This window comes from Actinotignum sp. usb-actsch-rep-73, from assembly GCF_059082735.1.
The window spans coordinates 1-43,850 of record NZ_JBHNPV010000072.1 but is presented as its reverse complement, the minus strand read 5'-3'; the positions used below and the strand labels follow the sequence as shown (position 1 = coordinate 43,850).

The following is a 43,850-nucleotide window of genomic DNA, read 5'->3' as shown; positions in this document are numbered from 1 at the left end:
CATGCATATACGAGTGGGGGGAATGAGCTAGCGTCGGGCTACCTGCGCAGTTGCAAGGAATACCGGGTAGTCACGCCCCGACTTCGAAATCGTCATCACCGTGGAGACGAGGATATTCTGGCAGCCACATTCGTGGAGCAACTGCTCAACGAGAGCACGTTCGGTGCCGTGATGAGCCGGAACAATATCTCCGTCAGCATGGTAGGAACCGTCGTCCGCATCCATATCCGCCAGAGCAACCCAGCCACCCGGCCGCGCTCGCTCCACAAGCGCACGGATCACCGAGCGCTGATCCTTCATATGATGCAGAGCCATCAGCGACACAATGACGTCATATTCCTGGGAGGGAACTTCGCTGACCCACTGCTCCGCGTCACAGAACAGGGCATCCATGCGATCATTCAGGCCGGCATCCGCAATGTTGCGGTGAGCAACTTCCAACATTCCCTGAGACGTATCACCCAGACTCACGTGATCGGCATGGGAGGACAGAGCCAGCCCCAGCAGCCCCGTCCCAGAACCGATATCGAGCCAGTGACCTCCCGAAGGGAGTCGTCGCATTATTTCTGAGGCGACGGTGCGTGCGCGTTCCCCGCGTACGGGAGAAGAATCCCACTGCTCCGCGTGGGCATCGAACGGAGAATTGGCCGTAGGAAAAGACGAAAGCATGGGAACAGTGTATAGGAGCCTGTCTAGGGCGTGCTGCCCGCTTGGGGCGTGAGGTGTGGAATGAAGAAGAGAAATGACGGCATCGAAAAGGAAAGGAGCGCGTGGGGAGGAATAGCGCAGGAGGATGTCCGCCTCGTCGGGGAAAGGATCCGCATGGCGGACGTTTCCGCGCACACAGACGCAGCTCAGCACACTGGATGTATGCGCACGATCAAATTGGCCGTGATTCCCGGCGACGGTATCGGTAAAGAGGTTGTTCCCGAAGGCCTGAAGGTTCTGACCAAGGTCCTTGAAGGTTCCGACCTGGAACTTGAAACGACTCAGTTCGATCTGGGCGCTGACCGCTGGCACCGCACCGGTGACACCCTGACCGACGAAGATCTTGAAGCAATCAGGGGAAACGACGTCATCCTTCTGGGTGCTGTTGGTGACCCGTCGGTTCCCTCCGGTGTCCTTGAGCGCGGTCTGTTGCTGAAGCTCCGCTTCGCTCTCGATCACTACGTGAACCTTCGTCCCTCGAAGTACTACGAAGGCGTTGCCTCGCCGCTACGCATTCCCGACAACACAGACTTCGTTGTTGTCCGTGAAGGCACGGAGGGCCTCTACTGTGGCAACGGCGGTGCCGTCCGCGTCGGCACCCCGCACGAGATCGCAACCGAGGTTTCAGTCAACACTGCTTTCGGTGTTGAGCGCGTTGTACGCTACGCGTTTGAAAAGGCCAACGCTCGGCCTCGTAAAAAACTTACTTTGGTGCACAAACACAATGTCCTCGTGAACGCCGGACACCTCTGGCGTCGCACAGTCGAAGCCGTCGGAGCCGAATACCCTGACGTCGCCGTCGACTACTGCCACGTTGACGCGGCCACGATCTACATGGTCACCGACCCGCAACGCTTTGACGTGATCGTCACCGACAACCTGTTCGGCGACATCCTCACCGACGAAGCGGGCGCAGTCACCGGTGGCATCGGCCTGGCCGCATCGGGCAATATCAACCCCGACGGCGCATTCCCGTCGATGTTTGAGCCCGTCCACGGCTCTGCGCCCGACATTGCAGGCCAGGGCAAGGCTGATCCGACTGCAACGATCTCCTCGGTCGCACTGCTGCTTGACCATATTGGCAAGCCGGAACTGGCAGCCAAGGTGGAAGCCGCCATCGAAAAGGACATGGCCGACCGCGCTGCCGCCGATAAGGCAGGCGCTCCGCTGGTTCGCTCCACCTCCGAAATCGGAGACGCGATCTGCGTGGCACTTGCCTGAGCGTATTCTCACCGACTGATGCTCGCCTAGGTTCACATGACGGAACCTTGGCGAGTATCGTCGTATCCACACATATCCTGGACGTAACGCCTACGAAGAGGAGAAATAATGGCGATCCAAGAGCATGTGCCTACTCAGCTGGAATCCTTGGCTGCTCAGCCGATTGGATCCGGTGACGAGCTTGCAGGTCGTTTCCCTCTTACCGTCAACCCGAATCCTGCGTCGCAGGCAGAATACGACGCGGTGATGAATGATCTGACCTTCGGCTGTCAGTTCACCGATCACATGGCCCACATGCGCTGGATCAAGGGTGAAGGTTGGACGGATCGTGGTGTGATTCCTTACGGTCCGCTGGATCTCACGCCGGGTGCTGCGGTTCTGCACTACTCGCAGTCCGTGTTTGAAGGCATCAAGGCGTACCGTCACGATGACGGGTCGATCTGGACCTTCCGCCCGACTTTCAATGCGGCGCGCATCAACCACTCGGCTCGTCGTCTGGCTCTGCCCGAGATGGATCGCGAAGACTTTGTCGCTTCCCTGGTTGACTACGTTCGCGCGGATTCAAAGTGGGTTCCCGAAGGCGATGGCACCAGCCTCTACCTTCGCCCGTTCATGTTCGCCTCCGAGGCATTCGTGGGTGTCCACGCCGCCCAGGTTGTCGACTACTACGTGATCGGCTCGCCGTCCGGCCCGTACTTCAAGTCCGGCCTCACCGGTGTTCCGATCTGGGTCGTGAAGGGCTATCACCGCGCTGGCCCGGGTGGCACGGGTGCCGCGAAGGCGGGTGGCAACTACGCTGCGTCCCTGATGCCGCAGGAAGTCGCTGCTGAAAAGGGCTTCTCGCAGGTCTGCTTCCTGGACACCTACGAGGAAAAGTATCTCGAAGAGCTCGGTGGCATGAACATGTTCGTCGTCATGGCTGACGGCACGATCCGTACGCCCGAACTGTCCGGTGTCATCCTTGAGGGTGGTACGCGTTCTGCAATCTGCCGTATGTTGCGCGAGCAGGGAACCGAGGTTCGTGAAGAAAAGATCGCTCTGGACGAACTGGTTGCGGGCATCCGCTCCGGCGCTGTTTCGGAGATCTTCGCGTGTGGCACGGCCGCCGTCATCACGCCGATTACTCGCCTTGCGAATGATGACTTCGATGTGGAGCTCCCCGTTGGTGAAAAGACGAAGGCTATACACGCTGAGCTGACCGGTATCCAGATGGGTCACCGTCCGGATCCGTACAACTGGCTCTACCGTCTCGCTTGACTTTCACGTTTTTAACGTAGGGGCCTCGTTGATTTTTATCGACGAGGCCGCCTCCATATACAAGACTGGGCTGTGGGACTGAGTCCCACAGCCCTAAAGCCTTGTGAGGGGCGGAGTTGGATCACTGATCAGCCAGGCGTGCACCTTCAGTCAGTGATTCGAGCTTTGCCCATGCGATCGACGGGTAGACGCGGCCACCCAGGCCGCAGTCGGTCGATGCGACAACGCGTTCCTTGCCGACGATGTCGGTGAACTGGTGGATACGCTGGGCAACCAATTCGGGGTGCTCGACAACGTTTGTGGAGTGAGATACAACGCCCGGGATCAGGTACTTTCCTTCAGGAAGCTCGATGTCCTTCCAGATTGTCCACTCGTGAGCGTGGCGCGCATTCGCTGCCTCGAAGGTCAGGCCATTGGCGTTCACTGCAAGAGCGAGGTCGACGATGTCCTTGAACGGGATGTCCGTGGTGTGCGGGCCGTGCCAGGAACCCCAGCAGACGTGGAAACGGATGAGCTCGGGATCGATACCTGCAAGTGCGTGGTTCAGAGCATCGATACGGACTTGCTGGAAAGCGCGGTACTCCTCGAGTGAAGGGGCAACAGCGAACTGGTCCCAGCCCTCGGCAATATCCGGAGCATCGATCTGAACGGTCAGGCCTGAGTCGGTGATGCGCTTGTATTCCTCGCGAAGAACATCAGCGAGTGCCCACACGACGGCCTCGTCATCTTCATAGAAGGCGTTGGCGACGCGGGCGGCAGAGCCGGGGGAGATAGAGGCGATGAAGCCATCCTTCACGGACTTTCCAACAGCTTCGAGGGCTGCTTTCGTGCCGGCAATATCGGCGTTGACAGCGTCGGTGCCAATGTAGGTGAGTTCCGATGTGATCGTCGGGAAGACAACGGGATTCTTATTCGCAATGTGGATACCGGAATCCGGATCGGAGTAGGCGTCTTGGAAACGTTGCCAGTCTCGGCGCTCTGCGAAGGAAGAGTATGAAATGCGACCTTCGCGGCCTGCCGGAGGACGCACATCGAAACGAGCGGTCTCTTCAGCGGTCAGACCACCGAAACGGGAGAAGGAGTAGGTCCACCATGCGCCGTAGTCGACTGTGTCGAGCATCGCATGACCGTACTCGCCATCGTTAACGACCGAAATGCCGAGCTCAACCTGCTTGGCAATAACCTTGTTTGCTTCTTCCTGAAGAATCAGAGCAAACTCAGCGTCGGAGAGCTCACCCTTTGCGCGCTTCCAGTTCGCGTCGACAAGTTTGGGTGTGCGGGGGAGTGAACCCACATGGGTTGTACGGATAGTCACGTCGGTAATCCTTTCTAGCGACCGCGTCGTGAGTGAAAGATTACGTTTGGGTACGAGGCGTAGGCCGAGGCGTCCATTGGGTAGGCGAATGTGACAAACTGTCTGTTCACTCAATGACCTCGTCGGACGCGCGTCAACCAATCCTCTTAGGCTTAACGCATTACCTAATTACTGGGAGGACGCTCATGAGCAGGCAGCTTCGCTCCGCGACTTCAACGCAGGGCCGCAATATGGCTGGTGCCCGTGCGCTCTGGCGCGCGACGGGTATGAGAGATAGCGACTTCGGGAAGCCGATTATTGCCGTCGTTAACTCGTTCACCGAATTTGTGCCTGGACACGTCCACCTTCGTAACGTTGGCAAGCTTGTCGCTGACGCAATCGTTGAAGCTGGCGGCGTTGCCAAGGAAATGAACACGATTGCCGTCGATGATGGTATTGCGATGGGCCATGGTGGCATGCTCTACTCGCTCCCCAGCCGCGAGGTCATCTCCGACTCCGTTGAATACATGGTGAATGCCCACTGTGCGGACGCCATGGTCTGCATCTCCAACTGTGACAAGATCACGCCCGGCATGTTGATCGCTGCGATGCGCCTTAACATCCCCGTTGTTTTCGTCTCCGGCGGCCCGATGGAAGCTGGCAAGAACATCGATCCGTCCGTGATCATTGGCGACGCAAAGACCGGCCACGGCAACCTCATCACCGTTATGAATGCGACGGCGAACGACGAGGTTTCCGACGATGCGCTGCTCGCCATCGAGAAGCTTGCTTGCCCGACCTGTGGTTCCTGCTCTGGCATGTTCACCGCGAACTCGATGAACTGTCTGACCGAGGCCCTTGGCCTGTCGTTGCCCGGTAACGGCTCAACCCTCGCCACCCAGGTTGCTCGCCGCGACCTGTTCGTGCGCGCAGGCGAAATGGTCGTTGACCTCTGCCACCGCTACTACGACGAGGAAGATGATTCCGTCCTGCCTCGTAACATCGCGAACAAGGATGCCTTCCACAACGCGATGACACTGGATATGGCGATGGGAGGATCCTCGAACACCGTCCTGCACCTGCTGGCAGTTGCGCACGAAGGCGGAATTGACTTCGACCTCGAAGACATCGCAGAACTGGGACGCACCGTCCCGTGCCTGTCCAAGGTTGCACCGAACCACAACGACTACCACATGGAAGATGTCCACCGAGCAGGCGGTATTCCGCGCATTCTTGGTGAACTTGACCGTGGTGGGTTCCTCACCCACACCGTCCACACCATCCACTCGCCGTCGCTGGACGAGTGGCTGGGAGCATGGGATCCGAAGTCGCCTACCGTCACCGACGAAGCGATCGAACTTTGGAAGGCTGCGCCTGGAAACGTGCGCACCACCGAACCGTTCTCTACCTCGAATAAGTGGGCTGAACTCGACCTCGATCAGGAAAATGGTTGCGTCCGCGATATCGAGCACGCCTACACCGCAAACGGTGGCCTGACCGTTCTCTTCGGCAACCTTGCCCCCGAAGGCGCCATCATCAAGGCAGCCGGTATTGACCCGTCTCTCTTCCACTTCGAAGGCCGAGCGCGCGTCATGGAATCCCAGGACGAAGCCATCGAAAAGATCCTCGACAAGACCGTCGAAGCTGGCGACGTTGTTGTCATTCGCTACGAGGGGCCCGCAGGGGGGCCGGGCATGCAGGAAATGCTCTACCCGACCTCCTTTATCAAGGGACGAGGCCTTGGTAAAGCCTGCGCCCTCATCACCGACGGTCGTTTCTCCGGCGGCACGTCTGGCATCTCCGTTGGACACATTTCGCCTGAGGCTGCTGACGGTGGTCTTATCGGCCTGATCGAAGACGGCGATCCGATCATCATCGACGTGAACGAGGGTCTTCTGCAGCTCGATGTCCCCGAAGAGGAAATCGAACGCCGTCGCGCCGCTCAGGAAGCACGCGAACACCCGTGGACTCCGCTGAACCGTGACCGCGTTGTCTCACCCGCACTGCAGCTCTACGCCGCAACGGCAATGAGCGCATCGAAGGGCGCAGCGCGCGATGTCGCGCGCGTCCTCCGTTGAACGTTGAATCAGTGGTCGCGGCCTCGTCGATTGTGATGAGGCCACCCACCCATATCTGAACGGTTAGCCCAACACGACCTGACCAGACCAAAGCGCACACGCGCTGAACTCGAGGGAGCTGGCAATGAGCGAACACGTTGCCCTGTACGACACGACCTTGCGCGACGGAGCCCAACAGGAGGGCATTTCCCTGTCCGTCGCTGACAAGCTCGCAGCACTACCCATTGTGGACGAGCTGGGCGTCGACTACATCGAAGGCGGATGGCCGGGCGCGATTCCGAAAGATACGCAGTTCTTCCAGCGTGCTCGCGGTATCCAGTTGCGTCACGCGCGCCTTGCAGCCTTTGGTGCCACCACGAAAGCCGGCGTTCGGGCATCCGAGGATCGCCAGGTTGCTGGGCTTGCTGAATCAGGCGCATCGGTCGTCACGCTGGTTGCGAAGTCGGATCCTCGCCATGTGACGCGTGCGCTACGAACAACGCTCGAAGAAAACCTGCGCATGGTGCGTGACACCGTCGAATACCTGACGGGCGAAGGTATCGACGTCATGGTCGATCTGGAGCACTACTTCGACGGGCTCGCATTCGATCCTTCATATGGAATTGAAGTGATGCTCGAGGCCGCGCGCGCTGGAGCCGTCGCAGTTATTCCGTGCGACACGAACGGTGGAAACCTGCCGTCGACTATCGGTGCGCTGACGGCGCGTTCGCGTCAAGCTTTGGATGAGGCCGGGTGCGGTTTAACGGTGCTCGGCATTCACGCTCACAACGACACCGGGTGCGCGGTAGCGAACACCATTGCTGCCGTGGAAGCGGGGGCGCGTCAGGTCCAGGGTACAGTCAACGGCTACGGTGAACGCACCGGTAATGCGAACCTGCTAACGTGTGCGGCGAACCTGCAGATCAAGTGTGGTTTTGATGTGATCCCGGACGATGCGCTCTCGTCGCTGGACTCCGTGTCCCACCGCATTGCGGAGCTCGTGAACATCACGCCGTTCGCGCGCGACCCCTACGTTGGAACCTCGGCATTCGCACACAAGGCTGGCCTGCACGCATCCGCGATCCGCGTCGATCCCGATCTGTACCAGCACATCGATCCCTCCCTGGTAGGGAACGGCATGCGGATGCTGGTATCCGAAATGGCTGGAAAGTCCTCAATCGAGCTGAAGGCTGAGGAACTCGGCATCGACCTGACTGCTCTTCCGAATGCCGCGGGCGTGCTGGCGGCAAAGGTGAAGGAACGCGAAGCTGCCGGCTACACCTACGATGCTGCCGACGCTTCTTTCGAACTGCTGGCGCTGGGCGAACTTGGGCAGATGCCACGCTTCGTCCGCGTCGAGTCCTGGAAGGTGACGACTCAGGAAATCGCCGAAGTCAAGGGCGATCCCTTCGCCGAATCGGAAGCAACCGTCAAGATTCACACGGAACGCCGTCACATTCGAACGGCCGAAGGAAATGGGCCTGTGAATGCTCTCGACCGGGCACTCCGTCACGTATTGACTCGCGATTACCCGGTGTGCGCGAGCTTCAAGCTCTCTGACTTCAAGGTGCGTATTTTGGACGAGGATCGTGCGGGCACCGACTCCACGATTCGCGTTCTGATTGAAACCACTGACGGACATCGCTCCTGGTCGACCGTTGGTATCGGTACGGATATTATCGAGGCCTCGTGGGAAGCGCTCTTCGACGCCTACATGTGGGGGCTGTTGCATTCGGGCGTGGCGCCACTGTTGCGTGAGTGAACTTCAGCTGAAAACGCTGGCACGATTCGCATTGCGGGGCGTGGCGGAGGACAATTAAGGCATGCATGGAGAGTACAAAGTTCCCGGTGGCAAGCTCGTCGTTGTTGACTGCGACGTGGAAAACGACTCGATAGTGAATGTGCGTCTCTCTGGCGACTTCTTCCTTGACCCCGATGATGCGCTACTGCGTATGACGGGCGCGCTTGAAGGTGCCCCCGCATCACTGTCGGGTGTTGAGATCGCATCGCGCGTTGAAGCTGGCCTGGATCCCGATGACGTTCTCATGGGTGTTACGCCCGCCGCTGTTGGCGTGGCCGTTCGTCGTGCTCTGGGACATGCGCTTTCTTGGGATGACATCGATTTCGAGGTCATTCACGGTCCCGTTGTCGACCCGATGATTAACGTTGCCATGGACGAGACCCTGGTCGAAGATGTTGCGGCTGGTCGCCGTAAGCCGTTCATGCGACTCTGGGAATGGAACGGCCCGCAGGTTGTCATCGGTTCCTTCCAGTCCTACCAGAACGAGATCCAGCAGGATGGCGTCGAACGCTACGGCATTACCGTGTCCCGTCGCGTCACCGGCGGCGGCGCTATGTTCATGGAGCCCGGCAACTGCGTCACGTACTCGCTGGTTATTCCGACCGCTCTGGTTGAAGGAATGAGTTTCGAACAGTCATACCCTTTCCTGGACCAGTGGGTCATGGAAGTCCTGGCAAAGCTAGGCGTGAAGGCGAAGTACATTCCGCTGAATGACATTGCGTCCGAAGCGGGCAAGATCGGCGGTGCAGCACAAAAGCGCTGGTCAAACGGCTACATGGTTCACCACGTGACAATGGCCTACGACATCGACGCAGTGAAGATGAACGAGGTTCTGCGCATCGGCATGGAAAAGATCCGCGACAAAGGAACCCGTAGCGCTGTCAAGCGTGTTGACCCGATGCGCTCCCAGATCGGTCTGCCACGCGAGCAGATCCTCGACACCTTCTACGACCATTTCAAGACGAAGTACAACGCTACTGACGGTGAAATCACTGAAGCCGACATCCAGCGTGCGAAGGAACGGTGCGAAACGAAGTTCGCGACCTACGAGTGGGTGCACCGCATTCCGTGATTGGTCAGAGCTGATCCCCGCGGCTTGTCTCAGTCGCGAGGATGTTGTCAAGAGCCAGTGATTATTGAGAGCTGAGAGACGTACTCAATTCCTCGTAGGAAACTCCGTTCTCCGCCGACTTCTCGAATCAGATCAAGGGTGAGATAGACACGCGTCATGCTCATGTCCCAGTTTTGCCCCTAGCCCAGGTTACGCGCCCCGAAAACGGCGGTGCCGACGCGGACGATTGTTGCGCCTTCGGCGATCGCCCAGTGAAGATCATTCGACATTCCCATCGACAGTTCCAGCTTGCTCATCGCGTACGAGACCCTGATTCGATCTCGGATCTTGCGAAGCAGTGCGTACGCGGAGCGAACATCAGCCTCGACAGGGGAATTCAGCCCAACTGTCATGAAGCCACTGAGCTTCAAGTGTTCTGACCTCACGACTGCCTCAACGACAGAATCAACGTCTGCCGGCTGGCACCCGTGTTTCGTGTCTTCACCGGACACGTTGACCTCGATGAAAACCGGCAGGGAAGTGGAAAGACGCTGGTCGATCTTCGCGGCGAGCGCTACAGAATCGAGGGATTCAATCAGATCGACGCACGCCAACGCTTGATTGATCTTGTTCGATTGCAATGGTCCGATCAAGTGCACGTGAGAGCCGTCGACGCTACGGATAGCATCGACGGTATCTCGGGCTTCCTGAACGCGATTGTGGCCAAGCAAGATCGGCTGGCCAAGGTTTTTCAACAGCCGTGCTGCTTGCGCGCATTCCTCGGCGGATCGCGTCTTCACGGCAAGCTCGAGCGCAACTTTTTGCGATGCCCCATACTGGGTGCGCGCAACCTCAATCCGTTCCAACGCGTGCTGAATTCCCGCTTGAATGCTCATAGGTGAATCGTACGGCAGTCCGGCCTCGTACCCCCTGAATAATCCCTGACTTGCTCTGAACAACTGACTTTCGAAGAGCGCGCCCACCGCGCATGCGAGATAATTGATGCAGCTTCACCAACGACTTCAAGGAGACTTCGTGCGCACGCTGCTCAACATCATTTGGCTACTCTTCGGTGGCATCTGGCTTTGGCTGGGATACCTGCTGGCCGGCATCATCGCGTGTGTTTTCATTGTGACGATCCCGGCTGGCCTGGCGTGCTTCCGTATCGCACAGTACGTGCTCTGGCCGTTCGGGCGTAGTGTTGTGCCTCTGCCACATGCGGGCGCGGGGTCGACTCTGATGAACGTCGTCTGGTTCCTGATCGCTGGACTCTGGCTCGCAATGGGGCACGTAGCAACAGCTGTTGCGCAAGCCGTGACGATCGTCGGTATTCCGGTGGCGCTTGCGAATCTGAAGATGATTCCGGTGACGTGCTTCCCGTTCGGAAAGACTGTGGTTTCTGATCCGCGCGCAGTAATCATCTGAGCAGGTGCATCCAAGTGGGGAAAAAGAAAGCGAATGTGAGTTCGCCGTCAGGTCCGACTCGTGCGATTGAAGCATTGAATAAGGCCGGGATTTTCTTCACCTTGCACGAATACGAGCATTCGCCCGAAGCTCGCACGTATGGTGGTGAAACGGTTGAGAAGCTCGGTGTTAATCCGGCGACTGCATTTAAAACGCTGATGGTTAAACTGAATACCGGCGAGTTCGTTGTCGGGATTATCCCGGTTCTTCATCATCTGTCGATGAAGCTGATCGCGAAGGCTGCGGGTGCGAAGAACGCTGAGATGGCGGATCCTGCTGTCGCGCAGCGTCGTACGGGATACGTGGTGGGCGGGATTTCTCCGCTGGGACAGACGACTTCGCACCGTTTATTTGTTGATGAGTCCTGTTTGGACCATGACACGATGATCGTGTCAGGTGGTAGGCGCGGCTATTCGGTGGAGTTGAGCCCGCTGGACTTTATCGATGTGTCAGGCGCCGAATGTGTTCCGCTGACTGCGATCGACTAGGTGAATACAGGCCCGGCGTCTGCTGAGCCGTTAGAGATGAAAACCCTGAAGCAGGCTTGCGATAGGAAACTCTCTCTTTTCTGCTGCCCGAGCAAGCTTCAGATCATTCGTGCAGAAAGTGATCTGAGTATTGGGACTTGTCAGGATCGAAGCTGTTGCAAGGTGAATCGCATCGAGGCTCTTGAGCTTGCCGGTGAACTTCTTAGTGCGGGCCTACGGACAGTAGGGTCAGCGCGACTCCGTCTTGGCGATCGGATTCAACAAGGTCGATCAGGGCGACGAGGTGCCAGTCGCCATCGCCATTCGGATCAAGCAGTGTCTGAGTCGCCAACCAATACGTGTGGTCACCGTCCGCCTCGGCGCCAGCAACCTCAAGATCTGCGGGGGAAGGGTGCTCATTCAATTCGCACAATGAGGCCGACCGGGCTTCCTGATCGATCCCGATCCAGTCATACTCTGCCCAGTAGCGCTCCAACACGTGATCCCAACGTTCTTCATCCCACCCGGAATCGGCGTCCTCGCGCGCCAGAGCCTCAACCGCGTCGCGGCTCATCAGTTCTACACGATGGAACATCGCCTTACGCACTGCCGTACGGAATGCATGCTTGTTCGTCGTAAACGCGATCGTTCCGTCCTCGTCAGCGCCGAACGCAACCTCGTTTCCAACCGTCTGTGTAGCAGAATTCGAGGCCTTGCCTTCAGCCAATGCCTCCCACTCGTCCAACAAGGAGGAGTCAACCGCACGAATCAGGCAAGCCAGCCAATCGATGATCGCCTCGACCTCGTCCGTCATCGCATCATCGGGAATAATCTGCTTCATGCCACGATATGCATCCGTCAAATAACGCAACAGCACGCCCTCGGAACGTCCCACGTCGTAACGGGAAACAAGCTCCGTGAATGTCATCGCGTTCTCAACCATCTCACGGACAACTGACTTTGGAGAAATCTCAAGATTCCCGATCCAAGGATTCGCCTTCACATAGGTTGCGAACGCCGACTCCAACAGATGAGCCAACGGCATCGGCCACGTTACCGATTCCAATGCTTCCATACGTTCGTCATACTCCATGCCCTCGGCCTTCATCGCGGCGACGGCCTCACCCTTGGCTACAGAACGCTGGGCAAAGAGCAGTGGACGAGGATCATCGAGAACCGATTCCACAACGGACAGAACATCAAGCGCATATGACGGCGAGTCAGGATCCAAGAGTTCAATCGCAGCAAGTGCAAACGGCGACAGGGGCTGATTCAATGCAAAATCATCGGGCAAATCAGTTGCCGCACGGAGCCTGGGACGATGTTCCTTCAACGCTTGAGCGGTAGAGACGTGCTCGACTACGCCCGCCTGCAACAACGAGGAGTAGATGTCGCCCAAGCGGCGAAGATGTGGGTTCGAGTCCTGGGAACGGTCATCGTTGCCCACGGCCAGCTCCACCAAATGGGCTCCAGGATCACGCCCTGCAACTTCCGCTCCGGCAAGAACATTCAAGACCATCGAGTGCGTCATTGAGAACTGTGAACGCAACTGTTCGGGCTGCTCTTGCGTCAAACGCGTGAACGTCGCCTTTGTCCACGAGATCGTTCCGTCGCCAGGACCCTTACTCTTCTTCGCATGCTTCTTCTGGGCGCGCTTCAACTCACGCACGTCGCGAGCCGCTTCCTGGGCCGCACTGAGCTTCGCGCGCTCGCGGGCAGCCTCAATCTCATGCTCAGGAGCAAGAACACGCACATAGCCGACGGTGTCGAAGCCAGCGCGACCTGCACGACCAGCAATTTGATGGAATTCACGTGCTGATAGGTGACGCATCTTGTTGCCATCGAACTTCACCAATGACGTCAACAACACCGTGCGAATGGGCACGTTGATACCAACACCAAGAGTGTCAGTTCCGCACACGATGGGGAGCAAGCCCTGCTGTGTGAGGCGTTCAACCAGTCGGCGATAGCGGGGGAGCATACCGGCATGGTGAACACCAATTCCCTGGGTGAGTAGAGACCGCAGAGTCTGACCGAATCCCTTCGCAAAGCTCACGGTTGCAAGCTCGGCGTTGATCTTCTTCTTTTGGTCATCGCTGATCAACGTGCGCTTATTAAATGATTGCGCAGTTGAAACGGCATCTTTCTGAGAAAAATGCACGATGTAGACCGGCCAGCGGCCCTCGTTGAACAGGCGCTCGACCGTGTCATCCAAACGATCGACAACATATTCAAATTCAAGAGGAACCGGGCGCTTCGCATTATCAATCAACGCGACCTCGCGTCCGGTGCGTTCCTGCCACGTACGACGGAAGAACGCGGTGTCACCAAGTGTCGCAGACATCGCGACAAACTGAGGTTTCGTGAGCTCCAGCAGGGGAATCTGCCATGCTGATCCTCGCTGCGGATCCCCGTAATAGTGGAACTCATCCATCACGATCATGTCCGCATCCAAGGATGGGCCTTCACGCAGAGACTGATTCGCCAAGATTTCAGCCGTGCAGCAGATAATCGGCGCCAGAGGATTGAGGGACACGTCGCCCGTCACCATGCCAACGTTCTGCGCACCAAAAAGTGCGACCAGATCGAAGAACTTCTCTGAAACAAGAGCCTTCAGAGGTGCTGTGTAATACGAGCGCCCACCATTCGCCATCGACACGAAGTGCGCGGCCAACGCGATCATCGACTTGCCCGACCCAGTTGGGGTTGCAGCAATAATGTGCTTCCCGTCGAGGAGCTCAAGGAACGACTCTTCCTGATGCGGATACAGTGGCCTGCCCGTTGAGGCCGCCCACGAAGTAAACGCTTCGTAGAGCGCATCAGGATCCTTCAACAGGCCATCGTCTTCCAACTGGTCCAGAAGTTCATTCAAGCTCGCTGTCATGGTCCCATTGTCCCAGAAAGACGACTGCCCCCAAACGCTGGTTATTAAATGTTTGGATAGAAGGGACAGGCGATGTGAGCCTGTGAATAACTGCCTGTTTAAGGAAACGCGTTCAACGATGAGCCTCGTACCCCGACCGCCAACTGGAAGTGCACCCAAGTGGTCACGTTGTGGATCGAAAAACGGGGAAAGCAGATCATGTGCCATGCTTAGCGCGTCCCGTTAGCCGTAACCCACCACAGTGGTGGACAAGAAAGGAGTGCGACGTGGAAGACCTTGCAAATCAGATTCTGGCGGTCGCAGACTGGCTCACGTTACACGTGACAGTCTGGGTTCTCGTTGGCACCGGCCTTTTCCTGACCATCGCTTCTCGTGGTGTGCAACTGAGGCATTTCCCGTCGATGATTCGCGCTGTCACCGGCTCGCGTCAAGGCGCGAAGGGCGGCATCTCGTCCTTCCAGGCGTTCACGATTTCGCTCGCCGCCCGCGTCGGCGTCGGCAACGTGTTCGGCGTGGCAGCAGCTTTGCTGATGGGTGGTCCGGGCGCAATTTTCTGGATGTGGATCGTCGCCCTCGTCGGGATGGCGACCGCATTCTTCGAGGCAACGCTCGCGCAGGTCTTCAAAGTCCGCGTTGCTGACGGCACATTCCGTGGCGGTCCCGCGTACTACATTTCGCTCGGTATGAAGAACAAGGTACTTGCCTCAGTCTTCGCTGTCATCACCGTTGTCACCTGCGCATTCGTCATCACCTCCGTCCAGTCGAACGCCATCGCAGGAACCCTGCTCTCTGCACTTGGTGACGCCGGCTCTGAGCCCGTCATCGCTTCACTCACCCGGGCACAGATCATCATCGGTGCCCTGCTGTTCGTCTTCTCCTCCATGGTCATCTTCGGCGGTATCCGCACCGTCGCCCGCGTGACCGAATGGATGGCCCCGATCATGGCCACGATCTACGTCATCATGGTCGCGATCATCGTCATCATGAACATCGGCCAGTTCGGAGCCGTCCTCGGCCAGATCTTCTCCTCCGCATTCGCGCCCCAGCCACTCGTTGGTGGCCTCGGTGGTGGCATTCTCGCCGCCCTGATCAACGGCACGAAGCGAGGCCTCTTCTCGAACGAAGCCGGCCAGGGCACTGCCCCGAACGCCGCTGCAACCGCGACTGTTGCGCACCCCGTGTCCCAGGGGCTCATTCAGTCCCTCGGCGTTTTCATCGATACGGTCATCGTGTGTACCGCCACCGCGTTCGTCATCCTGATCGCAGGCCCGGATGTCTGGGGAGCCGAGGGTATCAGTCCCGCAAACCTGACCTCCGTGGCCGTCGCGAACGAGCTCGGTCAATGGACCATCATGCCGATGGCCGTCCTCATCTTCGTCCTCGCGTACTCGTCGATCATCGCCGCCTACGTCTACTCCGAAACGAACATGACGTTCGTGACCGGCAAGAAGTGGGCAACCTGGACTGTTCGCGTTATCTCCGTCGGGTCCGTTGTCCTCGGTGCGCTGGTCTCGCTGGACCTGGTCTGGAACGCCGTCGATATTGCGATGGCCGTCATGACCGTCACCAACCTGATCGCCCTGCTCTGGCTCTCGAAGTGGGGCCTGGGTGCCCTGCGCGACTACGAAGCTCAGCGCAAGGCCGGCGTCGAGATCCCCGTTTTCGTCGGCACGGACAATCCGCTACTTCCCGGCGATCTGCCGACCGACACCTGGGCCGAGGAAAAAGTCTCCTGATGCCGCGCGATTGGACTTCCCGTCCGCCTTCGAAGTTGTGTGCTGAAACGGCTTCGTATTGACGAAGCCCATCAGAAAGCCATCCTGACTCAACGCCGGTGCTCCGGGCTCATGCCCGAGGCACCGGCGTTTTACCACACTGTTCACCTTCAGATCGACGAGATCGCCACCGCTTTGTAGGCAATCCCCTCACGTTCAGACAATTGCGTGTTGTGTGGATTCCACCGACTACGTCGGCGGGGCCAACGCGCCACGCAAAACTTGCCCTCGGGGACAACCTGCCTCCGCGGTGGCATATTCTGCTGGCCACACGGTGCCCTGAACATTGCCAGCGTGTGCGCCCTGTTCCGACAAAAAGGCGCTCGCGGTTTAGGCTTTGACTATGAAGATCGTGCGTTTTTCTGACGGTGACTCACCACGTTATGGAGCCCTTGAAGATGGCTCAACCCGAATCGTTGTCCTGAAGGGCGACCCGCTGTTCAATCCGGTTGAGCCCGATGGGCGAATCGTTGAGCTTGATGAAGTTCGCTTGCTTTCTCCGGTCATTCCGCGTTCCAAGGTCGTTGCGATCGGTAAGAACTACGCCGATCATGCGCGCGAAATGGGAGGCGAAGCCCTGGATATGCCGGTCGTCTTCTTGAAGCCGAACACCTCTGTCATCGGCCCCGATGATCCGATCATTCGCCCGTCCTGGTGCGATGAACTGCATCATGAAGGCGAGCTCGCAGTCATTATTAAGTCCCTGGCAAAGGATGTTCCGGTTGAGGACGTCGACAAGGTCATCCTTGGATACACCATTGCAAACGACGTGACCGCTCGTGATATTCAGCGAGCCGACTCGCAGTGGACTCGCGCAAAGGGCTTCGACACGTCCTGCCCGCTGGGGCCCTGGATCACCGTTGACCCGAACTTGGATATCAACAACCTGCGGATCACGACCACGGTCGATGGCGAAGTTCGCCAAGACGATACGACCGCCAACATGATCCACACTGTTGCGGAACTTCTCTCCTACGTGTCGTCGATCTTCACGCTATTGCCCGGCGATGTCATCATCACCGGAACCCCCAAGGGGGTCAGCGAAATGAAACCCGGTCAAACCGTTGAGGTCACCATCGAAGGCATCGGCACCCTTCGCAACACGGTTCGAGACCCCGAATAGTAGCGCCCCTTTTGCCTGTTAGACCTGTGGGGAGCAGTTCAATGAACTGCTCCCCACAGGTCTGTTTTTAGGTGCTTGGCCCTGTCAATCGCCAGAAAGCCAGCCGGTTAAAAATCAGCCCAGACGTGCACCCGCGACCAAGGCGAGAACGCGGTCGATCATCTCCGCAATTGTTTCGTGCGAGCATGCCAGGTTGAAGCGCGCCCAATCGGCGTAGTCGGCGCCCAGAGTCTTACCGTCATTGACTGCGATTCCGGCTTGCTCGCGCAGAGCGATCGCAGGTGAAGGATTCAGGCCCAAGCCCGCGAATCCCCACCACGACAAGTACGTGCCCTGCGGGCGAACGAAATCAATGGGGGAGTGTGCGATCGCAGCCTCGAGTGCATCGACGTTCAAGCGAATATAGTCGCGGACTTCGTCGAGCCACTCGACACCATTCTCGTAGGCTTCGATCGTGCCAACAGTGCCGATCGTCGAAGCGTGGAAATGCAGTTTTTGACCCTGCTCATCCCAGCGCTCACGAAGCGCCTCGTCGGGAAGAATCACTTGAGCAGACGGAAGCCCCGCGATATTCCACCCCTTCGACGCAGCGGTCGCCGTCACCGTGTGCGCGGCAAAACGCGGATCAAGACGAGCGTAGGAGAGGAAAGGAACCTCGTCGAGGACCAGGGGAGAATGGATCTCGTCGCTGAACACGAGGGCGTCATACTGGCTGACCAGCTCGCCGAGCGCACGAAGTTCAGCTTCGTCAAAAACACGGCCGGTCGGATTCCACGGGTTGCAGAGAATCACGAGGCCCGCTCCAGCCTCAAGACCTGTTTTGATGCCCTCCAGATCGAGCGCCCACCCCTTGTCACCGGCAGTATCGCCGTGAAGGGAGGGAACCTCGATAACGGGGTGGCCAGCCTCGGTGGGCATTGAAAGGAAAGGCATATAAGCCGGCGTCGGAACGATCACCGGCGTACCCGGGCGCATCAACTTGGTCATCGTCAGTTCCAATGCGGGGAGAACGGACGTCACGAGACGAACCTGGTCCGGGCGCAGATCCCAGCCGAAACGACGCTTTTGGAAAGAGGCGGTTGCTTCAGCAAGCTTCGGTGCCAACCACGACGGCTGGTAGCCCAATAGTCCATCATTGATGCAATCCGTCATCGCCTTCGCGACGCTGGGAGCAGTACCGAAATCCATCTCGGCAACCCACGCGCCGATCGTGGGGGAGCCATCCTTACGGGTCATCCCCGTCCATTTCAACGAGCCCACGCGATGAAGCTCAGCATCAGTAAAAGTACGAATTGGCACGATTGCTCCTTTATCGGGTCGCCGAAGCAGTCATCGATACCCTCTGATGCCTGCCGAGAAAATGACGTATTGGGAACAAGCCTAGCCCCGACGAAAAATACTGCCCGCCGGGGCGAGTAAGATAAAAGCATCATGAGTGAAACGACTGCTTCCGGCGCCGACGTGCGCGTTCGATTCTGCCCCTCACCGACCGGTACACCCCACGTAGGAATGGTCCGAACCTGCCTGTTCAACTGGGCATACGCGCGCCACACCGGCGGTACCTTCGTCTTCCGTATCGAAGACACCGACGCTGCTCGCGATTCCCAGGAATCGTTCGACCAGATCCTCGACTCCCTGGCATGGCTTGGCCTTGACTGGGACGAAGGGGTCAACAAGGGTGGCCCTCACGGCCCGTACCGCCAGTCCGAGCGCATGGACATCTACGCTGATGTCGCAGCAAAGCTCCTCGAAAATGGTTTCGCCTACGAGTCCTACTCCACCCCCGAAGAAATCGAAGAACGCCACCGCGCAAAGGGCGAAGACCCGAAGCTTGGCTACGACGGCTTCGACCGTGACCTCACCGAAGAACAGGTCGCTGCATTCAAGGCTGAAGGCCGCAAGCCGGTTCTGCGCATGCGCATGCCCGACGAAGACATCACGTTCAACGACCTTATCCGCGGTGAAATCACCTTCAAAGCAGGCTCGGTTCCGGACTACGTCATCGTTCGTGCCAATGGCCACCCGCTCTACACGCTGGTGAACCCGGTCGACGATGCACTGATGGAGATCACGCACGTTCTGCGTGGCGAAGACCTGCTGTCCTCCACCCCGCGCCAGATCGTTCTCTATCGCGCACTCGAAGAACTCGGCATCGCCAAGTTCATGCCTCGCTTCGGTCACCTGCCCTACGTCATGGGTGAGGGCAACAAGAAGCTCTCCAAGCGCGACCCCGAATCGAACCTGCTACTCCACAAGGAAGCCGGCATGATTCCCGAGGGCCTGAACAACTACCTCGCCCTCCTCGGCTGGTCGATCGCACCCGACCGTGACATCTTCACGATGGACGAAATGATTGAAGCGTTCGATATTGCTCAGGTGAATCCGAACCCGGCGCGCTTCGATCAGAAGAAGGCCGTCGCCACCAACGCCGAGCACATTCGTCGCCTCGACACCTGTGATTTCACCCGTCGCCTAGTGCCGTTCCTGGCACGCGAAGGCTACATGAGCGCCGCAATCTACTCCGAGCTCACCGATACCGAGAAGGCAACCCTCGACGCTGCTGCTCCGCTGGCGCAGACCCGCATTCAGACGCTCGGTGAGGCTGGTCCACTGATGCGTTTCCTGTTCGTCGGCGCAAGCGCCCTCGAGTACAACGAAAAGGCTGTTTCCAAGCTCAAGGATTCCGCTCCGGGCGTGCTCGCCGCCGCACGTGAGGTTCTTGCCGGACTCGATGACTTCAGTGCTCAGGCAATCAAGCCCGCGCTCGATGCCAAGCTGGTCGAAGAGATGGGGGTGAAGCCACGCTTCGCATTCGGCCCGCTCTTCGTGGCGATGACCGGCTCGAACGTGTCGCTGCCCGTTGTTGACTCGATGGCAATCCTGGGCAAGGAAGAAACCCTTGCTCGCCTTGATCGCTTCATCGCGACGCTCGCCTGATTTCCTCAACGCTTTCGTGCCAGCCGGTAGCAACCGATTGGCACGAAAGCGTTTGGGGGAGGCCAAGTGTGGCTTTCGGCATCTTCCGCTCTGATTCTCCGCTTTGTTTTCATCGTGAATGTGCGAGGTGCATCGCGGATCGCTGAACGTGAAAGACGTTGTTTCAATGCGCCATCTCCCTGATGAACGGGGAGGGGCAGGAGAATGTGAGTCGAAACATGCCCGCTCGATTTGGCATTAGTGCCACACTCGACTAATCTTTCTTTTCGTCGCAAGAAACCTCAGCGGTGACTGCGATTGCCAATGGGGTATGGTGTAATTGGCAACACAGCTGATTCTGGTTCAGCCATTCTAGGTTCGAGTCCTGGTACCCCAGCCATCGGAACGTATGTTTTCCGATAGGCCCCCATCGTCTAGCGGCCTAGGACGACGCCCTCTCACGGCGTTAACGCCGGTTCAAATCCGGCTGGGGGTACCAAACCGATTTGCTCGGTTTAACTTGAAGTTTTCACCATGAGAATTTCAGCGCCCCCATCGTCTAGCGGCCTAGGACGACGCCCTCTCACGGCGTTAACGCCGGTTCAAATCCGGCTGGGGGTACCATTTGCACTCATGCTTTGTGGCGTGGGTGTTTTTGTTTATCTGCCACCGGGCACTGACAGGATCGCGACTAGGTGATGATCCCGGCCTCGTACCCTGGGCGAGCGTGGAGCGCACTGGGATAAATGTGAGCGGAAAATACTAACTTTCGACGCTCATAATTCGAGTGTGCGCCTATCTTTACGTAGACTGGTTCGGTGCGCACGCACAATCGGACGACGGTCCGAAATGAACGTCAGGAGTATCTGTGTCCCTCATTGACAAGATTCTGCGAGCCGGCGAAGGCCGTACGCTCAAGAAGTTTGATCAGCTTGCCACTCAGGTTGATGCGTTGCAAGAAGACTTCGAAGCGCTCACGGACGAAGAACTCCAGGCAAAAACCGCCGAATTCAAGGCTCGTCTTGAAGAGGGCGAAACCCTCGACGACCTCCTCGTTGAAGCTTTCGCAACAGTCCGCGAAGCATCCTGGCGCATCCTGCGTATGCGTCCCTTCCACGTCCAGGTCATGGGGGGCATCGCACTGCACAAGGGCAACATTGCCGAAATGAAGACCGGTGAAGGCAAGACCCTCGTCGCCACGATGCCCGCATACTTGCGTGCACTCACCGGCAAGGGCGTCCACGTCGTTACGGTCAACGACTACCTGGCAAAATACCAGTCGGACATCATGGCTCGAGTCTACAATTTCCTCGGCCTGACCACCGGCTGTGTACTGGTCGGACAGAAGCCTGCAGAACGCCGTAGGCAGTACGAAGCTGACATCACCTACGGAACCAACAACGAGTTTGGCTTCGATTACCTGCGCGACAACATGGCATCCACCCTCGATGACATGGTTCAACGTGGCCACAACTACGTCATCGTCGACGAAGTTGACTCGATCCTCATTGATGAGGCCCGTACGCCACTCATCATTTCGGGTCCGGCCTCGGGCGACGTCAACCACTGGTACATGGAATTCGCTCGCATTGCACGCATGCTTGAGCGCGACGTTGACTACGAAGTTGATGAAAAGAAGAAGACCATTGGTGTTCTCGAAGCAGGTATTGACCACGTCGAAGACCAGCTCGGCGTCGAAAACCTGTACGAGGCAGCAAATACTCCACTGATCGGCTTCCTGAACAACTCGATCCGCGCCAAGGAACTCTTCCACAAAGACAAGGACTACATTGTCACCGACGGTGAAGTTCTGATCGTCGACGAGCACACCGGCCGTGTCCTTCCGGGGCGTCGCTACAACGACGGTATGCACCAGGCGATCGAAGCCAAGGAAGGCGTCGAAATCCAGGCTGAAAACCAGACCCTGGCAACGATCACCTTGCAGAACTACTTCCGCCTCTACCCGGAGGGCTCCCGCGCTGGTATGACCGGTACGGCAGAAACCGAAGCAGCGGAATTCGCCTCCACCTATAAGATCGGCGTTATCCCGATCCCGACAAACAAGCCGATGATCCGCAAGGATCAGCCGGACTTCGTTTTCCCATCTGAAGCCGGCAAGCTCAAGGCAATCATTGAAGATATCGCTGAGCGCCACGAAAAGGGACAGCCGGTTTTGGTGGGTACCGCTTCGGTTGAAAAGTCCGAACTGCTGTCCCAGTTGCTCAAGCAACGACACATTCCGCACCAGGTCCTGAACGCAAAGCAGCACGCGCGCGAAGCTGCCGTTGTCGCAATGGCCGGTCGCAAGGGTGCAGTCACGGTGGCAACCAACATGGCTGGTCGAGGCACCGACATTATGCTCGGTGGTAACTCCGAGTTCATCGCTCAGGCAAACCTCGCGGCCAAGGGACTTGACCCGAAGGAAAATGCTGACGAATACCGTGCGGCGTGGCCGATCGCCCTTGAAGAAGCAGATGCGGCCGTCCAGGCAGAACGCGAAGAGGTCCGTGAGCTTGGTGGCCTGTACGTTTTGGGTTCAGAACGCCACGAATCACGTCGCATCGACAATCAGCTGCGCGGTCGTTCCGGACGTCAGGGTGACCCCGGCGAATCGCGCTTCTACCTGTCCATGGAAGACGACCTGATGCGCCTGTTCAACTCGGGTATGGCGCAACGCATCATGGCCTCGGGCGCATACCCCGAAGACCTGCCGCTGGAAAACAAGCTTGTTTCACGTTCGATCGCATCGGCGCAGCACCAGGTTGAAGCGCGCAACTTCGAAATTCGAAAGAACGTTCTGAAGTACGACGACGTGATGACCAATCAGCGTGAACTGATCTACGATGAGCGCCGTCGTGTCCTCGAAGGCGAAGACCTCGAGCCCCAGATGAAGAACTTCATGCGTTCACTGGTCACTGGAATTATCGATGAAAAGACCGGTGGTATCAGCCCCGCCGAATGGGACCTTGACGTTCTCTGGGATACGTTGCGTGGCTACTACCCACCGTCAGTGACCTATCAGGAAGTCGAAGAAGAACACGGTGGGGCAGGTTCGCTGGTTCGTGAAGACTTGGTCGAAGAAATCTACGGTGACATTACCGCTGTCTACGAGGATGCGGAAGAAGCTCTGAAGGCCAATCCGCTTGCTCGCGGTCAGCTTGGTGAAGAACCGATGCGTGACCTTGAACGTCGTGTTGTTGTCGCGACCGTTGACCGTCTCTGGCGTGAGCACCTCTACGAAATGGACTACCTCAAGGAAGGTATTGGCCTGCGTGCCATGGGTCAGCGCGACCCGCTCGTCGAATACAAAGACGAGGGCGCTCAGATGTTCCAATCCATGATGGAGCGCATCAAGGAAGAATCGGTCCAGCAGGTCTTCTCTGTTTCCCACCAGTTCGAGCGTGCTTTTGAACAGGCAAAGGAACAAGGCCTCTTTAAAGATGATGAATCTGCGAAGGAATCGGCAGAAGAACCGGCCGCCCAGGCCGAGTCTGCTGATGCGCCTGCTCCGGCCAGCCCCGTTGCCGCTGCTAAGGCGCAGGTTGTCATCGGCGAAGCTCAGCGCCTCAACCTGGCGAAGCTCAGCTACTCATCGTCCGATGGGACGGCAACGCAGGGCAGGGCAACCTCGTCTGGCGCGTCGTCGAATCGTGCTCAGCGTCGCGCGTCGGCAAAGAAAGCGCGTCATCGAAAATAAGCGCTGGCTCTCGCCTTGGTGATTATCTAAGAAGGCGACGATAAAAAACGAAAACTGCTCCCCAGAAGAACATCGTCATTGATGTTTTCTGGGGAGAAGTTCGTTTACTTCAATCGCTGTGAACTTCTAAGCGATTTCAAGAGCGGTCGTCATCCAGCGACCTTTGAACTCTTGTAGGCGCAGTGCCACCGCATAGCATCGTGCAGCACCGCGAATAACGACGGACGCTTCAACTTTTCCGGGGCTGGGCTCGCTTGCTCGCCACGTGACGGGGATACACCCTGTTCGGGTTTCTTCGTCGCCTTCTTCCCGGAAACTCAGGTGTTTGAAAGCGTTGAAAAGTTGCGGAAGCATCCAGCGCTCCAGCTGACGTTTGTCCCTGAGATCAAGGACTGCCTCGATGGCTGCGCGGGCAAAACCTGCAGCCCACGGTCCCACGTCAGGAAGTGTGTCTGGATAGTGCCCGTAGGGAGTAGCCCGCGATTCGAGCCATGTCCGAGTGTCAGCTTGTTGCTTCGGAGGAACGTCGATTGTGAGGTCCCAGCGAAACATGCGACGTTCGGGCATGTACGGGAAGGAGGCTGGCATCGTTGCCATTGGTATAGCTCCTCTTATCTTGAGATTCTCGGTGTGTTTGACTGTGTTCATCGTCCGTCATGTAGACATGAAGGGCTGATTGTGTACCGCTGTATTTGCTACTCCCTTCCTTGCGCTGGGGATGTGGTGCGCGCGTTAAAAAGTGCCATCGAATGAGGTGCGATATTGCGACGCGCCGATATAGGTTTTTGTGTAAAGGTTGTTTATGAGTTATGAGTGTGCGGTCTGTGGGTGGATGCTGTCAATAGATTTCAAGTCCTGTGGATAACTTTTTACCCCTGAATGCTTTTCAACTGTTCTTCGTAACGACAAAAGCCCTAGAAGAGCTAAAAAATGGTGTTTTTTCAAAGAAAAATGATGAGTTTGAAGCGGCGCATCATCGCCTCATCAGGGTTATAGTGCTCGCATGTGTTGCGAAGAGAGGAAGCTATTTGCTTCAACGCGCTCAATGACAAGCAAGACACAAGGGTAAGTGTGGAACACTGAAGCTATGCGCGTATATTTCCCCGCTCTATCGTCTGATCTTGGCGAAGAACAGATTTCTTTGCGACAGGCCTTCGTAGCCGTTCCTTCCCCAGACATGGGGCGTGAGGACGTTGAAGTGCTTGAAGATGATGCGCAGGTCGAGGCTGCGTTGGCTTCGCTGATTCTTCTGCGCGATGCCCCAACGCATGCATATGCGCGTATTGTGCTTGCAACTGACATTCAAACGGACGCAGTGCCTTCTGGAACCGGAGTGCTTGAAGTCAACAATGTTCGGTGTGATTGGAACGATGTCGTTGCGATTCTTGCCGATGATGGTGAAACATCGGAGCAGGTTCGGCGCGTGATAGAAGCCGATAATCAAGACCAGGCAGACCACGCGATTAGTGATCTCTGGGAGTTTCCTCTGCAGTGGTTTGATGTGTCGGAACGAGATGCGCTGCGCGAGATTCTGAAGTAGGAATCTGTATTTACTGATCCCTGATGCATCGTGTGTGGGGCTAGCGTGATCAACGCTAGCCCCACACACGATGAAGCAAGGCCTTTCCCTTCCTCCCTGACAAACCGTCTATTGAAACGGAAGGGGATAATGTGTCGCCTGGAATCAGAAGTCGATCGACAAGCTTGAACCCCCATTTGCTTTGGGGCGAACATGGATCTGATCGCTGATCTGCTTTGACATCTCTTCGACGTGGCTGATGACACCAACGGTTCGACCACTCTGGCGCAACGCATGCAGGTGGTGCATGACGACATCACGCGTATCGGAGTCCAATGAGCCGAATCCTTCATCGATGAACATCGATTTGATTTCCGTGCCCCCCGATTCAGCAGTGACAATGTCAACCAATCCCAACGCCAGTGCGAGAGAGGTATAGAACGTTTCGCCACCGGACAACGTTTGGGTCTTGCGAATGCGGTCTGTTTCCAGATCGTGAATTGCCAACCCCAACCCAGACTTCTTTGAACGAGTGCCATCTTCTGGTCTGCAGATCAGTTGGTAGCGACCACCGGAGAATGCGCTGAGACGAGGATTCGTCGCATCCAAAACCTCATTGAGACGCGACACTAGCACCCATGATGATAGGGGAGTCGAACTGAGATTGAGAGATCCACCGTTGACGATATTCACAAGACGCTGGTACGGAGCAACTTCTGCTCGGACATGGTCGAGCTCTGCCACGGCGGTCTTAAAGTGCGTGTGAGCATCGTCAATCTGTCCCACAAGAGCACTGAGCTGACCACAGCGGTGTTGCATGGCATCGCGCGCAGCCGTCGCATTGGTATCCGCTTCTTCCAAGGCCGCCGTAGACTGCACACTTCGATCAGCAACATTGGCAAGACGTTTGTCCAGGAGTTGGTTTCGCGTTATCTGAAGATCACTCTGATGGGAGTCAATCTGGTCCTTTAATGCACGGAGCTCTTCGCCAGCGATGAAATGTGAATCAACGAAAGCGAGGGCTTCCTCGATGGAAGCGCACGGCGAATCAGTGAGAGCCTGCGTCAGCGCATTCGTTGTAGTTTCAAGGCGCGCATAGCTTTGATTCCACTCTTGGAGGTGCTTGTGATGCGTGCGAGCTTCAGTCAAAGAATCGCTGACATTCGCCAGATGCGCTTCGATTGATTCAAAGGTTCCACGGCCTTCTTCACACCGAGCCTGCTTCGTATCGATTGATTGGGCAAGCGAAGAGTGTTGTGACTGCGCCTTGCCAATTTCAACCTTGGTTTCAGCGAGCTCGTCTTTCACACGGCTAATGTTCTGCTCAAGTTCGGCCAGAGCCTGATCAAGTTCCTTGATCGTTTGAGACAACGCTGAATGCTTGTCGATTCTTTCTTGAGCATTCTTGATTTCGAGTTCCAACGAAGCTTTATCCGCACGTGCAATTGTGTTTCCGCTCGCTATGGCTTGGTTGGTCTGAGCGTGAAGCATATGTGCTTCGTTCAATTCCTGCTCTGCTTTCGAACGCGCCTGATCGACAGCATCAAGGTCTTCGAGGGTGACAGCGTCCGTCTGGTCGATACGTGCCGGAGCTGGATGCTCCACCGAACCACAAACAGGGCAGGGCTTGCCGTCTTCAAGCTGGGTGGCAAGACTGCCACTGGCGTGATCCATCCACCGCATATGTGCTTGGAGGGAAGCGATGTTAGCTTCTTGCGCCCGGCGACGAGCACTTTGAATGTTCTTAGCCCTGATCTTGAGGATTTCGATATGCTCAGCGACTTCACATGCAGCCTGGTAACGCGGTTGTAAGAGCGCCATGTCGCGTTCGCCTGTTGCGAAGAGCTCCAAGTCTTTCAACATGTTTTCGCGTCCCTGAAGGGCGCTTTCACGCATTTTGGGAAGCTGGGAAAGCTGGTCTTCAAGCTGGGTGCGTTTCTGGGTGAGTACAGCAAGTGAGGCTGTTAATGCCTCTTGTTCTTCGCGTTCATTACTGAGTTCTTGCTCGAGTGACGTGAGGTTCTCAAGAGTTGCTTTCTTGGCACTGAGAGCTTCCACAATGGTGCTGAGTTCTTCTAAAAGCTCGTCAACCATGTGAGAGGAAAGAGAATCTTCCTCAATATGCGAAAGGGTCGTGAACCGTGAGCGAAGCTGACGATGCGCAGTGAGAAGCTCGGTATTTTTGACTGACATATAGTCGCGAGCGTCGGTGAATTGACGAACCGGCCCAGAGAGCGAGGAAGCAATAAGAGCATCGGAATGACGCTTCTTGTACTGATCAATGATCAAAGCGTGCTCCATCAGCATCTCCAAGTGAGATTGGAGTTCCATGCGTTCTTCAACCAAGGAGTTCAAGGCGCGGGTAGCTTCGAGCTCGCGGTGACATGCTTCGGCTATATCGATCAACCCGGGGAGCTTGGCTTCTTCTTCATCGCATACGCGATGAGCACTCTGGGCGAGAGTGATCGCCAGCGTCGATGCCTGCTGTGAATCGGGGTCAAGAGGATCGACATCCGCAAATGATGAGGGGGAATCCTGTGAAGCTAAGAAAGGAGAATCGTGGGAAGAATCAGCATCTGCGGGGCGAATGAAGTCCTGAAGGTGTCCGTACAGGCTCTCTAGATCGCTGAAACGACGGGTGACCTCGCGTTCTGCCTCTACTACGTCATCTGAATGTTGTTTTGATACTTCAGCAAGCTTCTTTTGGAAGGTCGTAAAAAGATGAGTGTTGAAAATATCTTTCAGAAGCGCTTCACGTTGCTCTGACTTTGCCATCAAGAAATCAGCGAACTTTCCTTGAGGAAGAACGACGGTTTGAACGAACTGGTCTTTTGTCAGACCAACCGCTTGCGTGATCCACTGATTCATCTCGGCGGCGTTACGGCCGATGGGATCCCCATCAACGTAGGTAAAATGACCATCGGCTGATTCGACGGGGTGTACCTGAATCAACGTCAACTGCCCGTTACGCGCAGTCTTATTGCCCTCGGGGATATATGTGGGTTCTCGGTAGACCTTGAAGAAACCTTCGGAGACTTCAAAGACTAGTTCGACATAGGACTTCGCTTTGGCCGGAACATGGTCAGAACGCAAGCGATCCTTCGTTGAGTCGCTTCCGCGCGCAACAATTCCGTACAATGCAAATGTAATCGCATCAAGAATTGTTGATTTTCCAGCCCCGGTGGGTCCTTCAAGCAGGAACAAACCGGAGTCGTCGAATCGGGTGAAATCGATCGTTTCCTTTCCAGAGAAAGGGCCGATTCCTGCGAACTCGATACGAATCAGCTTCATATCAGGCCTGCTTCCTTACTTGTTCCCACGTGTCTTGAATGATGCCTCTCTCGGTGTCGGTGAGTTTTGCTCCGCCTAAGAGCTCAAAAAACTCGAGAGAGATTTCAGTATCGCTACGAGACGAAACCGCAGATACTCCCGTGTGAGACGGCGGAGTAAGCGATGACTCGTGCTGGATGATCAACGCGTACGGATAGATCGTTTTCAACCGTGGGATCATACGATCGGGTCGAAGATCATCGGTCACCGTGATGGAGCAATAGGATGCTTGATCATTCGGGTCAGGGTCAGTGATCAGCTGGTCCATCGTTCCGCGTAGAACAGCAATCGAACGATGAACAGGAATAGCAATCGGTTGCGGGTGAAGGTATCCCGCTTCGTCCACTGCATCGGTGTCCAGCAAGTACACGCGCTTGGTTACCCGATATTCCGAGAAAGAATATGCGACTGGTGAACCCGAATAGAACACGGGAACAACGGTTCCTGAAATCTGTTGAGGACGGTGCAGGTGCCCAGCTGCGACGTATGCAAGGTGTGCCACCGGCGCGTTTTTCCCGCCAAGCGTGTCAAAGATTCCCGCCGGCACATGGGCAACGCCACCGACTTCGATATTGCGCTCTGAATCCGATGCGCTACCGCCGGTGATAAACGCATGAGGCATCGCAATCGCCGGACGCACATCACCCTGAGCGCGGCGTTTACGCAGGTCGTTATGGATTCGACGCAACGCTGCCCCCATTACGGCTTCGTGTGAGCGCGCCAGGGGAACAGGCAGTGAGGTTTCTTCATCGATCTCTTGATCGGACAGGATCTGACGAACAAGGTCAGGTTCAAGATAAGGCACGGGATAGATCAACGCACCGTCGTCGAAAGTGCCGCACTCAATCGCAGTGCCGATTCGTTCCGGTTCAGTCTCTATGACAAGTGAATCACTGAGAAGAGCAGAGAACATTCCCAAACGAATGGGGCCATCGTGATTCCCGGACGTCAGAATAATGCGCGTATGACCAGCCAAATCGGTCAAGTAGCGGGACAACTGGCGTACTGCATGAACCGGTGGAACGCTACGGTCAAAAACATCGCCACTAATCAGAACAACATCGACTTTGCGCTGGATAACCAGTTCCTTTAACCAGCTAAAGAAGGCATCAATGGAGTCAGATAGGGACTCGCCGTGAAGCGTGCGCCCAACGTGCCAATCCGATGTGTGAAGAATCTGCATGCTTCTAGTGTGAGGCATACCGTGTACAAACCGAATTGCACTCTCGACGGATTAGTCCTTTGGCCAGTGGAAATGATCAAGAATCTGGTCGTGAAGCAAGCCGTTTGATGCGAGTGCATTCGCTCCCCAGGGGCCTGCTACTCCGGACAAAGACGTAAAGCGCCCACCTGCTTCAGTCACAATTGGCACCAGCGCGGCCATGTCATAAAGCTCAAGCTCAGGTTCACAAGCGACGTCAACAGCGCCGGTGGCGACCAACATGTAGCTGAAGAAATCACCGTAGGCGCGCGTGCGCCAAACGCGAGCCTGCAAATCAATGAACTCGTCGATCCGCCCAACTTGCTGCCAACCCGTCAGCGACGAATACGATAGCGACGCCTCCGACAGGGCATTGATTGTGGAAACGTGCAGAGTATGAGGGGCATTCGAGCCAAACTGTTCCCATGCTCCGCCACCTTGGGATGCCCACCAGCGTCGTCCCAACGCAGGCGCCGACACAACACCGACAACAACATCGGAACCATCAACCAGTGCAATCAATGTCGCCCACACGGGGACATTGCGCACAAAGTTCTTCGTGCCATCGATCGGGTCAATGATCCAACGTCGCGTCCCCGCCCCAGACGAACCGCGTTCTTCTCCGTAGATCGCATCATCTGGGCGGCGAGTCGCTAACGCAGTGCGGATCATGTCTTCGACACCACGATCCGCGTCTGACACGGGCGTGAGATCAGGCTTTGACTCAACAACAAGATCAGATGCTTGAAAGCGCGCCATTGTGATTTCATCAGCGTGATCAGCAAGATCTAATGCTATTTTCAGATCATCAGCGTAACGAGAGTCAGGCATGTCTTCACTCTAGCGCGCATCGCGTGACGCTTGCTTTGCCACGTTAACGGCATCAAGCAGGCGACGCGCTGACAGTGCCATAGCGTTGCGACGCGCAGAGTCTTCATGACAGACAGCCTCAAACGGGGCCTCGCCACGCACCCAAGCGTCGATTGCGCAACTCGGTTCGCCCTCCGCATGGGAACAGAGGGGGAGGCACCACGAGGTTGCTTCTGCAACTTCCGGGAATACTCCCAGAACGTCTTCTTCGTCTACGTGCCCCAGGCCGAAAGAACGGACGCCGGGCGTGTCCATAATCCATCCGCCCTCGGGCAGTTCGAATGCTTCGGAGGAAGTGGACGTATGGCGTCCCCGTCCCGTCACTTCATTGACGTGCCCGACACTGCGGTGAGCATCAGGAACCAGCGCATTGATCAGCGTTGACTTTCCGACACCCGAATGCCCGACAAGCACGGAGAAATGACCCGCAAGCTCGCCCTTTAATGCCCCGAGTCCCTCAGTGGGAGTGGCCTTACCACCCTCAAGCGCCTGCGTAACAATAATGCGGAAGCCAAATGGAGTATAGGTCGCAAGAAGCTCGCTTGGGACGCCAAGATCGGACTTCGTGAGGCAGAGGATGGGGGTCATTCCGGCTTCATATGCGGCCACCAAACATCGGTCAATCATGCCGGTTCGAGGTGGCGGATCGGCCAGCGCGACGACGATACACATAGTGTCCGCGTTCGCGACAATCGCCTTTTCTCCGCGTTGGTCGGGTGCATCTTCCAATGATCGACGAAGGATGGAAGTACGTTCTTCGACGGCGACAATTCGAGCCAGCGTATCGACGCGTCCCGAAACGTCCCCGGTTACGCGCACGCGGTCACCCATGATCACCGACCCGCGCTTCAGCTCTTTGGCGCGAACAGCATTCAGAGTTGTCGCGTCCTCCATCCTGACGCGGTATCGCCCACGATCAATAGCAATGACGTGCCCGAGCGGTGAAGTAGACCAATCTGGGCGAATTTTTGTTCGTGGACGCTTTGACTTTCCTGCGCGAACTTTGACGCGCGGATCGTCGGTTCCAGTGTCACGCCTCAATGGAAGCCTCCTTGCTTGAAGTGACAAGCGATGCCCACATGAAAGGGAAATCGGGCAATGTCTTTGATGTGCACGCAATATCGTCCAGCGTTGTGCCCGGAATTCCCAATCCTAGGATTGCCGCGAAGGTGGCCATTCGGTGGTCGGCATAGGCGTGGTGGAGCGCGGGCGTTGGAGTGGTGGGGGGAGTGATCGCCAGATAATCTGTCCCCTCATCGACCTGGCAACCACATGCCCGCAGTTCTGTTGCCAAAGCGGCTAGACGGTCAGTTTCGTGACCTCGCAGATGACCGATACCTCGTAGAAACGAAGGTGAATCAGCGAAAACGGTGAGCGCAGCAATCGTCGGCGTGAGTTCCCCGACGTCTGCCAGATCCACGTCGATTCCGCGAATATGGCCGGCCTTCGCGCTCACAGTCAGTGCGCCATCGTGTAGAGTAACGTCGGCTCCCAGCCGTGGAAGAATGTCGCGCCATGCGTCACCGGCCTGCGTCGTTTCGGCGGGCCAATGCGGGATCGTCACCTTTCCGCCACACACCAGTGCGGCTGCGAGGAAAGGGCCAGCATTCGACAGGTCGGGTTCGATCGAATTGACGAGGCCGCGCGACCGTTCGTTGATGACATGCCAGGAATGGAACGCGGGGGCACCTTCGTCTATTTCCTCGACATCGCATCCGCGCGCTCGCATGGTCTGACAGGTCATTTCAATGTGGGGGAGCGAAACGACTTTACCGAGTGCACTGATCGTTACAGGATGGCTGAGCATAGGCGCAACCAACAGCAGGGATGACACGAATTGTGATGATGCGCAAGCGTCGACCGTGATTGTTGCTCCCGCCGGAAGGTGGAGTGGTCCTTGAATAGTGAAAGGCAGGAATCCTTCTTCGCCGTGGTAGGTGATCGTGGCACCACACTGCGCAAGAGCGTCCAGGAGTGGCTTGAGGGGGCGTAGACGAGCGCCCTCATCACCATCGAAATGAGTGATCCGACTGTTGAGTGCAGCCAAGGGCGGAATAAAACGCATCACCGTGCCGGAAAGCCCACAATCGATGGAGATCTCATCGGTGTGCTCTGGCGCTTGAGGATCAAGAGGGACAACGTGCGCCGAGGTGCCGGAAAACTCAATGTCAGCGCCCAACAGTCGAAGGGCGTCTATAAACAATCGAGTATCCCGCGAATCAAGAACCCCGGTCAGTGAAGAAGGAGAATCAGCGGTCGCTGCAAGATAAAGCTCACGAGCCGACAGTGACTTCGACCCGGGGATCTCAATAGTTGCATCTAACGTGCCCGATGCTACGGGCGCCTGCCATAGGCGGGAAGTCAAGCGGAAACCTTTGTCGCCAGAGCTTTCTCACGTTCTAGGGCGCGGCGTGCCTGCCACTGATTGACTCGCCATGACACTGACGGGGCACCCACGCGATCTGTGCTGGCCAGCGCATATGCTCCAGCAAGTGCGAAACGGGATGCCATTCCAGAGGTCATTTCACGGCGCTCAGCGCGACTACGAGCAGTCCAGAGCGGATGATTCACAAGAGCCATCGGAATCGAAATAGCCGCAAGAACCGTAGCGCTTGTCCGAGGAGCCTTACCAAGAGCAAAACATGTGGCTGCACCCAGCATCACGCCACCTAAAACCCGCGTTGCAACAGTCAGCTGCTCATCGGTGGGAACGGCCTCGCCCGCCACCGTATCCATCAGCGGACGGACAACGTGAGCGCGCTCGACGTGCACTTCAGGCTCACGCAGAGCTGAAATGCCATCGAGGAGGGCGGGAAGCGCCAAAGCTGGCCTTGCACATGCACGAAGAAGATTCATGCCTCTATTGTCCGATGAAAAGCGGTTTTCGTGAGCCACAACGCGCTTGATTATGGAATACAAACCTCGTCCGCACGCGTTCACAGACGTATGAACCACACGATTTGGGTCTCCAACGCTTACCCTTAAGAGTGATGACTACTTTCGACAACGCTTCTCGTCCCTTTGTAGAAGTGGAACTAGATCAGACATTCGTCCGCGATGCCATCCCGTACGAAAAAATGCTCTTCCGCGCAGCACTGCGACTGACAGGTAACAGAACAGACGCTGAAGACCTCGTACAAGAGACCTATCTTCGCGCATATGCGAAGTTCCATCAATACGCTCAAGGCACCAATTTGAAAGCCTGGCTCTACCGGATACTGACGAACACCTTCATCTCCGAATATCGCAAAGCGCAACGTCGCCCCAAACACTCGCCTAACGAAGACGTCGAAGACTGGCAGCTCATGCAAGCAGCTTCTCACGACTCAGTTGCTTTGGAATCGGCGGAAACCGAAGCTCTCGCTCGGATTCCGTCAACACAAATTCAAGAAGCATTACACAGCCTGAGCGACGAACAGCGAGCAGTTGTTGTACTCGCCGATGTTGAATCGCTCAGCTACAAAGAGATTGCCGACATACTCGACATTCCGATTGGAACCGTCATGTCGCGTCTCTCTAGAGGCCGAGCAAGCCTGCGCCGAACACTCGCAGACCTTGCCAAAGAATATGGAATTACAGGAGATAACAATGAGTGAAGCCATCGGATGCGACGCGTTCCGAGAAGCGCTCTTCGCCCTGGTGGATTGTGAAGAATGCGAAGAACGTCGCTCGCTCATTGATACCGGAACAGTCGAAGGCCCCTGCGAACGCGAACGCCTTGCCTTGATCGCGCATGCTTCTGGATGCGAGCACTGCGCCCAAGAATTAGACCGTGAACGCCATGTGCGAACCGCGTTGCGACACTTCTTCGATGACGAGCCTCTTCCCGAAGGATTCGAAGCCCGTCTGCTTGCTCGCCTCTCATCGGTTCAGGTTGAAACAACATCTGTATATGTCGAAACGTCAGGGCAGTGACGTGTGTCGCTAGGGCGGTCAGCCTGTTGGCTTAACCGCTGTTTTTATGGGAAACTGTCAGGGTTGAATTCAAAACTTGAGGAGATCAACATGTCGAAGAGGGGCCGCAAGCGTCGCGATCGTAAGAAGCACGGTGCGAACCACGGCAAGCGTCCAAACGCATGAGCCGTCTTTAACGCAATGCCCGGAGGCTAAAGCCTCCGGGCATTTTGTTTTATCAGTTTCCTTCGCATTACTCGCGAGGCGTCGCCCCCGTCCATTCGTACCACCCTGAATGCAGTACGAGCCACGCCATCAAGGCGTATCCGGACTGGCCGGGAAGCGTCAGCCCTGAATCCGTTCGCGCCCTCGAGGCTGCCATGTCTTCAAACCACTGATCGTGCGCAACAAGGGGAGTGTACGTATCAACGTAAGGAAGGCCACGGCGCTGGCATACTTCACTCATCGAACGGGAAAGCTGAGCAACCGACGACGAATCGCTCCCGGCAAGAGGTGGAGGTCCCACCACGAAGCAAGGAATCCCCAGCGAGGCGGCACGATCGGTGATATTCGCCAGATTCAAACGCGAACGAGCCGAGCTTAAACCCGCTGAAATATCAGCGGTACCAACACCGACAATCAAACCGCGAGGTCCTTCGGCACCCAAGCGGAGCCCGACTTCCGATTCCCAACGCGCTGCCAGGCTATTCGTGGATTCCCCGGGAACACCCAATGTCATCACCGTTGGAGCCGTTGCAAACTCTGATCGAGCAAGCACGCGACCAATCCAGCCGAGCGCTCGCGGGTCACCAGTTCCAGTGACCAGTTCGTCTCCGATAACGCAAAGTCTCATTGGGCTCCCTCGAGTCAGCGAGCAAATGCTGCTGCCATGAGTTCGGCGTTCTGCCGCTTGTGATCCGATCCTCGACCGGCTGCGGTTGTTGCCGATTCGGGGCGAGAGACAAGGCGAACAGGACGTTCAAACTCCATGAACATATTGAGTGCCAGGAACGGCCAGGGACCTTGGTTCTTCGGCTCATCCTGAACCCACATAATTTCTGCGTGCGGGTAGCGGGCAAGCTCTAAAGCAAGCTCCTGGGCGGGAAGCGGGTAGAACTGTTCAAGACGAATGATTGCCGTTGAACGATCGCCACGCGCTTTGCGTTCCTTAACAAGGTCATAGTAAATGCGTCCGGAACAGATCAAGACCCTAGTGACCTGCGTTGCATCAATCGACGGATCAACTTCACCGATGATTGGTCTAAAGGTCCCAGATGTGAAGTCTTCAATCTTAGAAGTTGCGGCGGCAAGACGGAGCAGTTGCTTGGGCGTGAAGGCAATCAGAGGCTTACGCGGGCGTCGATAGGCTTGCTGACGCAACATATGGAAGTGATTAGCCGGAGTAGACGGCTGAACGATCCACATATTGTCCTGGGCAGCCAACTGCAGGTAACGCTCGATACGCGCCGACGAGTGGTCGGGACCCTGACCTTCGAAACCGTGGGGAAGCATCATCACCAAGGAAGAACGCTGGCCCCACTTCTGCTCGGCGGAGCATACGAACTCATCGATGACGGGCTGCGCACCGTTCGCGAAGTCACCGAACTGTGCTTCCCAGACGGTCAGAGCATCGGGACGTTCCACCGAATAACCGTAGTCGTATGCGAGCACCGCATACTCCGACAGGGGAGAGTCGAAGATATCGAACTTCGCCTGCGTTGGGGTCAGGAACTGAAGCGGTGTGAATTCACGGCCGTTCGTGTTGTCGTGAAGAACAGCGTGGCGCTGGACGAAGGTCGCGCGACGTGCGTCTTCACCCGAGAAACGAACGGGCGTTCCCTCCATCAGCAGTGTGCCAAGAGCCAAGAGTTCGCCGAATCCCCAGTCAATGGGACGCTTCCCGTAGGCCATTTCTTGGCGTCGCTCGCAGAGCTGAGCCATCTTCGGATGCGGGGTAAAGCCGGGCGGGAAGGAAACGTGAGCGTCACCGATGCGGCGGATTTCTTCCGTCGTTGTTGCTGAGTGCCAGCCAATCATCATGCCGGAACCGGGCAACTGAGAGTCGGGCATCAACCAGCCGGCGCTTTCCTTCTCAGCATCATCTTGCGGTGCCCACCCGTTTTCGCGAGTTTCGGACAGGATGCGCGAGAGCTCGTTCTCGTACGCGGTCGCCGAAGCGAGGGCCTCGTCTTCTGTCAGTTGGTGACGACCAACGAGGTTCCGCGTGTAAACGGTGCGTGTCGACGGGATCTTATTAATCAATCCGTACATGACGGGCTGGGTCATCGACGGGTCATCACCTTCGTTGTGACCGCGACGGCGGTAGCAGACCATGTCGATGATGACGTCCTTATGGAACGTATTGCGGTACTCGAAGGCGAGTGCTGCCATGCGGACAACAGCTTCCGGATCGTCGCCGTTCACATGGAGGATCGGTACCTGGAGGCCCTTGGCAAGGTCGGTGGGGTAGCGGGTCGAACGGCCAGACGTTGGTCCGGTTGTGAAGCCAATCTGGTTGTTCACGATCACGTGGATCGTGCCACCGGTCTTGTAACCGGTCAGCTGGCTCATATTGAAGGTTTCCTGGACAACACCTTGGCCAATGAACGCGGCGTCGCCGTGAACCAGAACAGGGATAATTGGCAGGCTTTCATCGCCAAGCGCTTCCTGTTTGGCGCGGACAATGCCTTCTAGGACGGCGTCGGCGGCCTCGAGGTGCGATGGGTTAGCGCCCATGTACACCTTCGTTGCCACACCGTCTTCCAAGGTGTAGACGCCCCAGGTTCCTAGGTGATACTTCACGTCACCGGAGCCCTGAACCGACGAAGTATCTTGGTTTCCTTCAAACTCGGAGAAGATCTGCGCGTAGGACTTGCCAGCAATATTCGCCAGAACATTCAGTCGACCACGGTGCGCCATTCCGATCGCAACTTCGTGGATACCTTCTCGTGCCGATCGTGCAAGGACCTCATCAAGAAGCGGGATCAGTGACTCGCCACCTTCAAGGGAGAAACGCTTCTGTCCCATGAACTTGGTCTGAAGGAACTCTTCGAATGCTTCGGCGCGGATCAGCGTCGATAGAATTCGACGCTGTTCAACTGGAGTGGGAACTTCGTAGGGGAGTTCGATGCGGTGCTGGACCCACTGTCGTTGCTCGGGATCCTGAATATGCATGTATTCAATGCCGACGCTACGCGTGTACGTGTCGGACAGGCGAGTCAGGATATCGCGTAGCAACATTTGCTGTTGGCCACCGAATCCGCCGGTCGGGAAGGGACGATCGAGGTCCCATACGGACAGGCCGTACTGGGTGATATCCAGGTCGGGGTGGCGGCGCACGCGGTATGCCAACGGGTCCGTGTCTGCGGCAAGGTGACCGCGTGAGCGGAATGCGTGGATCAGCTCTACGATGCGCGCGGGCTTCCCCTTCTCACGCTCGACGTCGTACTCGTGGTCCGCTTCCCAGGCGTAGGGGTACTGGGGGATGTGAAGTGAAGAGAAAACGCGTTCGTAGAATCCATCCAGACCCGACAGCTTTTTATCGATGAGCGCGAGGAACTGGCCGGAGGCCGCACCTTGAATAATGCGGTGGTCGTAGGTCGACGACATGAACATGGTTTTGCCGATGCCCATTGCTGCCAGCTTGCGCGGGGAAACTCCGCGGTATTCGGCGGGGTAGTCGGTTGCGCCAACACCGATAATGAGGCCCTGCCCCTTCATCAGGCGAGGAACAGATGTTGTTGTACCGATTGTTCCAGGGTTTGTCAGAGTAACGGTTGCCCCTTGGAAGTCACCGGTACCAAGATCGCCTGTGCGCGCACGCTTGACCAGATCCTGATATGCGTCAACGAATTCCATGAAGGTCATGGTGTCTGCCTTGTGGACGACCGGGACCATCAGAGAACGCCCGCCGGAGGCGTTGGTGACGTCAATTGCTAAGCCGAATCCGACGTGGGCTAGACGGTGGATCGCGGCCTTGGTGCCTTCCATCTGATAGCGGACGTTCATATCCGGCATTTCGCACAGAGCCTCGACCAAGGCGTAGCCAATCAGGTGGGTGAAGGAAACCTTGCCACCAACGGTGCGCGCCAAGTGAGCGTTGATCAGAGCGCGGTTTTCAATCAGGAGCTTCGCAGGTATCTGACGCTGTGACGTTGCAGTGGGAACAGAGAGGGATTCATCCATGTTCTTCGCGGTTGCGCGTGCCACGCCCTTGAGGATGTGGAGCTCGTCTTCCTCGGCAAGATCAGTGTTGAGTGATGCGGCGGTGTGGCCGTGCATCTGACGAGTATAGGGAGACGTTGCTTCCATGATGCGCGCCGGAGGAGCCGGGGGCAGGTCAGAACGCGTCACGGACTCCACGTTCGTTTCCGGTGCGTCCGCTTCGGGTTCCTCGAACACAGATTCAGCTAAGATACGTGCTTTCGGCTGTGCGAAGTGTGTCGTGGGGTGATCGTGGATCGACGAGGCCGCCGGCGGGAAAACCGCGGCCTGAACGGGGGCGGGGTGCGATGCGGCCGGAGCGGCCTCGGCAGTTGGCTGAGGAACACGCAACTGAGGAGGAGCGGACTCGGTCGCAAAAAATGCGCGCCACGAGGGATCAACCGAAGTTGGATCCGCCTGATACGCGCGACGCATGGTGTCGACGTACCAATTATTTGCCTGCGGCTGTGCTCCGTTGTCAGTTGCCACGAGAATCTCCGTTCTGTTCAGCCGTGAACCCTACGGCAAAGCATACGGACAGTCTGGGTCTTTAGGCCCGATTTTATAGAGATTGGATATAGCCTGAACGCGTCTTTGGGGAAAAGAAGAAGAATTTTTGGTGAAACTGGCAACAGAGTGGATTCTTGTGCTACACAGAGCACGAATCGGTAAACTGAACGGGTTATGGATTCTGATTTACCATCCAACAGTAAGGTCACGCAGTGATCGCAACTATTGCGATGCTCGTGCTTGGCATCGTTCTGATAATCGGCACATTTATTTTCGTGTCTGCGGAGTTTTCGCTGGTCGCGCTCGATCAAGCGGTCGTTGAAAAGCGATTCCAAGCCGGCGACAAATCCGCCGGAGAAGTCCTGAAGGCAACGAAAACACTGTCGACCCAGCTCTCTGGAGCCCAAGTTGGTATTACGCTGACCACGATTCTTCTCGGCTACACCACGCAGGTAACAATCGCTGACCTTCTTGAAACGGCACTCGGAAGTGCTGGTTTAGCGGCTGGGCTTGCCACGGGTATCGCCGCGATTGTGGCGGCAGTTTTCATTAACGCCGTATCAATGCTCTTTGGTGAGCTGGTTCCAAAGAACCTTGCGCTCGCTCACCCCTTAAAAACCGCGGGTCTTGTCGTTCCCTTTCATATGTTCTTCACTGCGCTGATGAAGCCGATTATTTTCGTTTTGAACGGGTCGGCGAACGCGGTGCTCAAACTGGTGAACATCGAGCCTCAGGAAGAGATCTCATCTGCTCGGTCAGCGTCTGAACTCGAAGCAATGGTTCGACACTCAGCCGAAGAAGGCACGATCGACACGTCGACCGCCTCGTTGTTGACGAACTCAATCCGCCTGTCCGAGTTCACCGCTGCCGACGTCATGACAGACCGCGGGCTGCTTCACTTCCTGCCGGACACCGCCGTCGCATCTGATGTTGTCGCCCTCTCACGAGAAACCGGGCACTCACGTTTTCCGATCGTCGGTGAGGATTTAGATGACATCATCGGCTTGGTTTCGTTGCGCCGTGCCATCGGAGTTCCTTTCGAGCGTCGCGACGAGGTCCCCGTTGTGTCTGCATCCCTGATGGCAGAGGTTCCATCGGTTCCCGAAACAGTCCCCATTGGTCCTCTGATGGTGCAATTGCGTGACGAAGGCCTGCAAATGGCAATCGTCGTCGATGAATACGGTGGGGTGGCAGGTGTTGTCACTTTGGAGGACGTCATCGAAGAAATCGTTGGTGAAGTGTCCGACGAGCATGATGGGCGTCGCCTCGGAATCCGTACCCGTGCCGACGGCGCTCTGCTGATCCCCGGAACCCTGCGCCCCGATGAGCTCTTCGAACGAACTCGGATCGCCCTTCCTGAAGACAACGCCTACGACACGATAGGCGGCCTCGTGATGGCCCAACTTGGACGCATCCCGATGGTTGGCGACCGCGTTGACGTGCACTCAGTGATCCTCGAAGTTGAACACATGCAGGGTCGACGCATTATGCAGATAGCGCTCTATGTGCCTGATCAGGAAGATGAAGAACCGGAGGTTCAGCTATGAGCGCCGGTTGGGGTCTTGGAATCACCGTTGTGTTGCTGGCAATGAATGCTTTCTTCGTCGCCGGAGAATTTGCGACGACATCGTCGCGCCGTTCGCAGATCGAGCCTCTCTGCGAAGAAAAGCGTCGCGGAAGCGCTCAGGCGATGTTCGCACTTGAACACGTATCATTGATGCTCGCTATCTGTCAGCTGGGTGTCACGGTCGCATCAACAACCCTCGGCGTCGTCGCAGAACCGGCGATCGCGCACCTCGTGGAGCATCCGCTGGTTTCACTGGGCTTACCTGCCTCGTCGGCGCACATCGTTGGTTTTATTGTCGCACTGATTATCGTGTTGTTCCTGCACGTAGTGTTCGGTGAAATGGTGCCGAAGAACGTGTCGATCGCAAACCCGGCACGACTCCTTCTGCTTCTTGCGCCGCCTCTGGTGGCAATTGGACACGTTGTCAGCCCGATTATCCACGCAATGGATTCATTGGCGAACTGGTTCCTGTCACTTCGTGGAATTGAACCTAAATCTGAAATTGCGGCAACGTTTACAGCCGAAGAAGTGGCCTCCATCGTCGAATACTCGACCGCTGAAGGAGCTTTGAGTGACGACTTTGGTCTGCTCTCGGGAACCTTGGAATTCTCGACTGAAACCGCTGGGTCAGCGATGGTTCCTTTGGGTGACCTGGTTACTTTGGAGCCCGATGTCACCCCCGACGAGGTTGAAAAAGAAGTCGCTCGAACAGGTTTCTCGCGCTTCCCGATCGTTGCTCAATCCGGTGAAATCGCTGGGTACATTCACCTGAAGGACGTACTCTATGCCGATGCTACGAATCGCACTCAACCGATTCCCGCCTGGCGTATCCGCAAGATGGAAACCGTTGCATCAACCGATGAAGTCGAAGACGCGCTCCGCGCAATGCAACGTTCGGGAACGCACTGTGCACTGGTGAAAAACCAAGCAGGAGAACGAATTGGCGTGCTCTTCCTTGAAGATGTTCTAGAAGAATTGGTCGGCGAGGTTCGTGACTCATTGCAACGCGATGTGATCACTCGCGACCGCGATGAGTTATGACTCCCACTTTCAACCAAACCTCTTTAACCGCCAGGCAATACGATGTAGGTTAGTAAGCGTTGAACTCGGGCACTCACTTCGAGGGCAACTCCCTGAAATCAGCAGATGAAAAGGAACGTTCAGCGTGTCTGAAGCCAAGATTGAATGTCCGTTGCCGTCACGTCGGCAGATTCATGGACATAGCGATCTGGACGCGTCTACGCCTCGCAAAAGACAATCCCACGTTACTCGTCGTGTAGCTCGTGTCGGTGTTCTTGCTGTGCTAACGGCAACGACTGTCGCGATCCCGCTGTCGGGGTTTGTTGGCGCTCAGTCTTCTGTTGAACTTCCTGCGCGTGCACTTGGTGTCAGTGCCGGTGACGAGTCCTGGACAACGGCAACGGTCGTCGCGCAATCGCAGGCCCTTGAAGGGTCCGTCACCGCAGCATCTCGCACACGAGTTCGCGCACCTTTGACTCTCAATGGGTGCTTGCCCTCTGCCCAGACAGCCGCGGGCAATCGAGATGTCCAGGTTCGATCCTCGGAGATCTACTGGCCAATGCCAGCAGGAACGTTCGAGATCACGTCGCCGTTCTTGATGCGCGTTTCCCCGATTTCTGGTCAGCTACAGATGCACGAAGGCATCGACATGGCTGGCCCACTGGGAACTCCGCTACACGCCGTGTATGGCGGCGAGGTCGTCGAGGTCTCTGAAAACAGCCGTTCCGGTGCGTTGGTGAAGATCAAGCACGTCCGTGAAGACGGAAGCATTTTCTATAGCGCGTACCTGCACCAGTACATGGATCAGATCAAGGTCCGTGTGGGCGACACCGTAGAAGCGGGACAGGTAATCGGTGCCGTTGGAAACAACGGTTGGTCAACTGGCCCGCACCTTCACTTTGAAATCCATAACTCCAACGACGAGCCCATCGATCCCGAAGCATGGCTTAAAGAAGTTGGCGCAGTTTATTTCGGAGAGCAGGCTTGTTCATGATCCCGGTTTCTTCTCGCGTCGGGCCGATCATTCTTGCCCACAGGGGAGGCAACGAGGTCGCGCCTGAAAACTCGCTTGAGGCATTCGCTGATGCACGTCAGCTCGGTATCCGCCACATTGAAACCGATGTTCATCTGACCGCTGATGGCAAGGTTGTTGTCCACCATGATCCGATGATCGATCGCGTGTACAACGGTTCTGGTCTGATTGCTCAGATGACGTGGGATGAGTTGAAGACGTACACGAACGATCACGGTGATCGTATTCCGTTGCTGTCCGAAGCTCTTGAGACCTTCCCGGATCTGTACTTCAACATCGATGCGAAGGTTCCCGGTGTTGAGGGGCCTCTGTTGGATGTTGTCCGTCAGGCTCATGCTGAGGATCGCGTTGTCCTGGCATCGTTTAACGAGCGTCGGCTGAAGTGGCTCAGAGAGCAATCTCAGGGCCAGATTGCAACGTCGTTGGGTAGTCAATCAGTGGTGCGTTTGGTTGCGGCTGCAAAGAGCGCAACGAAGACGCGCACATGGCGGATTCCAGGTTCTCATCAGGGCGTTGTTGCCGCTCAGGTTCCGCTGTCCTTCGGCCCCGTGACCGTTGTGGATCGTCGTTTTGTTGCGGCGGCCCATTCGCATGGTTTAGCTGTCCACGTCTGGACGGTCGATGAGATTGACGATCTTAATCAGCTGATCGCTCTTGGAGTCGACGGCTTTGTGACCAATAAGCCGAAGTGTCTGCGCGACTATCTGATCGATCGCGGACTTTGGGAAGAGCTTCCTCCTCCAGGCGCGATGCGGGGTCAGCACCCGCGCGACTGAGCGTCGTGAGCAGAATGCGCCCCCATGCGTTTATGTGCATGCAGGTGCGTTTTCTTTTGCGTTACGCGCGAGCTGGCAGGTTTGGGCGTGTGAGGCGACGTTGTGGGGTTTGCGCGTGGAGTGGATCCGGTTTTTTGCCTCGAATGACCTCAGAGAGTGCCAGCGAGGTTCTGTATGTTTGATCCGCTGTTGACGTCGATGCTGACCCCATA

At 56.8% G+C, this 43,850-nt stretch carries 34 protein-coding genes and 3 tRNA genes; 23 read left to right on the top strand and 14 right to left on the bottom strand.

Going from position 1 to position 43,850, the window contains the following annotated elements; translation table 11 throughout:
* Positions 1-27: 27 nt before the first annotated feature.
* Positions 28-669, bottom strand: coding sequence for a class I SAM-dependent DNA methyltransferase (locus AC5RE1_RS05785; RefSeq protein ID WP_103633504.1), 642 nt, complete (start codon positions 667-669; stop codon positions 28-30).
* 201 nt (positions 670-870) lie between these two features.
* Between AC5RE1_RS05785 and AC5RE1_RS05780 the strand changes: the two genes are divergently transcribed.
* Both AC5RE1_RS05780 and AC5RE1_RS05775 read left to right on the top strand, forming a co-directional pair.
* Positions 871-1,929, top strand: a complete 1,059-nt coding sequence (locus AC5RE1_RS05780; protein WP_103633624.1) for a 3-isopropylmalate dehydrogenase — start codon at positions 871-873, stop codon at positions 1,927-1,929.
* Positions 1,930-2,037: 108 nt separating this feature from the next.
* A complete protein-coding gene (locus AC5RE1_RS05775; RefSeq protein ID WP_103633505.1) occupies positions 2,038-3,186 on the top strand; it encodes a branched-chain amino acid aminotransferase in 1,149 nt (382 codons plus the stop codon).
* A gap of 121 nt (positions 3,187-3,307) precedes the next feature.
* Here the strand turns inward: AC5RE1_RS05775 and AC5RE1_RS05770 are convergent, their stop codons facing one another.
* Complete coding sequence (locus AC5RE1_RS05770) at positions 3,308-4,501, bottom strand: cobalamin-independent methionine synthase II family protein (RefSeq protein ID WP_103633506.1); 1,194 nt, start codon at positions 4,499-4,501, stop codon at positions 3,308-3,310.
* A gap of 185 nt (positions 4,502-4,686) precedes the next feature.
* Here AC5RE1_RS05770 and ilvD point away from each other — a divergent pair, with 185 nt between their 5' ends.
* The 3 genes from ilvD to lplAB all read left to right on the top strand — a co-directional run bounded on the left by ilvD (position 4,687) and on the right by lplAB (position 9,410).
* On the top strand, positions 4,687-6,558 hold the full coding sequence (ilvD, locus tag AC5RE1_RS05765) for a dihydroxy-acid dehydratase (RefSeq protein ID WP_179370537.1): 1,872 nt from the start codon (positions 4,687-4,689) through the stop codon (positions 6,556-6,558).
* Positions 6,559-6,682: 124 nt separating this feature from the next.
* Positions 6,683-8,299 (top strand): citramalate synthase, encoded by a 1,617-nt coding sequence (gene cimA / locus AC5RE1_RS05760; RefSeq protein WP_179370536.1) that lies wholly within the window; start codon positions 6,683-6,685, stop codon positions 8,297-8,299.
* Between the two features lie 61 nt (positions 8,300-8,360).
* Positions 8,361-9,410, top strand: coding sequence for a lipoate-protein ligase LplAB (gene lplAB / locus AC5RE1_RS05755; protein WP_103633508.1), 1,050 nt, complete (start codon positions 8,361-8,363; stop codon positions 9,408-9,410).
* Between the two features lie 179 nt (positions 9,411-9,589).
* Here the strand turns inward: lplAB and AC5RE1_RS05750 are convergent, their stop codons facing one another.
* The gene (locus AC5RE1_RS05750; protein WP_179370535.1) at positions 9,590-10,285 is read right to left on the bottom strand and encodes a YggS family pyridoxal phosphate-dependent enzyme; all 696 of its coding nucleotides are present in this window, start codon (positions 10,283-10,285) and stop codon (positions 9,590-9,592) included.
* Between the two features lie 139 nt (positions 10,286-10,424).
* On the opposite strand from AC5RE1_RS05750, the gene AC5RE1_RS05745 reads away from it, so the two are divergent.
* Positions 10,425-10,814 (top strand): YccF domain-containing protein, encoded by a 390-nt coding sequence (locus AC5RE1_RS05745; protein WP_006681787.1) that lies wholly within the window; start codon positions 10,425-10,427, stop codon positions 10,812-10,814.
* A gap of 35 nt (positions 10,815-10,849) precedes the next feature.
* Positions 10,850-11,341: a Cys-tRNA(Pro) deacylase gene (ybaK, locus tag AC5RE1_RS05740; protein WP_285084384.1), complete on the top strand. Its 492-nt coding sequence runs from the start codon at positions 10,850-10,852 to the stop codon at positions 11,339-11,341.
* A gap of 202 nt (positions 11,342-11,543) precedes the next feature.
* Here ybaK and AC5RE1_RS05735 read toward each other — a convergent pair whose 3' ends face one another.
* Positions 11,544-14,204: a DEAD/DEAH box helicase gene (locus tag AC5RE1_RS05735; protein WP_219585728.1), complete on the bottom strand. Its 2,661-nt coding sequence runs from the start codon at positions 14,202-14,204 to the stop codon at positions 11,544-11,546.
* Positions 14,205-14,470: 266 nt separating this feature from the next.
* Between AC5RE1_RS05735 and AC5RE1_RS05730 the strand changes: the two genes are divergently transcribed.
* Positions 14,471-15,940, top strand: a complete 1,470-nt coding sequence (locus tag AC5RE1_RS05730; RefSeq protein WP_179370532.1) for an alanine/glycine:cation symporter family protein — start codon at positions 14,471-14,473, stop codon at positions 15,938-15,940.
* 382 nt (positions 15,941-16,322) lie between these two features.
* Positions 16,323-17,102 (top strand): fumarylacetoacetate hydrolase family protein, encoded by a 780-nt coding sequence (locus AC5RE1_RS05725; protein ID WP_179370531.1) that lies wholly within the window; start codon positions 16,323-16,325, stop codon positions 17,100-17,102.
* 114 nt (positions 17,103-17,216) lie between these two features.
* Here AC5RE1_RS05725 and AC5RE1_RS05720 read toward each other — a convergent pair whose 3' ends face one another.
* Positions 17,217-18,401 (bottom strand): aminotransferase class I/II-fold pyridoxal phosphate-dependent enzyme, encoded by a 1,185-nt coding sequence (locus tag AC5RE1_RS05720; RefSeq protein WP_179370530.1) that lies wholly within the window; start codon positions 18,399-18,401, stop codon positions 17,217-17,219.
* A 132-nt stretch (positions 18,402-18,533) separates the two neighbouring features.
* Here AC5RE1_RS05720 and gltX point away from each other — a divergent pair, with 132 nt between their 5' ends.
* The 5 genes from gltX to secA all read left to right on the top strand — a co-directional run bounded on the left by gltX (position 18,534) and on the right by secA (position 23,715).
* On the top strand, positions 18,534-20,039 hold the full coding sequence (gene gltX / locus AC5RE1_RS05715) for a glutamate--tRNA ligase (protein WP_179370529.1): 1,506 nt from the start codon (positions 18,534-18,536) through the stop codon (positions 20,037-20,039).
* Positions 20,040-20,343: 304 nt separating this feature from the next.
* Positions 20,344-20,418 (top strand) — tRNA-Gln (locus AC5RE1_RS05710).
* A gap of 23 nt (positions 20,419-20,441) precedes the next feature.
* Positions 20,442-20,517, top strand: a tRNA-Glu gene (locus tag AC5RE1_RS05705).
* Between the two features lie 49 nt (positions 20,518-20,566).
* A tRNA-Glu gene (locus tag AC5RE1_RS05700) sits at positions 20,567-20,642 on the top strand.
* A 244-nt stretch (positions 20,643-20,886) separates the two neighbouring features.
* A complete protein-coding gene (secA, locus tag AC5RE1_RS05695; RefSeq protein ID WP_179370528.1) occupies positions 20,887-23,715 on the top strand; it encodes a preprotein translocase subunit SecA in 2,829 nt (942 codons plus the stop codon).
* Positions 23,716-23,841: 126 nt separating this feature from the next.
* On the opposite strand, the gene AC5RE1_RS05690 is transcribed toward secA, so the two are convergent.
* Positions 23,842-24,312 (bottom strand): Rv3235 family protein, encoded by a 471-nt coding sequence (locus AC5RE1_RS05690; protein WP_006681779.1) that lies wholly within the window; start codon positions 24,310-24,312, stop codon positions 23,842-23,844.
* Between the two features lie 260 nt (positions 24,313-24,572).
* Between AC5RE1_RS05690 and AC5RE1_RS05685 the strand changes: the two genes are divergently transcribed.
* Together AC5RE1_RS05685 and AC5RE1_RS05680 are read left to right on the top strand one after the other, a co-directional pair.
* Positions 24,573-24,764 (top strand): hypothetical protein, encoded by a 192-nt coding sequence (locus AC5RE1_RS05685; RefSeq protein WP_103633517.1) that lies wholly within the window; start codon positions 24,573-24,575, stop codon positions 24,762-24,764.
* 20 nt (positions 24,765-24,784) lie between these two features.
* Entirely contained in the window at positions 24,785-25,255 is a 471-nt protein-coding gene (locus AC5RE1_RS05680) for a DUF6912 family protein (RefSeq protein ID WP_103633518.1), read from the top strand.
* A gap of 144 nt (positions 25,256-25,399) precedes the next feature.
* On the opposite strand, the gene AC5RE1_RS05675 is transcribed toward AC5RE1_RS05680, so the two are convergent.
* From AC5RE1_RS05675 to AC5RE1_RS05650, 6 genes are read right to left on the bottom strand one after another with little or no spacing between them, the layout of a single operon-like run.
* A complete protein-coding gene (locus AC5RE1_RS05675; RefSeq protein ID WP_103633519.1) occupies positions 25,400-28,525 on the bottom strand; it encodes an AAA family ATPase in 3,126 nt (1,041 codons plus the stop codon).
* Position 28,526: 1 nt separating this feature from the next.
* Positions 28,527-29,747 (bottom strand): metallophosphoesterase family protein, encoded by a 1,221-nt coding sequence (locus AC5RE1_RS05670; protein WP_103633520.1) that lies wholly within the window; start codon positions 29,745-29,747, stop codon positions 28,527-28,529.
* Positions 29,748-29,798: 51 nt separating this feature from the next.
* Positions 29,799-30,596, bottom strand: a complete 798-nt coding sequence (gene hisN, locus AC5RE1_RS05665; protein WP_103633521.1) for a histidinol-phosphatase — start codon at positions 30,594-30,596, stop codon at positions 29,799-29,801.
* A 9-nt stretch (positions 30,597-30,605) separates the two neighbouring features.
* Positions 30,606-31,676 carry a ribosome small subunit-dependent GTPase A gene (rsgA, locus tag AC5RE1_RS05660; RefSeq protein WP_103633522.1) on the bottom strand — a complete coding sequence of 357 codons (1,071 nt, stop codon included), beginning with the start codon at positions 31,674-31,676 and terminating at the stop codon, positions 30,606-30,608.
* On the bottom strand, positions 31,666-33,000 hold the full coding sequence (gene aroA, locus AC5RE1_RS05655) for a 3-phosphoshikimate 1-carboxyvinyltransferase (protein ID WP_179370526.1): 1,335 nt from the start codon (positions 32,998-33,000) through the stop codon (positions 31,666-31,668). The genes rsgA and aroA overlap by 11 nt, the downstream gene beginning before the upstream one ends.
* Positions 32,997-33,491, bottom strand: a complete 495-nt coding sequence (locus AC5RE1_RS05650) for a hypothetical protein (protein WP_179370525.1) — start codon at positions 33,489-33,491, stop codon at positions 32,997-32,999. The genes aroA and AC5RE1_RS05650 overlap by 4 nt, the downstream gene beginning before the upstream one ends.
* Positions 33,492-33,625: 134 nt before the next feature.
* On the opposite strand from AC5RE1_RS05650, the gene AC5RE1_RS05645 reads away from it, so the two are divergent.
* The 3 genes from AC5RE1_RS05645 (at position 33,626) to AC5RE1_RS05635 (ending at position 34,715) form a co-directional block, all read left to right on the top strand.
* Positions 33,626-34,231 (top strand): sigma-70 family RNA polymerase sigma factor, encoded by a 606-nt coding sequence (locus AC5RE1_RS05645; RefSeq protein WP_179370524.1) that lies wholly within the window; start codon positions 33,626-33,628, stop codon positions 34,229-34,231.
* The gene (locus AC5RE1_RS05640) at positions 34,224-34,550 is read left to right on the top strand and encodes an anti-sigma factor family protein (RefSeq protein ID WP_179370523.1); all 327 of its coding nucleotides are present in this window, start codon (positions 34,224-34,226) and stop codon (positions 34,548-34,550) included. Before AC5RE1_RS05645 ends, AC5RE1_RS05640 begins: the two co-directional genes overlap by 8 nt.
* A gap of 90 nt (positions 34,551-34,640) precedes the next feature.
* Positions 34,641-34,715, top strand: a complete 75-nt coding sequence (locus AC5RE1_RS05635; RefSeq protein WP_373273797.1) for a 50S ribosomal protein bL37 — start codon at positions 34,641-34,643, stop codon at positions 34,713-34,715.
* A gap of 67 nt (positions 34,716-34,782) precedes the next feature.
* Here AC5RE1_RS05635 and AC5RE1_RS05630 read toward each other — a convergent pair whose 3' ends face one another.
* Positions 34,783-35,382 (bottom strand): GDSL-type esterase/lipase family protein, encoded by a 600-nt coding sequence (locus tag AC5RE1_RS05630; RefSeq protein ID WP_006681769.1) that lies wholly within the window; start codon positions 35,380-35,382, stop codon positions 34,783-34,785.
* A gap of 14 nt (positions 35,383-35,396) precedes the next feature.
* Complete coding sequence (locus AC5RE1_RS05625; RefSeq protein ID WP_179370522.1) at positions 35,397-39,221, bottom strand: multifunctional oxoglutarate decarboxylase/oxoglutarate dehydrogenase thiamine pyrophosphate-binding subunit/dihydrolipoyllysine-residue succinyltransferase subunit; 3,825 nt, start codon at positions 39,219-39,221, stop codon at positions 35,397-35,399.
* Positions 39,222-39,457: 236 nt separating this feature from the next.
* Here AC5RE1_RS05625 and AC5RE1_RS05620 point away from each other — a divergent pair, with 236 nt between their 5' ends.
* The 4 genes from AC5RE1_RS05620 (at position 39,458) to AC5RE1_RS05605 (ending at position 43,638) form a co-directional block, all read left to right on the top strand.
* Positions 39,458-40,789 carry a hemolysin family protein gene (locus AC5RE1_RS05620; protein WP_103633627.1) on the top strand — a complete coding sequence of 444 codons (1,332 nt, stop codon included), beginning with the start codon at positions 39,458-39,460 and terminating at the stop codon, positions 40,787-40,789.
* Positions 40,786-41,850, top strand: a complete 1,065-nt coding sequence (locus AC5RE1_RS05615; RefSeq protein WP_103633525.1) for a hemolysin family protein — start codon at positions 40,786-40,788, stop codon at positions 41,848-41,850. The genes AC5RE1_RS05620 and AC5RE1_RS05615 overlap by 4 nt, the downstream gene beginning before the upstream one ends.
* Positions 41,851-41,974: 124 nt before the next feature.
* Complete coding sequence (locus AC5RE1_RS05610) at positions 41,975-42,823, top strand: M23 family metallopeptidase (protein WP_103633526.1); 849 nt, start codon at positions 41,975-41,977, stop codon at positions 42,821-42,823.
* Positions 42,820-43,638: a glycerophosphodiester phosphodiesterase family protein gene (locus tag AC5RE1_RS05605; protein WP_103633527.1), complete on the top strand. Its 819-nt coding sequence runs from the start codon at positions 42,820-42,822 to the stop codon at positions 43,636-43,638. The genes AC5RE1_RS05610 and AC5RE1_RS05605 overlap by 4 nt, the downstream gene beginning before the upstream one ends.
* Positions 43,639-43,850: the final 212 nt, after the last annotated feature.

Coding starts and splice junctions, on each gene's coding strand:
- AC5RE1_RS05670 (WP_103633520.1), bottom strand. CDS start 29,747: ATGCAGATTCTTCACACATCGGATTGGCACGTTGGGCGCACGCTTCAC.
- AC5RE1_RS05630 (WP_006681769.1), bottom strand. CDS start 35,382: ATGAGACTTTGCGTTATCGGAGACGAACTGGTCACTGGAACTGGTGAC.
- AC5RE1_RS05780 (WP_103633624.1), top strand. CDS start 871: ATGCGCACGATCAAATTGGCCGTGATTCCCGGCGACGGTATCGGTAAA.
- AC5RE1_RS05645 (WP_179370524.1), top strand. CDS start 33,626: ATGACTACTTTCGACAACGCTTCTCGTCCCTTTGTAGAAGTGGAACTA.
- AC5RE1_RS05735 (WP_219585728.1), bottom strand. CDS start 14,204: ATGACAGCGAGCTTGAATGAACTTCTGGACCAGTTGGAAGACGATGGC.
- AC5RE1_RS05750 (WP_179370535.1), bottom strand. CDS start 10,285: ATGAGCATTCAAGCGGGAATTCAGCACGCGTTGGAACGGATTGAGGTT.
- AC5RE1_RS05615 (WP_103633525.1), top strand. CDS start 40,786: ATGAGCGCCGGTTGGGGTCTTGGAATCACCGTTGTGTTGCTGGCAATG.
- AC5RE1_RS05640 (WP_179370523.1), top strand. CDS start 34,224: ATGAGTGAAGCCATCGGATGCGACGCGTTCCGAGAAGCGCTCTTCGCC.
- AC5RE1_RS05785 (WP_103633504.1), bottom strand. CDS start 669: ATGCTTTCGTCTTTTCCTACGGCCAATTCTCCGTTCGATGCCCACGCG.
- AC5RE1_RS05650 (WP_179370525.1), bottom strand. CDS start 33,491: ATGAATCTTCTTCGTGCATGTGCAAGGCCAGCTTTGGCGCTTCCCGCC.
- AC5RE1_RS05725 (WP_179370531.1), top strand. CDS start 16,323: ATGAAGATCGTGCGTTTTTCTGACGGTGACTCACCACGTTATGGAGCC.
- hisN (WP_103633521.1), bottom strand. CDS start 30,596: ATGCCTGACTCTCGTTACGCTGATGATCTGAAAATAGCATTAGATCTT.
- AC5RE1_RS05775 (WP_103633505.1), top strand. CDS start 2,038: ATGGCGATCCAAGAGCATGTGCCTACTCAGCTGGAATCCTTGGCTGCT.
- AC5RE1_RS05675 (WP_103633519.1), bottom strand. CDS start 28,525: ATGAAGCTGATTCGTATCGAGTTCGCAGGAATCGGCCCTTTCTCTGGA.
- AC5RE1_RS05690 (WP_006681779.1), bottom strand. CDS start 24,312: ATGGCAACGATGCCAGCCTCCTTCCCGTACATGCCCGAACGTCGCATG.
- AC5RE1_RS05605 (WP_103633527.1), top strand. CDS start 42,820: ATGATCCCGGTTTCTTCTCGCGTCGGGCCGATCATTCTTGCCCACAGG.
- cimA (WP_179370536.1), top strand. CDS start 6,683: ATGAGCGAACACGTTGCCCTGTACGACACGACCTTGCGCGACGGAGCC.
- ilvD (WP_179370537.1), top strand. CDS start 4,687: ATGAGCAGGCAGCTTCGCTCCGCGACTTCAACGCAGGGCCGCAATATG.
- lplAB (WP_103633508.1), top strand. CDS start 8,361: ATGCATGGAGAGTACAAAGTTCCCGGTGGCAAGCTCGTCGTTGTTGAC.
- gltX (WP_179370529.1), top strand. CDS start 18,534: ATGAGTGAAACGACTGCTTCCGGCGCCGACGTGCGCGTTCGATTCTGC.